Raw genomic sequence first — 57,671 nt, 5'->3', positions numbered from 1 at the left:
ACTCAAATCTCTGCACTCTGGATAAAATCGTCAGTGGCACTTTATGGGCCTCCGTCGTTGCCAAGACAAAGACAACATTGACCGGTGGCTCCTCCAATGTTTTGAGCAAAGCATTAAAAGCCTCAGGTGTGAGCATATGGACTTCATCGATAATATATACTTTATATTTGCCGCCGGACGACGCCAGCTTTACTTTCTCTCTTAAATCCCGGATTTCATCAATGCCCCTGTTGGAAGCGGCATCGATTTCCAGAACATCCATCGCATTTCCCTGGTCAATATCCAGACACGATGCACACCGGCTGCACGGTTCAGCGCCATCCCGGTCGGAGCAGTTCAGTGCTTTCGCCAAAATCTTCGCTGCCGAAGTCTTTCCTGTACCCCGGGGTCCGCTGAACATATAAGCATGCGCGACCTTATTCTGGTTCAGTGCATTAGTCAAGGTTATTTTGACATGTTCCTGGCCCACCATCTCACTGAATTTTTTGGGCCGCCACTCTCGATAAAGTGCAAGATATGCCATGTTATCACCCGTCACTTCCTAAATTCATAAAGAATACTTGGCCGACGCCAAGCCGTTGGCGGAAGCCTTAGTTGCACTTAGATATATCAAAAAGCAATATACTTTCGGATATACGACCAGAAACTTGAATTTTCTGATACACCAAAAAAGATGGTCTCCAAAACCACCTTATATGAATAAAGACCGTGCACCTTTGATCGAACCAAAACCTCCGGACGTTAACCCTGCTCAAATGTTCATTCCCGGTCACCTCGCGGCACACAGAACTAACTCCTTAGTGCTGCTTCCGTCAGGATCTGACACGGTTCAAAGCGTTCCGTTGCGCAAGACCAGAAACTCATCACATTCAAACATGGACTGCTCCGACGACCAGATCCTCATCAAAGGAATTAAACCCCGCTATAGCGGATTGCGGGTTACAAGGAACCGCTGACTCCCCGTCTAGCACGGTCAAACTTTATTATACCATGAAAAAGAAAGTAAATAAATAAAAAGCCTTAAATGTCAAGGCTTCGAATAATGTCAATGGCGGAGAGAGTGGGATTCGAACCCACGACACAGTTCATCACCATGTACCCGCTTTCCAGGCGAGCGCCTTCGACCAACTCAGCCAAACCCGCATTCTATAAGGGTTTTACGCCATTAGCATCAATGCTTTTCATATTCCTGTTGGCTCGTTTTATTACACACCTACTTTGAATACTATATCATAAAAAATAATTTTGACAACACTAATGTGTATGTAATATTCCCCATTTAAGCAATTTGGTCTTAAATAAATTTATAAAAAGTGGGTACAGATTATTCTGTACCCGCTTGATATTCAAGTAGTCTATAAAAGGAGCATCTGACTTAATAAATGAGACTTTGGTTAGATATTTTCTTCGAAAATTTCAAACCCTTTCGGAATTCTTTTCCGTATCACAATAAATCCAAAACTAACAAATACTATAGATAAAAATATAGAAAGATAAAGTGAAAAAGTTTTACCTTCTACTGTTAATTCTGTTACGCTATTTGGAGCAAATAAGGCCAAAGAAAGTAATAGCAATCCCATTATTATATAAAATATACCAAACCATTTTCTAAAATTTTTCCTTTTCATTATTAAATCTATTATGTCTATTGCCAAGAATGGTCTAATAAACTTTTGATGCTTTTTTCGAGTATTTACTTTCCCAGCACTTTTTATTGTTCCGCAAAATTGAATGTCGTTTGAAGAATTGCCAGTGTGTAATACCTGAATGACAGCTCCTTCTTCAAAATCTAAATAATCAAATTCAATAGCATAACTTTTCCCTTGCTCAATTTGGTGCAATTTTACGTCATTTGATTCCTTCTTAGTATATATTATCTTTGCTTCTAAAATTAGATAATCATCTTTACATTTTATCAGTAATGGATCTGCTGAAGCAATATCACTATTATTTATAGTATCCTTACCATCATTCCATAAAGCAATTTTTGTTACTGTAACATTTGGTATTTTATTTCCATTGTACAAAATTTGTAATCCGTTAAATTTTTCTACTGAATCACGTAATAAATTTATACTTCGTATTTGAACCTTTGGGTTCTTTGTCTTTTTACTTTTGATGAAAAATATTATTCCTAGGATTAGACTAAGAATACCAATGAAAGTCGAGATAATTGCTAGCCACGGGTTTGTAGCTAATCCATATATTAAACTATTTATTTGTACATGCATCAGCTGTCTCCTTTATCCAATTGTTTTGGGAAAATTAATATAAGAATTAACATAATAAATAGCTTCAAATCAAAAAAAGTTATTCGTCGCTTTCATTATCTGTCACATATTTCATAAATAAATACGACACTATTCTGTAAATTCCTGTTTATTTAGAAATTTATCGTGATATAGCTCATATTCGAACTATACTAACAGAGGTGTCTACCTTGGTGTACTTAACGACTTGCACAGAAATAATTAAGACCATTTAATGTAAACTACCCCCCACCAAAAAAGAAGAGGCTATATCCCTTCTTCAAGATTATTTGTTATTTTGGTAATCCAGCCTTCCGTTTCCTCATTTCCCTTGTTAAAGTCGCCTTACTAATTTTGGTCATTTCTGCAACCTGAGTATAAGAGTATTTCTCCAACAAATCTAAAGCATGGTTTATTTGAGTATCAGTAAATAATTTTGGTCTACCTTCTTTAAATCCTGCTTTGGTTTTTGCTATTGCCTTACCAGCTTGTGTACGTTCAACAATCATATCACGCTCAAATTCTGCAAATGCACTCATTACAGTTAATGTGACTTTCCCTATAGGGGAATCCTCTACCATTCCCATATTAAGTATATTTACGCCAATACCTTTAGCCATCAATTCTCTAATTAAATTAACGCCTTCTGTGGCTGTCCTTGCAAATCTATCAAGCTTTGTAACTATAAGAGTATCGCCAGATTCGAGTGTATTCAGCATTTCATTAAACACTGGTCTATCTGTTTTTGTGCCAGTATAACTTTCTTTGAAAACTTCTGAACAGCCTTTTTCCTTTAATGCTTTTTCTTGATCTTCTAAACTGTTCCCACAATTCGCCTGTTGTCTTGTGCTAACTCTGGCATAGCCTATAGTTTTCATAATATTTACCTCTTTTCAGATCATAGTTTTGACCATATGTTTTGATTACGCTCTATGCCTTTATTTTACTACAACAAAAAATCATAGTCAATACTGTTAAGTTATGACTATTACAATTAATTACTTTCAAGTAATTATCCGTTTAATATTTGGCTCAATATTATTTTAATTTTATATTTATCTTATGAAGTAAATTGATTATTTCTGAAAAACCAAACATAAAAATACCTGTAATAATACAACCAATAATATACGGTAAAGCAATTCCAGTATTACTACCTGTCATTAGAATTCCAATAATAATACCAAAGATGATAGTAATCCATCCTAAAACTTTTATAATAGTAGCAATAGTATTTGAGGGGTTAACATAATCTGCTGTTTCTTTAATATTAAGGCTTAACATTTCTCTAGGATTTATTTTCTTCCCGCAATCTGGACAGAATTCAGGAACTTGATCTGAATCATTTTTGGTTATTATCGCTTCACAATATGGACAGGCTTTTACTTTCATTGTCTTTTCTCCCTGCTTTTTTGGAGCTTTGATATTTCCGTCTTCAATATTTTTTATTTGACTTTTTGAGTATGTTGCCTCTTGGCTTGATGGAAACTCGCTGATAATCTGATTGTAAAGTTTTAAGGCCTCTTTATAATCGCCTTCTTCATAATGAAGATGATACGCTTTTTGGTAGATATCTGACGGATTCATTTACTATCATCCTTTCTTATTCTTTAATAATGGAATTAATTACATTGAATACCACTATATCCTATTAATAGTTAAATTCTCCGAATATGTAATAACTCCTTTCGAATAAGAAGGAAAAAAACACGGTATAGAGTATTATATCGTCTACAATTCCCAAAACGCAATTTACCAAGGTTTTCAGCCATAAATATGGTAAAAAAATGATCATATTGTTCGCATCATATAACATCATTTTTATAGCAGAAGTGATAAATTTACTCAAATCATCAAAATAAAGTCGGTCTTGCAGTCCGAACACCTTTCAGAAAACGCCCTATTCAAGCGTGTTTCAGCATTCAAGACCACAAGACCGCACATTTTCAAAGTATGACACATTAAGATTTCTAGTAAAAATATCCCTTATATTTATTATATTATTCTTTGGTCTATCGGTCTTATACCCCTCAAACGCTTGATAATACTGACTTTTTACGAGACCGCTCCGAGACCGCAAGACCAAGACCAACCTTTATAAATCGCTCAAATCAATAACTTCATTCAAATTATATCTGTCTACCAACTCCTTTAATTGATTAGTGGATATGCTATAAAGCCTTGTCTTTTTACTGTTTATCGTAAGTCTTTCACAACTAATATTAAATTTATTATTTAGCATCGTAGTTAGATAATTTTTAGTCTTTAACCAACCAAACTCCTCGGTTTTTTTGAATTTCTCAAATACTTCATCTGAATCATACAATTTATTTTCGCCATCAATTTTCTTTGGCTTCATCGTCGGAATGATGTCGATAAGAACGCTGATTAATTTATAAGAATCATTCTTTTCAATATTGACCTTTGATCTTTCCTTACTGGAATCAAGGGAGAATTCATTCAATATCTGTTCAAATGACGTTTTGTGCTTGCTATCAATGAAATTGGCGATTGAGAATAATACTTCCCAAATGTCTTTTTCCCTATCAGACAATTCATTTGGTAATCTTATAAGATTGCTGTCGTATATTCTCTTGATACTATCTGCATATTGAAGACCACAAATATATAGTTCATCTCTCAATTCTCTGAGAAATTCCTGTGTTTCATTGTCTAGCTTATATCTATCGATATTTATCCCTTTGGGCTTTTTGAATATCTTTATTTTGATACATCTATCCATTAAAACGTCCGATATATCATCTATACCAGCAAAGACTTTTGGAGAGTATGATGAAAATGGAGTTGGCTTAAAAGAATCGCCTTGTCTGTCATTTCTGATTACTGATGCTTCTGCATTGAAACCGCTATTTAAAAGAGTCATTATGCCCTGCTGATTATCCTTTTTAAGCTTCTCAAATTCATCGATCAATAATGTTGCACCATCAACGTCAACAAGTCTAAATACAGAGGCTTCAGAGTGGTTTACAGCCATCACAGCGTTAAATGCGAGGGGTAATATTACTTCCATGACCCTTGTCTTTCCGCTTCCTTTATCGGCATTAAGCCAAATATATGGGTAATATCTAAAGATTTTATAGAAATATGTACCTATCACCCATAAGGTTAAAATAGTAAATATTCTATTGTCCTCAAAAACAACGTACTTTTTCATGTGAGAAATTATATTATTAAAACACTCCAAAATATTAATGCTATTTTCACCTTTAATAAAATTGACTGCTGATACTGCTCTAAAATTACACATAGCAGGGACATTATTATTTCTGAGTTTTATGCCTTTATCCTTTAAATCGGAATACTTTATAACCTTTTTATCTGAACCGACAAGGTAATATAGATCATCGTTTGTGAATGTATATACTAAATTATTATTGCAATAATCTTGTGATGGATTAATGACCAGCGTTTGCTGAGTATCCTTTAATTCGTCCAGAATTCCTTTGGTATAGTCATCAATTTTCTGCTTCTTCAAAGCTATTTATTTCCTCCTTATTCTTCATATGAAATGATAATTTTAATTTGTTTATTGCCATCTAGGTCAGCTTTAAAATGAATGTCATTATTACTATTCTTAGCTTTTATTGGCTTATTTGTTGGCTTACTTTTTTTCTTATTGTCATCATTGACAACAAAACAATTTTCTGGGCTGAAACCAATAGTCATATCTTTTCTTTGAATCTTTGACTTCCCAGGTATGTACCCATAGTCTATATGCCAGATATAATATCTAAGAAAACCCATCTCACCTGACCATTCATTACACATACCTGCATTATAATCTGTTAATGTTTTTCTCCCGCATGGTGAATTTTTTTTGCCATGACTTGAATTTGCTATCCATGAAGCTCTTATTTTTTCCATATAGGGATGGGATTCTTTTATTTTTTTAGACAGAGGGATATTATCATTATTTTTATTGGGCTTTTTATTCATTTAATAATTCTCCTTTTATTATTAAAAATGGGTAGATTTAATCAAGGGATATAAATCTATACCCCTTAATCACAATTTTATTGATATGTCCGTGAAAATCATGTAATATTAGTTTGCAAATAATTCTTACATGCCTACTGCTTTGGGGGCATGTTCTTTTTTATATTCTTCTTTAAATTCTTGTTTTTGTTTTGAGCGTGCTTTAGCAACACGATCTTCTGCTAGATAAAGACCTTTTGATTGAAAATCTCTTCTAACCCTTGAAATGGTTTCATAGGAAACAATAGTTTCAATTGGCGGTAAAATCATTCCATAATAGATTTGAGCGTAAAGTCTAAATAGATAGTTATCATTGTTGCGGGATTCTGGATATTCACTAAGGAGTTTAGCGACTTTATCATGAACTTTTGATATTTTTGACATCATATCACCTCCTTTCTAGTAAATTATGACTTTTAAAACTATATCTAAAAACAATATCTTATCAATTATAATTACCAATAATCATGAGGTATTATCTTCCTCTGATCAGGCGTTAATTCCAAGTTGTTTTGATAATGTTTCAAAGAGTTTATCATCCTCTTTATACATATCAGTGGTAATATCTGGGTAGCAATCTTCTTTAATAGGTTTAACATAGTCATCCATGTCATAGATGGTAACAACTCTCAAAATATCGTCTCTAAATTGAAGCACTAATGAAAATGAAAAACCTTCATCATCTAGGAATTCGACCTCGTATACTCTAAGTGGTTGATTTGTTTCTTCATCAATAAACCATCCTTCATTTAATTCTTTTAATGATAATCTTGTTCCACTATTATCAGCATATTTTTTTAACTTGAAATAATCATATTCTTCAAGATATCTATCAAAACAAATATAGTTCGTGTTACTCATAATTTTAAAACCTCTTTTCTACTTCAAAATTATATCTATTTCAATTGTCAAGCCATTAGTAAATTCTAAAACGTAAATTTTATGATTAATTTTATTCCCTCTAAAAATTACTTTTTCTAACATTTTATAGTCAAATGAGAATTTATCATATTGGCTATTATTTTTGATAATTATTTTATTTTCTTGTACTCCTATTGACCCCCATTCAAATACTAATTTTGGAATTTCCATATTCGAGGCTATCATTTCTAAAACAATTCTTTTGTAATCTCTAAAGGAATTACTTTCTATATCTTGTAAAAAGTTTTCTAAATCTAGAATTTCGTCTTCAGAGAACATTATTGTTTCAGATCTTGACTTTGATAATTTGCTTTGGTAATACTGCTTTAATATTTCATTCTTGTCTTCGGAAGTAATTTCATTCTTAGTCAGAAACATAACGTTAATACCCAAAAAATTTGCTATCTGATTATTATATTTTCTAGGATTTTCCGATTTATAGACAACATTCAACGATTGAGATGAAATACCCAAATACTTAGATACATCCTTTTGTTTCACTCCTAACATTTGAATTATTTTTTTAATTTGATTCATGAACAACACCTCTGAAAGTATACTAACATAAGAAAATAACAACTACAACTAATATATTTATATAATAAACTGATACATTTATATTACATTTATAAGAACGTTTATAGAATATATGTAATTAAATGAATACCCCTCAGAAGTACCTCTTTTGTGGCTCTGAGGGGTAAGATTAAGTGAATATAATTCTTTTATTACTAAGATAAAAATTTAATAAATAAGTGCTTTAATAATAAGCTTAACTGCATCCCTAAAACCCTTCTCATAGGAAATTTCAGAATGAATAGACCCTATGCAACCAGAAGCCAGTTCTAGTTCCTCTATAAAACTACTCTGTTCCTGGCTAATGTCTTCGGCTTTAAGCTTATTCCATAATTCACTGGTTTGATTTAAATATTTCTGGTATTCATCATTACTTATAATCATTTCATTTAGTTCTTCTTCATGATTTTTTATTAGGTTTAAAATTGACATAACTTTTTTCCTCCACTACTTATTTAATTATCTCTAGTTTTTATAAGCTTTATTAATAAAAAGCCCGTACTGAAAAGTGCCTTTCTTGTGGCTTTGAGGAGTATTTAAGTTATCTAATCTGATTGTTTTGCTTTCACAACAAAATCTTTTAAGAGGGTTATAGCTGTCAAAATCACTCTTCAAATCATCTAATCTACTAATAACTAATGAATTACACTCAGAAGGCCATTTTGACGCTCTGAGAGGCATTGATAATATAAATAGTTTATTTTCGTTTTATCCTGCTTTTATGGCTGTACTCGTCAATTATTGAAAACTTTTCAAAATCGTTAGTCAAATCATTACCGTAAAGGTTAACATATTGTCTGGTTATCTCCATCCCAGAATGCCCTAACAATAACTGTAATTTAAAGGCATTACCACCCTTTATAATATAATTTTTAGCAAAGGTATGTCTAAATGCATGAATCGAAGTTTTTTCAACCCCTCTTCTCTTGTTGTAACGTGATATAGCGTTTTGTATTGCGTTTCTCGTAAGTTGTTTTCGTTCAAAGTTCGGAAACAAATAATCTTCACGATTAAGCTTCCAAGTCTCAATATATTCGTATAGCACTTTTGAAAATGATTCTGCAATGGGAGAAAACATTTGCTTCCTGTTTTTTGTTTTTCTTAATTTGACTATGTGTTCTGGAAAACCCACGTCCTCCACTTTAATATTAATCACCGAATTTAGTCTATTTCCAGTTTCCAGAAAATATTGAACCATCACCCAATCACGGTATTCTGAAAACGAACATTTTTTTAAGTCAGGTTTCTTGAGCAGCTTGATTATTTCGTCATCGTTATAAACTTCTTTGATATGTCTCTCTAGCTTAATGAGCCGAATGTTGAATTTTGGTACATACTCTGATTCCATCGCATATTTCAAAAATGTTCTTGTTGCTCTCAGATAGGTGTGAATTGTAATCTTGTTTTCATATATTTCCTGAAGGTTGACAATAAAGTCATCAATATCTTCCTTCGTGATACTATTAATATAGTGAATACCATTGTTAACTAAGTAAAGGTTTAAAGCCTTCAGATTCCATTTATAAAAGTTTATTGTGGCCTCTGAAACTCCAAGAACCTTCCTGGAAGTAATAAACCTTTCATAGTACTCACCATATGTCAGTTTTTTATTTTCCGCCCTTTTAATTTTTTTATCGCTTTCCTTTGACCATCGATAGACATTTGAACTTTGAATACTCATCCCTACACCTCCAAATAAATAATTAAAAATATGTCAGGTGTGTAAGAATTTAGTGTACTCGCTTCTTTGTCATTGCTAAGAGCAGAAAAACAAAAAAATCAATGCTTCAAAATTATTCAAAGCATTGATATTACTGGTTTTATTATGGCGGAGAGAGTGGGATTCGAACCCACGACACAGTTCATCACCATGTACCCGCTTTCCAGGCGAGCGCCTTCGACCAACTCAGCCATCTCTCCGGGTCTGAAACAGTAATTATTTCATTAATATCAGTTTTTCGCAAAAGATTTAACAAAGTCGCAAATGTTATTATACTGGCTCGGACAGCGGACGTCAACTCTAATTCAATATTAATGTTTCTGCAGCTTTTGCCCGTTCTGCTCATCAGCCAAATTTACTTTCAGTTCTGTCAAATTAGCTAAACTTGCTTCCTGCTTTGTATTGCTTAACGGTTCAACGGCCCCGAAAATGAACATATTCAGGAATTCCAATCCGACCTGTTCAAAAGACATGCCGCTCTTCAGGATAAACTCAGGACTGAGAATCTCTGACATCGCTGTTAACAGTGATGTCTTAAAAATCCCGGAATCTACCCGTAAACGCAGTTTACTGCTGACCAGAAGGTGATCGATCAGCCTGTCAATCTTTTTCTGACGGATCTGGTCAATTTTTTGCCAGAGCATCGGATAATGATGGCTTAAATCAGCTAAAAACTGAGGATTGATCAGATAAGAAATATTCTGAAGGGCCCCGACAATGATCGTATTGATATCTTTTGAATCGGAAAGCCTCAAATTCCTGGCAATAATTTCATCCGTTACCTTATCAATCGTTGCTTCAAACAAGTCTTCTTTGCTGACAAAATGACGATAAATCGTCCTTTTGCTTACTCCGGCCGCTTTAGCCAGCTCTTCCATAGAAAGACGAGAAAAACCCAGCGCATTTTTTATGGCTAGCTGTTCACAGGCTAGAATGATTTTTTCCCTGGTATTCACGATAATTACTCCCTTTAATCTAATTTCATGCTTAAATTGTACAGCTAAAATTTTAGGTAAATAATCAGACAATTTTCTTCTTAAACTTCAGAATACTGATCGTAAGAAACAACACTGAAAATAAAATCAGGCAAATGACCTGGCTGACCAGGTAGGAGAAACCAATTCCTTTCAGAACAATTCCTCTGATGATGTCCAGGTAATATGTCAGCGGAATCACATCGCTGAGATAGTAAATGATCCTGGGCATGGCGTCCCGCGGGAAAAGAAAACCCGAAAGCATAATACTCGGAAGCATGATAAAAAAGGACATCTGGAAGGCCTGCATTTGATTTCTGGCGATATTGGATATCATAATCCCCAGGCCCAGGGATGCAGTAATAAAAAACAATGTTAAACCATATAGTTCCAGCAGACTTCCTTTGATCGGTACTCCAAACACCAGGACCCCGACCAGTAGGGCAACGGTAATCTGAATATAGCCCAGAAAGATATAAGGAATGATTTTTCCGATCATCAGCTCATACGACTTGATCGGCGTAACGATAAGCTGCTCGAGCGTTCCCTTTTCCCTCTCCCGGACCAGGGACATCGATGTCATCATCACCATGGAAAGTGTCACAACAATTCCCAGGATCCCGGGCACCATATAATAAGCAGTGATTCCATCTGGATTATACCAGGCCCGTACTCGGATGTCGTACGGCGGATTGGTCAGATCGATATGCAATTTCTGGGTAATGATTTCCTGTGATTTCAGCAGGCCGATGGAATTAGCTGTCGCCATAGCCTGGTTCGCAACCATATTATCGCTCGCATCGACAATCACCTGGACAGAGGCGGATTCGCCCTTTTGCACATTATTAGCAAAACCAGGCGGAAACACGATTCCGACCTTTGCCTTGCCGCTGTCTATCATATCATTCACTTCCTGAAAACTGTTGGCCGCATAAAGGACGTCATAATACCCCGAAGCGCTGAAAGCCTCCAGTAAATCTCTACTCTCCCCGCTTAGGGACTGATCAAATACCACCGTTGGAATATGTTTGACTTCCGTTTGGATCGCATAACCAAAAAGAAGCAGCTGAATTAGAGGAAGCATAAACACCAGTCCCAGCGTCAGCCTATCTCTGCGAATATGTAGGAATTCCTTATAAAGAACAGCCTGAATTCTTCCCATTCGTATCCTCCTCTTCTATTCGGCGTATCCCGAGGTTCTTTGCTGTTTGGCCAAAGTTACAAAAACATCTTCCAGGGAGGGCATAATGATTTGAGGTTCGCAATCCAAGTCCTGCTCCAGCTGTGAAACATCGTCTGCTCCTGTCAGCAGAACGTGAAGGAGTGCTCCGTGGACCGTACATTCCTTAACATAAGGTATTTTTCCAATTTCCTTTACGCGCTGCATACCATCCTTGAGATTTAGCTCAACCATGCAGCCTTGAATTGTTTTCTTTTTGAGTTGATCCGGACTATCCACCGCTATAATTTTCCCGCCGGAGATAAACGCGGCTCGATGACAGCGTTCTGCTTCATCCATAAAGTGGGTTGTTACCATGACCGTGGTTCCCTCATTTGTCATTTTTTTTATGATCTGAAAGAACCTTCTGCGGCTGGTCGGGCTAACCCCGCTGGTCGGTTCATCCAGGAAAAGCAGCGGCGGTTTGGCAATGATAGCGCATCCCAAGGCAAGCCGCTGCTTCCAGCCCCCGCTTAAGTTACCGGCAAGTTCATTTTCCCTTCCTGTCAGATCGGCCATCGCAATCATTTCATCCATTCTCCCGGATAAATTTTTGCGTGGAATTCCATATAAGCCTGCATAGAACTTTAAATTTTCTTTCACTGTCAGATCATCATAGAGGCTGAATTTTTGCGACATGTAGCCAATGTTTTGTTTAATTTTTTCGGCTTCCTTCCGGAGATCATAACCCAGGACTGCCGCCGAGCCCCCGGTTGGTTCCAAAATGCCGCAGAGCATCCGGATTGTCGTCGATTTGCCTGCGCCATTCGGACCTAGAAACCCAAAAATCTCCCCTCTTCTGACCTGAAGCGAGACGTTGTCAACCGCGGTAAAGTCACCAAATTTTTTTGTCAGGCCTTCGGTAATAATCACATTTTCCATCTATTTACCTCCTGCCATGATGACAAAAACATCTTCAATGGATGGAGCTGTTTTTTGCAGCCTGCCGAGAGTACAGCCCTTCGCCGTAAGGGTCTGTTTGATTAAGGCTTCCGCTTCGGCGTTCTTGTCTATGATCAAACGGTACTTATCTCCAAACAGGGAATAATCCAGAATTCCATCTGCTTCCCCAAACAACCAGGGTTCTTTTGTATCGGCCATAACCTCCCAGACCTGATAAGGAAATTTTCCCTTCAGGCCCACCGGCGTATCCAGCGCATGAACGCTTCCCTCATTCATGAACGCTACTCGGGTACAAAGTTCCGCTTCATCCATATATGGGGTAGACACCAGAATGGTCATTCCTTCCTGGTTCAACTGATATAAAATCTTCCAAAACTCTTTACGGAACTCCGGATCGACACCATAGGTCGGTTCATCGAGAATCAACAGTTCCGGCCTGGTGACAAGCGCGCAGGTCAGTGCCAGTTTTTGCTTCATTCCGCCGGAAAGTTGATCCGCAAATCTTTTTTTAAACGCAACGAGATTGGTAATTTCCAGAATCTCTTCCGAACGCTGGATAATGACTTCTTTTTTAAGGCTATACATCGATCCGAAAAAAAGTAAGTTCTCCATAACCGTAAGGTCGCCATAGAGGCTGAAACGCTGAGGCATATAACCAAAATTTCTGGCATCGGCGTCTTTTCCTTTTTCCCGTTCTCTATCCGTGGTGCCCAAAACCCTCACTTCACCGGCATCCGGGGTCAGCAGTCCGCAGATAAGCCGGATGAGCGTCGTTTTGCCTGCTCCGTCCGGACCAATTAAACCAAAAATTTCTCCCGTGTTGACGTTCAGATTCACATCGTTAACGGCCAGCAAAGATCCAAATTTTTTAGACAGCTGATTTACCTTAATCATCGGCCGTCTCTACCTTCTTGATCATAACATCTGCCGGCATGCCCGGTTTCAATAATCCTTCGGAATTGTCCACTGCAATTTTGACTTTGTAGACAATATTGGCCCTTTCTCTTTTGGTTTGAATCGTTTTGGGGGTAAATTCTCCCTGGCTGGCAATTTCTGCAATCGTGCCTGTAAATACCCTGTCTAGACCACTGATCGTGAAATCCGCTCTCCCTCCTAATTCTATAAAAGGCAGGTCATCTGTCGGTATATATACGTTAATCCAGACCTGGTCCAGATTAACAACCGTGGCCAACGTCGATCCGGCCGTGACATATTCACCAATTTCATAATTTTGGGTTTGAATGGTCCCGTCAATCGGGGATTTTATCTGCAGATCAGCCAACTGGGCTTCCGTTACTTTGACAACAGTTTGCATCATCTTTACCTGATCTTCGGCAGTTATAATGATATGGTCACTGCTTCCCGACGGCAAAGCATCCAGATTGTTTTGTGCAATTGCAACATTCAGTTTGTCTCTTTCCAGCTGCGCTGTCAGATCATTACGCTGTATCTCGGCAATGATATCCGCTTTTTTGACCTTGTCCCCGGATTTCCCCTGAAAATTCTGAACCTTGCCGGCGATCATTACACGCAAGTCCACGGTGGTAGCTTCAATCGTCCCGGATGCCTCAACCATCCTGTCATTGGAAGCATAAAAATACTCCCACCCCAGGTAGCCTGAAAGCAATACAACTGCAGCAATAATGGCTGCCACAATTTTCTTTTTTTTCGCCATTTTCGCTTCCCCTTTTCAAATATGCTTTTCTTTTTCTCTGCCGTTTCAGCAATATCATACAGGATGTGATGCAGTTTATCTATACTATTTTATACTAAAGTCACGAATTTATGACTATAGTGACATTGTAGCACAGCAACATATTTTTGCAAGATTTTTGGTATACTGATAATAATATTGTATCATTTATTAAAGTGCCAAGGAGGTTGATCCAATGAAAATTGTTCCTAAACCTATCGAACATATATTAAAGAAAAAGAACATTCTTTGGAGCATGATCGTTTTGGTTTTCTTGTTTTTTAGCGGATGTTCTCCTGCCGAACCTAAATCGTCCCCTTCTCCCACCGACAGACAGACTGAAAATATTGCCGCATACATTCCGTTGAGCGTCGGCAATTATTGGCTCTATGAAGGAATTGGAAACGAATATGCTTCGTATACAGAAAAGGTTACATACCAGCAGCGTAATCAATACCAGGTCATAATTGACAATGGCGGTACTGTTACCACTAACAGGTATGAAGTTGCAGCAGACCGTATCGTTAATACCTTCAGACAGTCTGAGTTCTATGAAGATAAAAATATTTTGGATCAACCATCAAATATTAAGGCTATCCTTCTGCAATCACCGCTTACCGCAGGCAATTCGTGGACCAGTGAAGGAAATTCATATGAGATCATTGACACGTCCGCCACGGTAGAAGTACCAGCTGGTATTTTTGAAAATTGCCTGACTGTAAAAATCACGTATCCTGAAAGCAGAAATTACAGCTTATATTACTATAAGAAAGACGTCGGTCTAATCAAATCTGAGTATGTGATGCCGGAAAACGAAAAAGTAGTCTCGCAGCTTAAAGAATACGATGTCCAGCACTAGTGCCTTGTCAACCCTCTAATTCATGTAAACCACCGAGGAAAACTCTGTATGGCAAGGAGCTGCAAGACAACGCCGTATACGCCGTATACTGAAATTTTACCAGCAGGAATATGTAGATTTAGGATAGGCATGATACTAAATAAAGAGGGTTTGCTCTGAATCAATGTTCAAACAGCAAACCCTCTTTATATTTAGATCGAATGTTTGTTTCTTTTTTTCAGGATAGCCAGACTTAAAATCATAAGCACGAATGCCGCACCGCCAATAAGATAATCTTCTCGACGGTTTATCCATCTATTATTAGGATCCTGACCGGGCGCTTCCTGCCAATTCATGCCCGGCATCTTTTGCTTATAATCCATTCCTTCTGGCATATTTCCCGGTGGCTGCATGCCTGACTGATCTTGTCTTATATCAGGATGTATTCCCTGCAGCCCTTGCTCTGCCCGTTGTCCCCATTGCGCCTGTTGTCCCTGTCTTGTCGGCGGCGGCTGTAGCCCACCTGCATTTTCACCGGCCGCATCCTCTGTTGTTCCCGATGAAGGCAGTTCCCCGCTTAGCTGTTTGGAGACATTATCAATCCGGTCACGAATAAATGTAGCCAGTCCTATCAAATTTCCGCTTCCCGGCATATTCTTTCCAGCCCCAAAGCCGCCTCGGGATGTGGTCTTACTGTCTGTTATAGGTTCCTGAGAAGAGCCTTCGCCGATTGCTTGTTCAAATTGTTCCAGCGTATAGAACTTTGTTGGGTCACTTGTGACATAAGGTCTAATCAGATCAGCGGTTTTCTCGATTTTAGCCGTCATTTTCTCCAAAGCAAAAGGCCCTTGGATAAATGCTTTCATGTATTGGTGATAGACATCCTTATACGCCTGTACTTCGAGTAGTTTGCCCAGCAGTGGGCGCTGGTCTAATGTCGTTCCGGAAACCGGCTGATCAATCGACAGCGCAGTACCTCCGCCAAATCCACCAAAGGACAAATTATAATCCCAGGGGAGGAAACTGAATACACCGTCCTCCTCATATAAATAATAATTGTGGGTAAACTGTCCCTGATAGCTGTCCATATTGACTAGTATGGTGTTAACTGCAAAATATCGCAGGATCTCGTCAATATTTAGGTACGTTTCTAAATTCCCGCCTTCATCCAGTGCTTTGATCATCTTGACTAAAGCCTCATTGCTGCCTTCTTTCAAGGCGGTCACAGCTTGCAGGCCGCTGTAGGATTCAATATTGTCATCACTGTAAACCAGATCGTTTCCTTCACCCCGATCGCCATACGGTTTATAGAGTGTCCCATGGTCCTGGCCAAAGTACCTTTCCGCATATGCTTCTTCAACGCCCTCAACTGCCAGATACAAACCTGCTGGATGATCATTGATATAAAGGTTCGCGTAGCAATAAGCAGGAACAGGAACGTCCATCTCTTTCAGCAGTGAGTAGGATAGATATTCCCGCATGCAGGACGCATCACCCCAGCCATTATTCAAATTCAGTTTGGTCAGTCCCGAGAGGCTTTGCCCTTCAATATAATGATCAAAATCAATTTTGAGGCTATAGCGGTCGGAATTGCTTCTCAGGACTGAATTAAGACTGGAATTGCCTTTGGTACGGATTCCGACATTTTTTGTCTTAACGCCATTGATCACAACCTGAGCCTCTTTATATTCTTCCTCTGCAGGATTTTGCAGCATGTCCTGATAATCCGCCTCAGGGATTGAAATGCGAATTTCAATGACTTTGTCCGGATCGAAGAAACGTTCCGTATAAGCGGAATAAACAGACTCTGCAGAGGAGCTGCCTTTTCCTGTTTTTTCAGTGTTCAAACGGACATTGGCACTATCTCCCTGCTTGTAAGACAGTGCCGCATAGGCGGTCGTTAAGGTGCATACTGTAAGCAGGGCCGCAACCACCCCTGTAAATTTTTTGTCCATGTTTTAATCCCTCTTTTTTCAGGTGTCGGATGTAATGCTGCTTAAGGGAGGATGATTATACTGCAAGCTCTCCGTTATAACTTACCAGGACGACATCATTTACACCTTCTATAGCTGCCAAGGCATTAACAAAATCCGTATTGTCAACTCTTAATCGCACTTCAATGGTAAGTTCGATTCCCTGTCCGCCGCGAACCGCTTTTGATTTAATTTTCATTCTTTTGACATGCTCCACCAGCTTTGTTAGCAGCATTTTTTCTGCCTCGCTATTACTGCAGTTTACAACCACCATATAGGGAATTTCATTGGTTGTTTTACTTGTAAAAATGATCAGCATGATTCCGATGACAATCGACCCGCTAATGGCAAGCAGATACTGCCCGGCACCACTGACGATTCCCGCTGCGATAGCCCAGAAGATAAAGATGATGTCCATTGGGTCTTTGATCGCTGATCTGAAACGTACGATACTTAAAGCTCCGACCATACCGAGAGAAAGAACGATGTTAGATGTGACACCCATGATAATGAGTGTGGTAATCATCGCCATACCTACTAGAGAAACATTAAAGTTCCTGGAATACATGACCCCATTGAACGTCTTCTTATACACCGCATAGATAAACAGTCCGAGTAGAAAAGAAATTAGCAACGTAATCGCCACATCAACAATAGAAAAATTTGTGACTGCGTTTTCGAGAAAACTGTTTTTAAAAATATCTGCAAAGGTAAATGTTTGATCTGTAGTAACCGCACTGGTTGTTGCATCCATGATACCATCCTCCAATGTATTCTAATTTATTCAGTGATTAAATCCATTATGGAGCTTTTATCCGTATTTTCGACATATAACATACTTTGAGATCGCTGCCTTCTGTCTGCTGTCCAATTGAATCAGGTTCGCAATATGGCTAGGCAGGTAACAGTCATATTTGATTTCCAGAATTGCCGTATTGCTCGCTAAAGCATTGGCCAGCGGGGTGGTGAAATCTAAAAAGCTGGTCGCGGCGAATCCGGTTTTTACATCACTGTCAATTGTGATTCTTACTCTACCCGGCTCCCATATATAGGCCTGACGCCGGTACTCTACAATTGTTTTCGGCTTAAACAGACCGGTTCTCATTTTTGTATAAAGGTGCCGGCATACAGCTTCCGGACGATTTCGTAAAAATTGATAGTCACCGTTGATTAAGTCTTGACATCCCTCTTCGGTCAAAATCGCACTCTCTTTAAAGCCTGACCCATCGTTCTTGACCTTCTTCTCAAGCCGGATGATTGCGGTGGAATGATCATATGTTCTAATTCTGAATTTTTCCCGATATTTAACCCCTATCAACTTCTCCAATAATGCCGTATCATTAATATCATCAAAGTAGAGACTTCTAACGGTATAAAATCCTTCCGACCCGGTATGTTTGTCCTTAGGAAGCACCCTATTCAAACGGTTGACCAGTACTACTCTGTCGAAGTTATTGATGCTCATTTTAATTTCCTGCCGATATTTGCTCACTTGATCACCCCTGTCGTATTATTCCAGTGATCTTTTGATGATGCTATTTTATCCACTCTATGTGTCATTAATGTGAACGCTGGTTAACAAATTTGTGAAGAATTTAGGTGATGGTTATGTTAAGAAAACGTTGGCTTCCTGTATTTGCAGCGGTGGTCTTACTTCTTAGTCTTACCGTTTGGGAAAAAACCAAGACGCCGCTGGCTTCTGAATCCACAGAATTGATGCCTGCCGCCGAAAGTGCTACTTCTGAAAGCGATTCGTCAGAGACTGCTGCTTCTGAACCTGAGGCTGCTGAATCTACGCAAATGAAACTTACGCTGCTTGGGGATATCATGTGCCACCCAACACAGTACGAAGCCGCCCAGACAAGCGGAGGCTATGATTTCAACCCTTCTTTTGAAGAAATCGGAAAAGATACAAGGCTCGCGGACCTAACAATCGCCAATCTTGAAACGACCTTGGCCGGCAAGGAGATGACTTACAGCGGTTATCCTTCTTTTAATACTCCGGAACAAATGGCTGATGCTGTCCGGAATACACTTGGTGTGGATGTTGTCTCTAGCGCCAATAATCACTCTTTAGATCGGAATTTTTCGGGCTTAAGCCAGACGATTAATTTTCTGGATCAATATGGTCTGAAACACACCGGAACTTATCAGACCGCCGAAGACAGTCAGGAAATTTTGATCCAGGAAATTTCCGGCCTGCGTATCGCTTTCTTAAGCTATACCTATGGCACCAATGGGGTTACCCTGCCTGAAGGTAAAGCTTTTGCCGTGAATTATCTGGACCGGGAAAAAATTCTTACCGATGCTAAGATGGCACGAACCCTGGGAGCAGATTTAATTATCGCTTCTTTGCACTGGGGAACGGAGTATGCCACAAAACCGTCCACTGAACAGGTCAGTCTGGCCACCTGGATTTTTGAAAATACGGAGGTTGACATCATTGCGGGCAATCATGTCCATGCTGTCCAACCGATCACCTTCCTCCAAGTAAAAAGCAAGACCACTGGCAAAGAAAAAGAAGGATTGGTGATCTATGCCCAGGGAAATTTTATCTCTGATCAGAAAACAGATACGGCGAATATGGGTATTATGGTTGATATCTTTCTGGATATCCGTTCTGCTAAAAAACCAGTTATTACGCATGTTGCGTACTATCCGACCTGGGTTGATGAAACTCCGGGAGCCGGTCCTAAGACATATCGCGTCTTAAATGTGACAAAGGCCCTGGCCGATTATCAGTCAAGGCAGGACCCGCTGCTGAACAGCGCAGATTATGCGGAAATGCTCGCCTATGTATCTCAAATTAAGCAAACTATCCCTTCTGGAAATAAGATTCGCTTCGCCAACGAATAATGTATACAGTATATCTCTCTGTATACATTATTTATCATTGTTATCTCTTTACAGTCTGCTGAATGTTCATTATATTTTTCTTAGGCAAAGAAGCCATAAAAGAAGACAGCCTGCAAGCAGTCTTTTTTTGAGGCTTCTTTTTTTGATGTCTACGGACGACGGCACAGGAAGCGCGGAGGCGTTCAAATAGCCTTCACGGTGTCGAATGATGACAAAATTATCCGACTGGACGAATGTGGCGGTGCCATAAATGGCAAGGAGCTGCTGGCAAGGATGACAAAGATAAAAAGGAGAGATTGTAAATGAATTATGGCGATATTGCCTTTATGCTTTTCAGCACCGCTCTAGTTTTCTTAATGATACCCGGACTCGCTTTTTTCTATGGAGGGCTGGTAAAAAGACGCCATGTCCTGTCCATCATGATGCAAAGCATCGCTGCAATCGGAATTATCTCGATTCTCTGGATTGTCATTGGTTATACCCTGGCTTTTGGGCCGGATATCGGGCATTTGATCGGTGGATTGGATTATGCGGGTTTGAGGGGTGTCGGCCTGGATCCCAAAGGGGAGGGTGCGACGATTCCCCATCTATTGTTTATGCTCTATCAGATGATGTTTGCGATTATCACCCCGGCCATTATGACCGGTGCTACAGCGGAAAGGCTGCGCTTTCCTGCCTATATCCTTTTAATATCCCTGTGGAGTCTTTTGGTTTATGTGCCCCTTGCTCATTGGGTATGGGGCGGAGGATGGCTGGCTAATCTGGGCGTCTTGGATTTTGCTGGAGGGATTGTCGTTCATATTAGTTCGGGTTTTTCGGGCTTGATTGCGGCTTTATATATTGGCAAACGCTATCATAAAGATTCAGAGCAAGCTATCCCGCATAACATTCCTTATGTGGTCCTTGGCGGAGGTCTCCTGTGGTTCGGCTGGTTCGGGTTTAATGGTGGCAGTGAACTTGCTGCAGACGGTATTGCTGTACTTGCCTCTGCCACTACACACCTGTCTGCCTGTGCCGGTCTGCTGGGGTGGATAATTATTGAAAAACTGCTTCATGGTAAACCAACTGTACTCGGTGCTGTCTCGGGCATGGTTGCCGGGCTCGGTGCCATTACACCTGCCTGCGCTTTCGTAACCCCGCTTGCCGCTGTCTTGATCGGACTGGTTTCTTCAGGTTTGTGCTACTTTGCAGTCGCTTGGCTGAAAGTTAAACTGGGTTACGATGATGCACTTGATGCTTTTGGCATTCACGGTATCGGCGGGACCTGGGGAACCCTAGCTGCCGGAATTTTCTGCACCACAGCCCTGAATCCCAATGGTGTGGATGGACTTTTCTATTCCGGGTCCTTTTCCCAAGCAGGGATACAACTTTTGGCCATCCTCGCAACTTACGCTTATTGCGGCGTGATGACCTTCTTGATCCTTAAAGTCATCAGTCTCATTACTCCTCTTGCAGCGACAACTGAAGAACAGGAAACAGGCCTTGATATCAGCCAGCATGGCGAAAGCGCCTATCCGGACATTGAAGGGATGACTTCCGATTCTGCCTGGAATATGGTCAATTAATAAATGACTGTACAAGATATATCAGATAGAACTTCTTCTATCTGAACCACTAAAAAAGGATTTTCACCGTGATCACGGTGAAAATCCTTTTTAGGTTTTGCCAGGAAAAAGTATACTTAAAATTTTTGAATGTAACAATTATTGGGCAAAAGAACGACTTAAAGATTTGACTTGAACTGCATAAGCCGATTTGTAATGCCCATTATTCTCGTAAAAGGTCAACCTCCCGTTGATCCCCAATCGATATGCCGTGTACGATTCATATTTATTCATATAGACATCCTCTAAATACTTCAGATATCCACCGGCTAAGTAGGTTGCATAATATTTGTCTGCTGACAGGAGTTCCCCGTTGGGATAAGGGATCTCTTTATGATAATATTCGGTGATGGCCATGTAGGCCGTTTTAGCTGTAGCCAATTTCATTTGGGTCGTATTGTAGGATAAGGATCCTCCATCCATATTGGTGGCAGGTACATATTTTGATTCTTGGGCAATTAAGGCAAACAGTTCATAAGGTTCCAGCTGAAAGGTCTCTTCAACGCTCGCAATATACGCTAGATATTCGGGGTCGACCTGATAGTCTCTGGCAATTCGTGCTAAATTCTCTTGTCTGTATGTTTGATCTTCTTTTGCACTAACGACGTTACATTCTTCTTCGCTTACTTTTTCCCTGTCTTCGGCAAAGGCGGCTGTCCCGACAAACATCGCCTGTGCAGCAATCGTAAATGCTACCAGGAACATAGCCAGGAAACGGCCAATCCTTTTCTGTTGAAACACGGTCTCTCCTCCTTAAGGACTTTTTGACAGCTTATCGCCATCATCTTTTGTTATTTTGTCAGAATATAATTATCCTATACTTGAGATCCTCCCATAATTTTTATCTTGTATCTCAAGTGACAAAATTCTACATTTTTTTACTTCAACCGATTTTACCACATCAAACCAAAAAACGCAAAAAAGAGGACCATTAATTTCCTCAAATACCATTATATATGCGGTTATTTTTTGATTAAAGGCGTCTTTAGAACGCCTCATATCCGTTTAAAGGCTGGTCTGCGGCTCAGGAGAGGTCGGAATCCCTGATCTTCTTTTTTATTTGCAGATACGTCAGCAGTTCTTCCTGATCTTTTTCTTCCCAGAAATCAAAGTCTTCTAATTTCTCTAAAACTTCCCTAAAATGGACGCTTTTATCCGCCAGCGAATAAATCTCAGGCTCTGAACCCGCATCCATCGTTTGTTCCCCTAAAAGGTAGGATATCGATACACCTAGACCCAGGGCAATATCTGTCAACCGGTCCAAAGAAGGCCTTCTTCTGTTTTGTTCAATATCACTCAAATAAGAGATGGAAATACCGCTTCTTTCAGAAAGCTTACGAAGTGTAAGCTTCTTTTCTTTTCTTTGCTCTTTAATCCGATCACCGACAGTCAACGCAATTTCCCCCAAATTTTCGATAATAGCGAATTAATACTAGTATAATCGTTGAAAAACGCCAGGTCTACTGAATTGCTATACATTTTTGACGTAAATATGTGCAATGTGGAAGAATATCCTATATTTTCTTGGGATTGGAACCTATTTTTGGCAGACGGCTAAATTTAACTGTTGCATAATTACGCTATATGCGTAATTATTAGAAAGAGGTGGTGTTATGTCCCTTGGTTCAAAAATCCGGGAAATCCGGAAGAAAAAGCATTTAAAACAAAAGGAACTGGCTGAGATTGCCGGTATTTCCGTTTCTTATCTATGTGAAATCGAAAGAGATAAAACAAATCCATCTATTAAAACACTTTTCCATCTTACTCAAGCCCTTGGAGTTCGTCTGTCGACGCTCCTCGGCGATCAGGAATATTAGGAACAGAATAATATTAGTATTTTTCAAATGAAAAGGATTTTTCTATGGAATGAAGTCCTTTTATTTTTTTGACAAATGCATACAAGAATATTTCAAAAAAAATCCTTGAAATATTTAAACAAAAATGCTAATATAAATAATTGTCGTTTTTCCGATAATCTGTTTAGAGAATAAAAACGACAAGTGGAAATCTTTAATTTACCTGAGTTCTTTAGGTAAAAATGTAGCCCAGTTTATGAAGAAACTGTAGAAGGGGACTGTACATGGATAAAAGTTTTGAATTCGGTAATAAAAGCATCGGGAAGCTATTATGGCAATTTTCCTGGCCGGCGATTGTCGGTATGTTGGTGAATGCCTTATATAATATTGTTGACCGGATTTTTGTGGGCCGTGGCGTCGGTACACTTGCGATTGCTGCAACGACAGTGGCCTTCCCAATTATGCTTCTGTTTATGGCACTTGGGATGCTCGTTGGTATTGGTGCAACAGCATTAATCTCCATTCGGCTCGGAGAACAGAAAAAAGAAGAAGCCGAGAAAATTGTAGGTAATGCACTTACTCTCTTGATTATGCTTCCGCTCCTTTTTATGGCCTTCTATTTCTCATTTTCTGAACAGCTTTTGGTCTTTTTTGGTGCTAATCAGGAAGTATTGCCCAATGCACTTGCTTTTACCAATATTATTGTTGCGGGATCCGTTTTTGGCGCAATCGGTTTTGGCATGAACAATTTTATCAGAGCTGAAGGAAACCCCAGAATTGCGATGCTGACGCAAATTCTTGGCGCTGTGATTAACGGGGTGTTGAATTACATTTTTATTTTCCATTTGGGATTAGGTATAGCGGGCTCCGCACTTGCAACGGTCTCAGGCCAATTCATTACGTCGCTTTGGGTATTGGGCTATTTTCTTCTCGGCCACAGCACACTTAAGCTTCGCCAAAAAAATTTAAAACCGGATTTTTCGATCTATCTAGTCATATTGTCCATTGGCTTTGCTCCGTTTGCGATGCAACTTGCCAACAGTTTGCAGAATATGCTTCTGAATAAGAGTGTCATGCTTTATGGCGGCGACCTGGCGCTGTCTGCCGTCGGCGTCATTATGAGTATTTCAACATTGTTCTTTATGCCGATTATCGGTGTCAGCCAGGGTGCTCAGCCTATCATAGGCTTTAACTATGGAGCCGGGCAGTTTGAAAGAGTTAAGGCAGCGTTGAAGAAGGCCATTATCGCGAGCACCTGTATTGCTGTTGTCGGTTATCTGGTCATACATCTCTGGCCCGAACAAATTATTGGCTTGTTCAGTGACAACGATACGGCGCTTACAGTACTGGCAACTCACGTGATACTGATATTTTTTACCATGTTCCCGCTGATTGGTTTTCAAATTATTTGCTCAAGTTACTTTCAGGCAGTCGGCAAACCGCTTCAATCATCTGTTCTGAGCCTTTCCCGGCAGGTACTGCTCTATATACCGCTTCTTTTGGTCTTGCCTCATTTTTGGGGAATTGAGGGTGTCTGGCGAGCTGCACCGATTGCGGATATCTTATCCGTTCTGATCACAGCAATGTTGATAACGCTGGAAATAAAACGGCTTAGCAAAAATCAGCCCGCTGTCAGCGTAGGATAATTCAGGCTGATATAAAACTGATATATCTAAAATACGAACAAGGGCTTCACAACTGTGAAGTCCTTGTTCGTATTTTAGATGACCCGTTCTTTCTCAGAGATCGGGACACTGAAGGATCATATTTTAGCATAGACTCTTATTTACGATATGATCTCCCGATTACACCAGGAACTTAAGCAAGGCGACCACCACAGCAGCAGTCACTGCTGACATGATGAGCGCAAAAATAAAGGCAACGCGTATCACTTTGTTTTCTTCACCAAGTTTATCAATAGATGCGGCCGCATTTTGGAGTTTTGCCGGGGAAATTACGCTGGCTAGTCCTCCACCAAAGGCTAACCCGGCTGTAACGATGATAATACCCTTAAGTCCCCAGTTAAGATTCGTTGCTGTTGACATGGTATATTTCGCAAACATCGCAATCGTCGAAGCTTCACTTCCGGTAATGAATCCTCCGAATAACCCAATAAAGCTTACAATAGCTCCGTAGGCTCCATGAAAAGCCTGCGCGGAATAGTCTGCGAGTACTTTCACCATACTTGGGCACAGTGTTTTCGGCATTGCGGCATTGAGATTGGAAGCCATATTAAATCCAGACATATTCATGACTTCACCGATCGCAAAGAAGATCGCTGCTGAGAAAACAGGTTTTGGTGCCCTTCGCCACCAAACTTTTATTGAATCTCTAATTTGGGCGGCTTTCGGGCGCATAATCGGAATCGAAATCAAGATGCTGACCAGAATCCAGGTGTAGGCATTCCATAAAGCTCTGGTTGCTATCGGCTTGCCGTCTGCAGATAAGCCCGGAATGCTGAGCGTCAGTGTCCGGTATAAATAATCGAATGATTCCTTCGGCAGGTTCAGCGCCAGAATCAGAACGATCAAAAGCAGCCAGGGCATAATGGCTTTCCACAAAGGATATTCTTTTTCATAGGCAAGTTCTTCCGGCGTCAGCCGGCTTCGATCAATAATTTTTTTACCCGTCAGCTTAAGATACAGGATCATTACAAGAATGACTGCAAAACCACTTAAGACTCCTGTGAGGACAACCAGATTGTCATAATGATTGGTAAAATAAGCGACAATCGAAATGGTAATGCCCGTAACCAATACCGGGACAATCCCTTCTTTGACGGCTTTCCACTTTCCGACAATCCAAAGCATCGAAAAGCCAATCAAGGTGGATACAAACGGCAAAAACATAAAGAAGATACTTCCGGCCTGAGAAAGGGTAATTTCATTGCCTTTTCCCAAAAAGCTGTTCGCAATATCCACAAATACCACGATCGGGGCACCGAGTAAGGCATACGTACACAGGGCGTCATATCCGATCGCAGGCAAAGCTATGGCCACATACGTAGAGTACCCCATCGCAATCAAGATAGGCGGCAGAAGAGATACGGGAGTTGCCCCGACGGCAACCATCAGCGTTCCAAATCCAATGTTGATCATCATGATCTGAACGGCTCTGTTTTCACTGGCTAAGGTCTTAATAAATATAATAATTCGTTTTAAAGCCCCCGTCTTTTCCATATAGGCCATTTGAAGTAGTGACGTGGCTACGATCAGTGAAACTGAAAAAGATTTAATCAGACCGGCCAGGGTTGAGCGGACAATGACTTCTCCCGACGTCTGGAAAAACAAAAACGCCACAAGAGAAACAGCAAGCCAACCCACAATTCCACTGGTATGGGCTGGCTTTTTAAACACAATAAGCATAACAACAATGACTACTATTGGCAGCAGTGCAAGCAGTAGTGACAACATTCTCTCCCATCCTTCCATTCTACAAGTATATTTTTTTATTACTACCTACTTATAATATATGATTATGTTCAAAAAAAAAAGAACTTTTTTTGCTTTTTACTTTTTGCGTTTTATGTTTCAGACCAACAGAAAGGCCCGCTTTTCACATGAAAAACGAGCCAAAACTGAAGATTTTCTCAGCTAAGGGATCCTGACATATTGCGCGGGACCCGGAACAATGATCCATCCATCGTAAATGATACTGATACTGAAATAGTAGTACTCACCGGAAACTAAATTACCCTGGATATCACCCTGATAATAAGTGTCAGCGTTGATTGTCACTGAAGTCCTGTTCCGGTCGGTAATCCACTCCAGATAACCGTCATTTGGATATTTTGGGTTAGGATTACTCTTTGAAATGACCACTTTGTAGCCTTCAAAATTCGCTGCTTCCGAAGCTGGCCAGCTTAAAATCAAATTACTGCCGCTGGCTGTTGCCGATATGGCAATCGGATCCAGGCTCTGTTGGACACTTTCCTTCTCAGCTAGTGGATCGTATCCATCGGCCGGATACGTGACACGGACGGCATTTCCGGCAACCTTGCCATCGCTGTATAAAGCCGTCACACTAACGTAATACGCCTGTCCGGGAGTCAGATAACTGCCAAAGTCTCCGCCGTGATACGCTGTGCTGTTGTCGATTACCCATCGGCTGGTGCTTTGATTGGTAATGTAGGTCAAATAACCGCTACTGGGATAGGCCGGCCTGGAATTATTTTTGGAAATAACGACCTTATAGCCCTGGAAGCTTTCACTGTAAATCGGATTCCATTTGACAATGAGCCGGTTGTCGTCCGTAGAAACGGTTACCTGAGGCGCCTTTGAAGAGGGAGATACAGCCGGTTTGACAGCAGGTTTTGTTTCTGTAGCCGGTGTTTCCTTGGTGGGTTGCGTTGTTTCGGTTGGCGTTGCGATAGCTTCCTTGGCAGGTTCCGGTGAAGAGACAGCCGTACCGACCGGATATGTCAGTTGCAGACTGTCACCCGGAACGGTCTTATCCGAATAAAGCACCGTAATGCTAAAATAGTATTTTTCACCAGGGACAAGTTTCTCGCCAAAGTCTCCGTTTTTATAAGCTTCACTGTTATTGATCACCGCACTGGTCGTGGTCCTGTCGGTAATGTAGTATAAATACCCGTCGTCAGGATACTTCGGATTCGGGTTGCTCTTTGAAATCACCACTTTATAGCCGGAAAATTTAGGATGATCAACCTGATCCCAATGTAAGATAAGTTTATCGCCGGAAATCTCCCCGTTCACTGCCACAGCAACATAAGGAGTTTTATCTTCGCCTATTTTTAATCCGGGCCAGGAAGCATTTTGCGCATAACCATAGGTGACTATGCCTAAACAAAAAATGACTGCACATATCGCGATTGCAATATTTCTGGATAAACGAGGTTTCATGGTCTTTTCTCCTTTCATACCACCGTTTGCATACGAGTAACTTACTCTCAACTAAAAATAACGTAAAGAAATAAGATCAACTATGTAAAATCTATAATTCTACAGTATTAATTTAATTCCTTTTTCTTCCTTAATATTTAGGAATTAAGTCCCATCAAATTAGGAAATATGGATTTGCACAATCCCACATGTATAGTTTGATACGATGGAGAGGAGTATGTCATTTAATGTCGAATCATTGATTCTAAATAAACTTAATTAATTTTTCCAAAGGAGAGGAGGGAATATGATGAAAGAACCGGTTGAGTTGATTCAATCAAATCAAACATTTTTAATTAGACGTACCTTAGAATATGCAAAAATGCATAATTATACAAAATATACCTCTACTCTGGAAGAAGCTTGGCGTACATCAATTAACGGGTTATCCGAAGCTTTAATCTCAGTTCTCAAGTCCTGTGAATTTATACCTGAATTAAATGTGGATGAAGATTATGCAAATGATCCAATTGGTTCTTTTGGGATACTTGAGGCACAGCTTCATCGTAAACGTGGAGTTACCCTGGAGATGTTTTTAGGATTGATGAAATATTATCGTCAATCATATCTCGATCTGATAATAGAAACCTATAGGAAAAAAAATATAGATTGTGATTACTTTTTATTGTTTATTAATCGGTTTTTTGATCGCGTAGAATTAGCTTTTTGCAGTGAGTGGATTAACGAGAAGAAGGAAGTACTTACGTTAAGTCTTCAAAATACGAATCGTATGATGACGAATGAAAAAAATAAATATTTAACAATATTTGAAAGTATTCCAACTCCTTCGATCATTTTGGATAGTAATAATATGATTGACAATATGAACAATGCAGCTAAAGAGTTCCTCAAGTCTGCAGGAATTGATGGGACATCTTATTATTCCAATGAAAGACATGAAATATATTTAGTACATGTATTACCTTGGCTTGCAGAAGAATTTACTGCTTTTATCAACGGAAATGATATTGAAGTATCCATTGAAAAGAATTTGATGATGCTCGAATTAGGAACCAGGAATCTGGTTATAAACTTTCACCGCATGCTGGACGTAAGTGAAAAATATAAAGGTACAGTGATCATATTTACGGATTTAACATATAGAAAACAAATTGAGGACAGGTTAAAATTTATCAGTTTTCACGATGATCTTACAGGATTATACAACAGAGCATTCTTTAATGAAGAATTGTTAAGACTGTGTTCAGGCAGGTCTAATCCAGTAGCGATTATAGAATGTGATGTTGACGGGCTTAAAGTGGTAAACGATACTTTGGGACATCATGCCGGAGATTTGCTTATTACTTCCACTGCTTCAATACTTCGTCGTTCTGTCCGAGAAAACGACGTTGCTGCCCGGGTAGGTGGTGATGAATTTGCAATTGTTTTACCAAATTGCTCATCTGGCTCATTAAAAGAGGTCTGTCAGAGAATCGAATTTGAACTCGAAAAACATAACAAAGAAAACTCTTATTTGCCTGTGAGTTTTTCCATTGGTGCTGCATTAGGGGATGCTTATAATGGCAGCTTAGACCACATTTATAGGAATGCCGATAATGAAATGTATAAAAATAAACAAGAAAAGCGAGAGCAATACAAGCTTTGGTTCAACTCGTTATATGCTGAGTATGGGGATAAACTATTTAATAACTAATTTACTTTGCCGCCAGGCCATGGATGACAGCAGGAGCGGCCGCCCGTTCAAATCCCACCTTCTTCTTTATTAAAATAAGCTTCATCTTGCGATGAAGCTTTATCTTCAGTGGCGGAGAAGGTGGGATTCGCTCCGCTCGCCTTCGGCTCGCTTTCACGCCGGGGTGGGAAAACCCTCCCATGGGTCGGCTTTTCTTCATCCGCCCGTTCGAATCCCACCTTCTTATTAATATAAGCTTCATCTTACGATGAAGCTTTATCTTCAGTGGCAAGTTAGGTGAATATAGATGCCATGAAACCATTATCAAATATCAATTAAATTATCAAATAATATGATCCTCAAGATACTTATCCAATAATTTGATCATAAAATCTGCATCAAGTATAACTAACCGTTTGTTATTTAGTTTTGATTGATGATATAAAAAATATTTAAGTTGGTCGTCAATAATATCAGGATATATAACACCTATTATTTCTGCTCTTGCATCATGAAATGCATCAATAACTTGTTGAATGATTTCTCTTCCAAGGTCTGATGATTTCGTTATCTTTTTGCTTTTTGCGCCTTCCGGAATTGATTTTGCGGCGCCCAAAAAGGTCATGTTTCTTCCTCTTAAATTCACAAGCATTGAAACATCACCGAATTCATGTCCTTGATGTGGTTGCGGAGTATAACCCTCAAAGTTTTCAAAAAGCTTTAGTATACATCCTATGTCTTTAGAAGATGAACATGGCTGTGCTTTACATTTTGCACATTTTTCATTCGTAGGATGGGAGGTGCATTTTTCATTTAAGCTTTTGCAAATCCCCATTAACTCATCAACTGGTTTTAGTATGATCCGATCAGTAATTGGCTGAAAGTCTGCAATATCGGAAGGCTTAAGTTTCTCATAATCCGGACTTTTATGCAATTCAATTCCAGATGATGAAATTGAAAAATACTCATTATTTTCAAAGAAAACCTCAGGGAAATAGAGCTTAATAGTACTTTCAATTTTCTCTGTAAACTCATCAGTTGAAATCAATTCGATTATTTCATTGATATTACTTATCATATTTGAGTGTCCACTCTCACAGATAAACGAAAAAGTACCTTGCTGGGTTTCACCACAGTTACTGCAAATAATTTTGGCTGGTGATTTTTTTGTTAGTGAAAAATTACTACACCCACACTTAATACATGCGGCTATTGCTTTTTCTTCGCAAGTATCACATGACATTGATATTTTCTCTACAAAGAATTTGTTGAGTTCAAGATAAGCTTTATACGTATCAAAGGATACTGGATAGGCTTCAAGAGCGGATTTTTTACAATTTATTAGTGCATATATCATCTCATTTAAAACCGGAATTGAAGACGGTTTTATGCTTTCCCACTCAGCTGAGCTAAACATATTATATCCCGATATAGTTTCAAGCGAATAGTCTGATGTGTTTTGAAAAAAACCAATGATGTCATTGATTCGTCTGGTACTCCATGTCCTGAATTGTGATGATGTAACGCTTTTAGATAGATATAGCTTCCCCTTATTGCAATTTACGCCCAATGTTCCTGTAGTATTTCCATCAATATCCTCGATGTATTGCATATTTGTAATGTCATAATTTTGGTATCCTTCGGGGATACAGTCTAATTTATCGCTTAAATTGGGGTCAGCAAAAGTTACTTTCTCTAATTGATTTTTTGGAGGATTTGCGTTATGTCTTGTGACTCTTTTAGTGCTGTCTTTAGGAAACACTTTATCCAAGAGGCTATTTGTGATTTTAATGTTTGTAATATCGGCATGATACAAGTTACTGAAAAATCTTTTCAATGAATTAATTAGCACTTCAGGCATGTTATTGATTGCCACAAAATTATTGTCCATACAAATCCATGCAAAGCATTCCTTCAGCATATAAATATATGTAAACTCGCCTTCAGAGTTAATATAGTTAAATCGCTGTAAATATGAGAGGCTGACCTCATATGTCTCTCCAAATTTAACGACTGATATAAATTCGAGATTCTTATATTTGTCATCACTATTATATTTTAATGTAGATAAGAATGCTTGTATTCTTTTCTCAAGATCACCTATAGAAAAACTTATTATTTCAGTGCTTTTTGCCCAGAAAAGTGTAAAGCCAGGTTTCAATCCATACCTATATTTTTCATATGCTGTATCTATGATAGAAGCGGTTATTTCATGGGATTTTTCAATAAGTTTAATTAAGACCATCCGACTTTGCAAATTTACTAATTTTTCAATGTCGCTTGTTGAACCTTGATTCCTTATCTGAAGCAACCTTGATTCAATATCCTCTTTGTCAATGTTATTCCAGATCATCCATCGGATGCCCTTTATTTGCATGCTTTCGAGCTTAAGCTTTTGTTCATCAGGTATGGCCATTTTGTTTTCACTCCAATCATTCAAAAAATGCTGCTGAAATTTACCCAGGGGAGAATTGACCTGATCCGGTTTTGATAACCACATTTAATCTGCTGTATAGCGAGCTAATGCCTTCATCGGCATAGATGATAACCATGATCCATTTGCGAATTTCTAAAGTTTTTGCCGTTTAGTATATCATTTATGAATCTCCCACAAGAAGAGCATTTAGCTTTTCAACTAATAGCGTCAAATTCTTTGTCTTCAATTCGCACTCCCAAATACGTAGTACAGTCCAGTTTCGGTTTTTGAAAATAGCCGTTACTTCTTTGTCATGCAGTATGTTTCGCTCACGCTTTTTTGCCCAATATTCTGCGTTCTCCTTCGGTCGAGTATTGCGACAATCATGTCCATGCCAGAAACAACCGTCAACAAATATTGCAATCTTCTTCTCCAAAAAAACAAAATCTGGATGTCCTTTAACAGGGTAATTACGCCGCCATCCAGAAATATTGTTTTTCCGAAACAACGCAATTAAGCGTAATTCTGTGGACTTATTTCCCTTTGAGCGCACCTTTTGCATAACTGCTGTGCGTGTGGCTTTATCGAAAACGTCGGCCATACAAAACCACCTCAATGAAACTAACCCGTCTTGATTATCATCTTCAAACTGGGGTCGTAACGGTAATGCTCAATCTCTTTTTTCACGATTAGCCGAATCGCGTCTTCGACGATAGATAGCGGAACAACAAACCACTCTCGCGGGTAGTGCATTACCCCTTGGTCATCCCTGATCTCTAAAGAGAGGTTACATCCACCGAAAAAACGGTGGATGTTCGTTTCAAGGTATGGTACGTCCAAGTTGTAACATCGAGCGGTCAGAATTATCTCCACTTCGCTCATCAAGTAGGTCGGCTCGTTTGCGGCGTTCTTTATGCGGTTGGTTACGTCACCCCTACAATAGCCTATTTTGTAGAGGTTACGCATCTGGCGAATTTTCGGGTTTCGGCTCAGGCTCCGCAGGACGTAGATGTATCCGTTCTGCACATCGTCCGGCTCGATTTTCGGCATCCCGTCATCGGTTGTCTGCAGTTCACTGATGCCGAAACCATCGACACGCATCGCGTTGGTGAGAGAACGAAACAGCATAGTGGATTCTGTGCCATTGTCAAATATGCAGCGCGTCCTACCGTCTTTCCTGCGGTACACTTGCCCCTGGTAAGTTTTCTCCGTCAGGCTCGCGCTGTCAACTTCTAAGTAGAAAACGACTCCGCGCAACACGAAATACTGCCCCTCGACCAAGTCTTCCTGACCGTTGAATTCCACCAATTTGCGGCATCCGCTTTCAAGGTCTGCGTGTATGTGCTTGAATGCTTCCTCGTACATATCGAAGTCTTTACAAACCTTACGACGGGCTATATAGTCGGGGCGCAACCTGTCGGTCGGCTTGACGTGAGACAGGTTGAAAATGCTGTCGCCCTCCTCGTCGGACTCAAGCAAGCCGAGCGGGTCTTCGCTCAGTAGTTCCTCAAGCGATATTGATTTCGACTCCTCTGACTGCAGGAGATTATACATGTCATACTCACGCAGAATCTTGACCTTCTTGGGGTTGGACTTTATCCCCGACAGCCTTGCGGCGAGGGTATACTCGGCGATGTCCCCGCCATCGCCATTCGGCAACCGCTGATTGTCCTCATAGAACTGCGTAATTTCGCCAAACTGTTCAATGAGCCGCCAGTCCTCGTCGCGCCGTTCCCGCTTCGATGTATCCTTGACATCGAGAAGACCAAGGCTGTCGCTATCGAAAATCTCCTGTAACTTCGATTTGCGGGTCACATCATCCATTGGTCATCCCTCGCTTAACCTGCTTAAGATACGCCAATGCCTCGGCAAGTCGCCGCTCATGCGGGTCAAGAGCGTCAAGAGACGGAGGGCGTCGCATCGCCTTCGCAAACTCGTTAATCTTAGGCCATAGGAGATACGCCTCGTCATCAGTGATGCTGACCTTGAAAGCCGCGATGCAGTCCTGAATGGATTTCAGCACTTTCGGTGTTATCGACTTAGAAAGCACCTCGAACGCCTGTTGGAACGGGTTAATCGAATCGATGAGGTCGATGTTCAACTCCTCAATATTGATAAACTTCCCACTCATATCGATAAAGCGGCGGTCTCCGACTTGTGTAACCGTGGCGTGGCGCGTAACCAAATCCGTGACCAAGTGTTGTCTAACCTCTTCTACCTCATCTTTTGAGAGGTCTGGATATTTAGTCAGGATGATTTTCGGGATAAGCACCTTGTTCACGACTTCAGGGTCGATTGTACCGTTTACTGACTTAATGACATCGGGGTCTTGCAGAATGCTTGCCTTCAATTCCGTCAAGTCCGAATCGACTATGTTTTTCACCCGCTGGGTAGATGGCTCGCGCAATCCGCCGATGCGGATGGTGCGAACATCGTCACCGCTCTCGTCCTCGTCGGGCTTTTTGGGCTTAAAGTTGAAGTTCGGCGCGAGCACCTGCTCCATGAGCAAGGATGCCGTTATCGCTTTAAGCATATTGTTGACGGACTCTACAACTTCCTCGTTGTCGGCGTCCGGCTCGGCGATGAGGTTCGTGAATTGTGAGTGCGTCTTGTTATCGCTGTCCCTCGTGCAACGACCGATAATTTGGATAATCTCGGTCAAAGAACCGCGATATCCAACGGTCAGGGCATGTTCGCAGAACGGCCAGTCAAAGCCTTCCTTAGCCATTCCGAGGGCGATTATCAAATCTATGTCATCCAGATTTTTAACACCGCGTAGATAAGAAATTACCTTTTCGCGGTCAGCTGCGTTGTCATTCACCAAGTCCGCTACCCTGATAATTTTACCGTCCATGTGCCTCCTGATGTTTATAATGTTCGTGTCGGGGTCGACGGTTTCTACTACTCCAATAGCGTCAAGAATTGTATCGACCTCGATGTATTTGTCCTTGGTCGATTCGCCGGAGGTAACGCTCGGTATATGGAGAATCGTTTTTTGGTTAGTATCCAAAACCTCCATAATAGCAGAGGTATACTTGCCTGCATAGAAATGGAAACCTATGCCCAGCGACTTAAGGTACTTGTAGCCGTTAAGCTGCTCGTAGTAGTTGTAGGTTACCTTAAAGAATTTTGCCTCATCTTCTCCCGTAAGAACAGGGATTCCATCTCCACGGAAATACGAGCCGGTCATCGCCAAGATGTGGACGTTTTGTTGTGCCATTAAAGCACGCACCAACTCACCCAGCTTGCTCTCGCAGATCATCACCCTGTGCTGGTAGTCCTTCTGCATCTCGATGTAGTCCTGAACCTCCTTGGCACTGCATAGTCCTACGCCGGAGGTGTAGCGTCCGTCTGGCAGAAAACAATAGCCGCTGTACTGCGGTTCATGGCTTTGCAGATCCAATGCTCCGCTAGGACGGATTTGTGAAAGCTGCAGTTGGGCATATTCGGGAATGAGTTCGGGTTTTAGGATGCCGAGGACGTCGCTCCGGTTCCAGCGGATTTTTTCTCCCTCCGCCAAAGAGACCGTGAAAATAGAACGGCCGATGGGATTGGGCTTGCTGCCGTTTCCTCCGGTGCAGAAGTACATCTGATACTTTGCCTGCACGAAATCTTCAGGCAATGCGGAGGGATGAAGGACAATAACCTTTCCGTCGATGGACATGTCATATCCGCTCTGAAGGCAGTCCTCCTGAGTAAACAATACCTTTTCACTCATGACTCTGCCTCTTTCTCTGCTCGATCAGCTCCAGCAGCCGTGCGGCGATAGCAATTTGAGCATCCTCCGGCATCTCACGGATGGCAGCATGGACAAAGGCTTCCACCGCCTCAGGCGACTGATCACCTACCTCAATGAGATCCACCTTCTTTGCTGTGACAACGCCCTGATGAATGCTCAGCCTCACAATATCCCCGTAATCCATACCGGAAGCTGTGCGGAGTTCCTTGGGAATAAGAACACGGCCTTTGCCGTCCACGATTTTATAAATGGGTTTAGCTTTCATATAAAATATCCGTCCTTTCTCATAACCTCCCGGACTGTGCCGGGGTCGATGCCAAGCTCGCCGAAGAGCTCACGGAGCTCGTCCGGCAGGTTGTCCAGAACATCCGATTCCATAATGACAATGGCTCCGGCCGTGCAGACGATCTCCAGATCGCTGCCTTCCGGAATATCCGCCGCTTCCAGAAGATCGTTAGGCAGAGTCAGATCACCTTCCTCATCATCCTCCCGCCAGCCGGTTAGCTGAACCGCAACTCCCACGCCCTGTGGCGTAATGACAAGCTGCGGGCATAGGTTTTTCGTTTCTTCCTGCCCCACAGCGAGAGTGGCACACAACTCATCGCCGGGCTTCAATCCCGCCGCGCCAAGCGCCTCGCCCGGCAGGATGATGCTGCCTTTTTTGTCTACGAATGTACGCATTTCAATCAGTTTCATAATATTGACCCTCCTAATAGATTTGGATTAGTTATTCCATGCCGTTAAAACAGGCGAGGTCGAATAGCCCCAACTGGGTCGGCATGTCCCTCAGTCGTTCACTGGTATCGTAATTGGAGATAAGAACTTCGGCATATTCGCAGCCGTTGTCATAGCGCTGAGCAAGGTTGTTGATTCGGCTGACCGCTTCAATATTAAAGTCCTTGTACAGCTCACGGATGAATTCGCAGTCGTTGTAGCTGACCAGCCATTTTCCCTGGCAGGCCACCAGTGTATCCCTGAGCCGCGCATGATCTTCTTTTTTGAATTCCACCGCGTAGTGCCCTTCCGTCTGATAGTAGGGAGGGTCGCAGTAGATGAAGGCATTTTCACGGTCATACTGCCTGATCAGTTCTTCAAAGTCCTTGTTCTCAATGACCGTGTCCTTAAGCCTCCGGCTGCCCTGCCAGAGAAGGTGAAAGGTTTTCCTGATATCGAAAGGCTGGCAGCCATAGCTGGTGCATCCGCTTCCGTAGCTTAAGCGGATGAGCCTATAAAAAGCGGCGGCACGTTTCACATCGTTCATCTGCGCGTTTTCCAAGAGAATAAGCTTGATTTCTTCAAATTGCAGTTCATTGAGAACCCTTTGTGCAATGTCAAGTTCCTCCCGAAGATACTCGTTTGTAAATTCCTCCTTCTCAAGATATTTTTTTAGGACAATGAATTCATCCCGTCCGTTCAGCGGGAAGAAGTTCAATTCCTTGAGCAGGGCAAAGGGACGGTCGCGTACGCAGCGGAACAAATTAGCCAGGTCGGAATTGAAATCGTTATAGACCTCCATGGCGGCGTCAGGAGTCCGGCCGAACAGCACCCAACCCCCGCCGCCGAAGACCTCTATGTACCGTCCGAATTCTTTTGGCATCCGCTGGTAGATCAAATCCCGCAGTGCTTTTTTGCCGCCCACCCAGCTGATGATGCTGTTCATTTTCATCACCTGCCTTTGCTTGGACGGCTGAGTTTATCAACCTCGGTTTTCATGCAGGAGCCGTCCGGACTCCAGCAGATGAAGCCGACTCGGGGATAAGGACATCCTGTACAACGGTCGAGATCTTTGGGCAGAGGTAAGGAATACTTAATCGGCGGATCACATACTCCCGTGACTGTTTTTTCTTCTGGTGTTACATCATGATTCATGATTCAGCTCCTTTCTCGGAAAAACAAAAAAGGCGCTGCCTTTTTTGTAAGACAGCGCCTTTTCGTTCTTTTATTCAGTCGTATTGCTCACAGCAATCTGCTGTAATAAAAAAGCGCCCTCCAGCTTCACAAGAAACCAAAGAGCGCTATTTGTCCGTTCACTTTTTCATTCATCGCATCACCGGGCCTCCGTATCCGAGGTTAGGTGAATTGTTTTTCATATCCTGTTCAAGCTTGAGAGAATAGTTTTCATGATTCCAGAAGCTGACGTAGACCTCGCCGTCCGACGTTTTAATTGGACGCTGTTCAAATCCTTCGCCATAATCGTCACTCGCCTGACCAGTCACAAATTCTAACAGCCCGGCTGTTTCTTCGCCAGAGAGGGGTTCTTTAAGCCCTGCGGTCATAACGCCCCACAGCTCGCCGTCGACAATCTCCACAGATGGGATCAGGCTATACACCTTTCCCTTGAGAGCTTCGTCATAGATGTACTCGGCGAGACCCCTGTCATTTTCAAAGTGACGGTTCTCCTTTGCAATAGCAGCGAGGATTTGATCCTCATATGCCACCGCTTCCCTGGATGAAATGTCCTCTCGCTCATCCTCCGAGCAGTTATACTGAGGATAGGTGAAGATCGTCAGCGGTAAGAAGATGCGCATTGTTTCGTTTGCCATTTTGGTTTCCTCCATTCTTTTTGAGTTTGAGCCCTAAAAAAGGGCATAAAAAAAAGCGGGGGTATCTTTGTTAGAAAATACTCCCCGCTGCTTTTCAGGATTCATTATTTTTTAATTTATAGATGAATTGGAATTTAGTATTTTGGAACATTGTAATATTCCATTGGATTTTTTTCTTTGTCTAATCCACTGCGCTTACAAACCGTTATGTTATTAAACAAAATTGTTCTTTTATCCATTAGCGTTACATCACCATAAGTTGACGGGTCATCCTCCCGAAGGGGAACATATCAACGTTACTCCTTATTTCTTATACAATTCACGGTCGCTCAGCCAATCTTGGAATACCGGATAGTCTTTTATTTTGTCTGCCTTACTTTTTAGGTTCTCAACGATTTTTCCCATTTGCTTTTCACTTATGGAGCTCGAGGCAGCCTGAGCTGATTTTAGGATGTTCGTGAATTCGTTTCCGACTACACTGGTTATTCGCTGGTCTTTTGCTTCGATACTGCCAATACCGTTTAGAATTTGTGTCCTTTCCCAATTTTCTCGACTTCCTTTTTTATAAAGGGTAATGAGTACAATACCCATCATATTTGTAATAGTTCCATATGTTCCATCATCCTCGAAGCAAAAGGTATAGCTGATTATGCCCCTGTGGAATGTTAAATGTGGTCTTAACTCGGCCATCTCAGTATTGCCTGTGATTTCTCTTATTTCCTCAAAGAAAAATATATGATGCTCGATAGCTTCGATATTGTTCCGGCTGTTAAGCAGATATTCTCTCATAATCTTTTCACAAGATATTAAGTGTTCCAAGGCATCAATGCCGACCACATGGTTTTCTGTGAAGTCGATCAGATCTAAGTAAAGGCTTCTCCAGCTCAAGGATGTGAGGAAATAGAAAAGCTTGCTGTCGTAATCAAATTTCGTCTTTTCCTTTTTTATATATGGGTGAAAGAGAGTGTTTGCAAAGTACGTCTCTTTTTCACTGAATAAATCCTCACAGTTCCCACAGAGCATATAATGCTTTTCGCTATCCTGGGCAGGGATATTCGGATTTTCAGAATTCCGGATGTTGCCTGCGGCGGTTTTCTTAAGTGTCCGCATAACCATTTTCGGAACGATGTGGCTCAACTCCAAGTCAGTCTCTGCACCACATAGAGCACACTTTTTTAATTTATACATTACATCACCACCTAAACAAAGTAATTAAATAGTTGAAATTATATCAGAAGTTTGGATAACTTCATTGTTTTTTCTATTCCTTTTTTAAAGCTGGCAAGACTGTCTCTAAATACTCCTGCCAATAATCATTATCGCCTTCCATGTCATGAAGCCAATAGTACATAAATAGAATTTCTAATTCTTGCTTCCTACCTTTGACAAATGATTTCTTCGGCATCTTTCTATACAGTGAATCCAGGTTAAAGAGATTACTTTTCTGCTTATAATCGTAATCATACTTTCTCCAAGTATATTGGCTCTTCTTTCTATGTGTTGAAGGCCAAATATCCTCATTTTCATAAAAACTATTTATCCAGTCGTAAGCAAAAGCAAGAAGATTAACCTGGTGTTTTGCCCAGGTCTTATCGACCCAATCCGTTATTTCTTCCGATATTGATGGTATCCCAAAGCCAAACCGCTGTTCACTCTCAACCCTGTGATAGTCTTTAATAAAAAGAAATAACATTTCTGTCTGATCCTTGAGGAACGAAAACTTTTTAATAAGCCTTGAGTAGCAATCATATGACGCATTTCTAAATTCACTGTCAGAATCATACAAAAAGAACAGCTCGTTCTCCTTCATAATGTTTCCAATATATCTATGTATTTGCTTCCCATACTCATTATATATGCCGACAACCCATTCCCTAACTTCAGACTCATACTCCCTAAGCTGTTTACGATACTTCTCCAGCTTTTCATTATGTAGTACAGTTTTTTCATCAGCTTCTGTAGTATTCAGATAGTTGTTAAAGTACTCAAATACATAATCAACACAAATTTTCATGTTTTGAGTGCGTACATCAAGGTCAAACTCATTAAGTTTATCTTCTTTTTTCCTTCGGGCAATGTATTCCTCAATAGTAAGCATATGAACACCTCAAACTTTTACTCTTCATCCACTATTTATTAGTCTTATTAATAGCGTCAAACAATTTAGCTGGTGATAATTTACTTAGCTCCCTGTTGTCAGCCAACACGCGTATAGCTTTATTGTGTATAAACACATCAGCGTCATGTTCTTCAAAGCCTTTTTCTAGAATCAGGTAATGATACAATTCTCTACAAGGATACAACTTGAACTTTTCATTAAGAAACGCATTAGTTGCTTCCTCTCTATCTGCATCACATACTTTCATCAATACTCGCAGGATTTCTTCGTCCTTAACTTTTGCTTCATACAAAGCAGCAGTTACAAGTTTTATTTCATTGCCTCTAGCTCGGCGTTCTTCCAATGAACCCAAATACATATCCGTTCCCTCCAATAATTAACCCCATGTCTTAGTCTTAAGAAGTTCAGCGATTTCCTGTGTTTCAGGTAAATTCTCTGTCTCCAGAACTTGTGATAAATCAAATACTCGTGTACCCATTGGTGCTCTAGGCGTTATCTTCTTGAAATCTGTCTCGTAGAATTTATCAACAAAGAAATATCTTTCACCGGTCATTACATATCCATAGTTCTTTCCATCTTCTATAGCTCTGACTATCTGCTGCTTTCTGTCATCGGTCAATTTTCCAAGTTCAGCTTTATACTCAATGCCATCTTCCGTAGTAACTGCTGTAATGATTGCAATGATTTTTCCAACGGCTCTTACGCTTTTTTCTTTATACAGCCCAAGATAGTCATGTGCACTAAATCCACGTTCAATATTGTCATAGTAAAGATTTTCACTAACATTAAAATTAAATGTGGTACCTGCCAGTTGCACTCTCATGCGCTTCCATGAATCAGAAACAATGATGAGCTTATCGTTATAGCAGTAATTTAGGTAATCGTCCAAAACCTCCTGCATTTCATAATCTCTGTCATCAATAACATCACGTATTGCATCGACAATCCGTTCGAAGACAGTATTAACGTGCATTACCGGATACGTCTGTGTGGCGTTGTATTCCTTCAGATGCTCTTCGAATTCTTTCTTCTTTTCTGGATTCATCAACTCCGGTGCTAAAGTAATCATTACCTTATATTTTTCATCACTGAAAGACTTCAAATGGCGCAGCAACTGATCTGTATAAAACCAGTCAGACATTTTTGTCTCAACAACAATTTTAAAGCTTTCCTGAGTAATAGTAGCATCCGGGATACTCTCAACACTTTTTTCCTGAAGATTGAAAACAATCTCTGGTTCAAAGGCGTCAGAAAAGAACTCGGATTTCAAAAAGCGAAAGAACTTATCTGAAGAATATGAATAAAGCCGAGACAATAGCAACATCGTATTTGCAGTAGCAACATTTTCTTTCTCATGGTATCTCTGGAAATAATGTATCTTCATAACTACTTGTCTCCTCTCTTTTTCTTTCTGTAGTTCTTAGGGAAGTAATCCTTCCCAAGCAGCCAAACATACTGGTCGATTTGCTTCAGGTTATATTTATCCAAGCTATAGAAGGCACGAAAATCAATCAGTATACCTTTGAATTTAACATAGTCCTTCAAATCGGCATCTTGGAAATCGGAGAAGCTGTCACGATTTCTAAAAAAGCGAAGCACCTCATCTACGTAGCTATCATAAATCGGATAATCGAGATGATTGTGATGGCTACAATACTTTGAGGCAAAAGAGTAAAAATTCTTCTCTGTATCACCAATAGTTACATACTGGATATCTCTAACCAAGGTAACATCACCGGCCTTAAGTCTCGCATCAATATCCAGATCGCATATGCGTTTAGCCACCGGATAGATTGAGAAAATGTTAGTGCTATAAAAGTCGTTAAGCGTTGATGCCTTCAAAAGAACATCGATAACGTCTGTATTCTTCGGGCATAGCTCAAAGAACAGTTTATTAAGTGCATCCTCCTGCAGGTGATAGTTCTCAAGGCCGTCCCACTTTTCAAGATAAAACTCAACCTGCTCAATTGATGGATCAGGAACATCAACGTCCATTTTCTTTTTACGAGTATATGTACGATTAGCAGTCTTCTCCTGCTTAGGCATAGTTGACTCGGCAGTTCTATCAGAAGCTAAGAATAACCGGAACCTTCTTAGCTGAGATAAGTAACTATTAACAAGTGATTTAACATTACCGGTTGAGTTCTCAGAAAGAGCCTTTATTAATGCCTCCTTTGCCGTATTCTCAAAATTAGCAGCGATCACCGCATTCCAGAACAACTCTTTGCTCCCTTTCCTCCAAAGGTAGAAGGTGTCCACATAAGCAGTATTGATTGTTAATTTTGAAATGTTCTGGCTATGTAGGAAGTTCCTATATAAAACACGCAGTTCCTCATACGATAGAGCTTTCATCTTGTCTATATCCAATTTTAACCCCCCCTTTACTCAATATTGTTTAATCTTTCAAGCCACTTCAATATGCATCCACTCTTAAAGAAATCTAATAATGCTCCATCGCAAAAACGCTCGGCTCTAACAGCACCCATTATAAGCGCAAGCACACACTGTGCATTCAAATTTGAAACGTCAGCATTCTTCATAGATTCCGTACCCCATTCAAGGCCGTTATCTTTTAGAATATCTCCATAACGGGTAAGCTCCATATCTTTATTACTTTCTTCAAAGGTGTAAACATCGTCGATGAAGTTATGTACCATTTCGGAATAACCCACAAAGGGCATCTGTATCGGATGCTCCGGTGTTCCATCGTTTTCTTTATCAACAGCCCATTCACCGATGCTATCCGCCTGGATTATAAGTATGTATTTTGTCAAAATATCGAATTTACTCATCCTCGTCCTCCTCGGTATCGTCAATGCCAAATAACATCTGGAACTTATCGAAGTTATACGGGTATGAGTTATCACCATCAAACCTTACCGGTCTATGGCCATTGTTATATTCAAATTCCAACTCCCACTGCGTACCATCACACACAGTGTATCCGAAGCGCTTAGTTGAATATCTTCTGCGCCATTCACCGATGTGAAGATACTTAAGTGCGGCTATGAAAGTATCCTTTGTAAATGGCTCCTTATTATCATCATCTAATAATAAAAGTGGTTCATCATCTTCCCATAATTTTGAATAGGCTTTCAATCCATCTGATAGTTCTACAACATAACTACGGTAGCCACCAAAGAAACCGCCAATGCTAAAGGTAATCTTGCAGATGGCATCCATATTTGCATCAAAGTCAATAACCTTTTCTTCTGACTTTGATAAGGTATAAGTTCCACCAGCTTCAGCATAGGCTTGCTTGGCTCTTTCCAAATATTCACGAGTCCAGTGAAGGCGCGTATCTTCACTCGGATGCATAATAGGCTTTACGCCATAGTCCGGGCTTTCCATTGTATTTTTAAGACAACCTATTTCTTGCTTAAGCCCACGTATAACGGTCAAAATCTGTTCTTTAGTTTTTCCTTCAAGATACTCTTCGTAGTATCCTTCCGGGCTAATCATCATATTAGGCCGCCTCCTTTACTCATTTCCTGTCTTTATTTCATTGCCATCGGGCAGAATAAAAGTCTGTTCAAACTTAACATTCATCACATCTGCTATGGCCTTAAGTTCTTCTAAGGTAATAGTCTCACGCTTCAGCTTCTTCCCGAAGTTCTGTGGGGACTGGCCTAACCGTCTAGCCAATTCGGAAACGCTGATATTCATTTGTTCACAAAGCTGTCGTATCATGTCCGAAGTTTTCATTATAATTCCTCCAAACTTCAATAGGAACATTGTAAACCATTTGGTTTCAATTAACAATATTTACACATAAAATGTTTACAAACAACGAAACCCGCAACTCTGACACATGAGCTGCGGGTGATTTAGCATTGCTTAATTATTCGTTAATTTGTATTTCGATACCTGATTTGAATTCAACAATGATGTGGTTGTCGTAAATCGTTATCTTTTCCAAGAGAGTCCGCAAATAATCTTCATCGTATTCAGTCAGCTCGCAAGGCAGGTCGTTAAGGAAACGCATCATCTCATCGATTCGTGTTTTCAGATCCTGTCGGGATGCCTGCTCATTTTGAATGGCCTGCTTCTCATCACGTAGCCTTCTAATCTCCATACCTAGCTCATCACCGGTATTCTTTGAATTAACGGTTGCCAATAGCTCCTGCTGCATTGATTTCATCTGTTCATCAATCGCTGCAATCTGATTTGATGTGACTTCCTCCAAGCTACTCTCTATATTCTCTCGCAATAGAGGCAGGATTGCTTCCTTTTCGCGGAATGGGCCATATAAGGAAACATATTAACCATTTCATAGATTAAAATCCAAACTAGGGTTCGAATCCCTACAGTATGTCAAAGAAGCTCGATGTCATCTATGAAACTGAGGGACAAAAAAACGAGGGTAAAAGCCCCCGAAAAGGCAGATGCCATGCGGCTTTGACCGCATGGCATCTATATTCACCTAAATTGATGGCGGAGAAGGTGGGATTCGAACCCACGTGCCCTCGCGGACAACCGCATTTCGAGTGCGGCGCGTTATGACCACTTCGCTACTTCTCCATGATAAATATAATATTTTTAAAACCTATAGGGTTTTGCTTTAGGCTTTGGTACGTTTTTCCCGGAAATATTGTTTTAACAGTACTGAGCATTCTTCTTCCAAGACGCCTGCCGTGACTTCAACTTTGTGATTCCAGCAGTTTCTGTTCAGTACATTCATCACGGACTCAACAGCGCCGCCTTTGGCATCCGTCGCTCCGTAGACCAGGTGTTTGAGCCTAGCTTGAAGAATCGCGCCGGCACACATCGGGCAGGGTTCCAGGGTGACATACAACGTCGCATCCGTCAGCCTCCAGTGACCCATCGCCTCGGCTGCTCGCCGGATGGCGAGGATTTCGGCATGTCCTGTCGGGTCTTGTTTCTGCTCTTTTTCATTGAAGGCGACAGATAGAATTTGCTGATTCACGATAACGAGCGCGCCAACCGGAATCTCATTGCAGTCATAAGCCTTTTGGGCTTGGTCAAGCGCAAGTCTCATCCAATCTTCATGTTTCATTTCTCTCAGCCTCGAATACCATCCTGCCAGATCCGTAGAAGAATAAAAATATGCTGGACAGGAAATACAGATTCAGGATTGAAATAGTACGAGTACTTCTACCGTTCGCAACGGCAAATCTGATAAAAAAAGGCCTTAAAACCTTTGCGATATGATGGTGGCCCCGGGAGGACTCGAACCCCCGCAAGACAGGGTTTAGGAAACCCCCGCTCTATCCACCTGAGCTACGAGGCCATATGGATTGCATGGCGGAGGGGGTGGGATTCGAACCCACGGCCCCTTTCGGAGTCACCGGTTTTCAAGACCGGCTCCTTAAACCGCTCGGACACCCCTCCAGCAGTAAGACGATAGATAGTATAACATAAACTTTATAACTAAACAAGAAGCTGTTTGCGCCAATTTTAAACAATGAAGCAACAAACAATATAATAATCTAATTACATTAATGCTCTTAGCATTAATCAAAAAAACTTTATTCTAATCTAACCGATAAATTCCGTGCCCATGTATGGAACCAGTGCTTTCGGAATCCTGATTCTACCGTCTTCTTCCTGATAGTTCTCCAGAATAGCCGATACGGTCCTGCCGATGGCCAGTCCGCTGCCGTTTAAGGTATGCACAAACTCCGGTTTTTCCTTAGGTCCGCGCCGAAAACGAATATTCGCTCTTCTGGCCTGAAAATCATTAAAATTGCTGCAGGAAGATATTTCCCTGTACAGATTAAAGCTTGGCAGCCATACTTCAATGTCGTACGTTTTAGCAGAGCTGAATCCAAGATCGCCGGTGGATAAAACAATAACGCGGTAAGAAAGTTCCAGTTCCTGCAAAATCGCTTCAGCATCTGCGGTCAGCATCTCCAACTCCTGGAAGGAATTCTCCGGAAGGGAGAATTTGACAAGCTCGACCTTATTAAACTGATGCTGGCGGATCAGCCCGCGGGTATCCCTCCCGGACGCTCCGGCTTCGGCGCGGAAACACGCGCTGTAGGCACAAAATCTAATCGGAAGCATATCTGCTTCAAGGATCTCATCTCTGTAAATATTGGTGACCGGTACCTCCGCTGTAGGAATCAGAAAATAATCAGTTTTTTCTACTTTAAAAGCGTCTTCTTCAAATTTGGGCAGCTGGCCGGTGGAAAACATAGACTGCCGGTTGACCATAAACGGCGGAAAGACCTCCGTATAGCCTTTGGCGGCATGCCTGTCCATCATAAAATTGATCAAGGCTCTTTCCAGGCGCGCTCCGAGCCCTTTGTAGAACGTAAATCGAGTCCCGGTTACTTTGCCGGCCCGGGCAAAATCCAAAATATCAAGTTTTTCCCCCAGCTCATAGTGGGCCAGCGGCTGAAATTCAAACTTCCTGGGTTCACCCCATTTGCGGACTTGGATGTTATCATTTTCATCTTTACCAACCGGAACAGATGCATCGGGAATATTCGGGATCAAATAGAGTACTTCCAGCATTTTTTGCTCGATCTCGTTTAAACTGTCATCCAGCGTTTTGATGTTCTGACCAACCTCACGCATTTGAAGGATCAGCTCCTCGGCATCCTGCCCGCTTTTCTTTCGCCGGGCAACTTCTTCAGATACCTTATTGCGTTCCGCTTTCAGATTTTCCGCCTCAAATAAGATTTGCCGTCTTTTTTCCTCTTGGCGCAAAAAATCATCCAGGTTGATATCGGCACAGCGTTTCGCTAACGCTTCTTTGACAATCTCGGGATTGCTGCGCACAAATTTTAGATCGAGCATAACGGGCCCCTCCTATTTTCGATACTGATCAACGATGTTAATGAAATATTCATGAATTCTGGTATCGTCGGTAAGCTCGGGATGAAACGCGCTGGCCAGAATATGATCATCCTGGACCAAGACAATCTTTCCGGCATATGCGGCCAGCACATCCACCTCCGGACCTGCTTCCGTCACATACGGCGCGCGGATGAATACGGCCCGCAAATTTCCGCCTTTTAGTCCCTTAACCGGGATATCCGCTTCAAAACTCGCAATCTGCCGGCCAAAAGCATTTCGTTTGACGGAAATATCCAGAAGCCCCAAAGAATACTGGCTACTCTGGTCAATTCTTTTACTGAGCAGAATCATGCCGGCGCATGTCCCAAAAATGGGGAAACCTTCACCAGCCATTTCTGCAATTTTGTCGCCAAAACCGTCAATTTCGAGCTGCTTGCCAATGGCTGTGCTTTCCCCGCCGGGAATAATCAGTCCGCTGATTTCTTTTAAATCATCGACGCTGCGGACTTCAACTCCTCCAACTCCAAGTTTTTCCAAAGATCTGCAGTGCTCGCGAAAAGCGCCCTGGATAGCCAGGACACCAATCTTCTTTTTCATGCTCACCAGCCCCGATCCTGCATTCTTTCCTCCGGAGCAATCGAGGAAATCTCCAGACCTGGCATTGCTTCACCGATTTCTTCAGAAAGCTTGGCCAGCATGTCCGGATCATTGTGATGGGTGGTTGCGAGAACGATCGCTCTGGCTCTCTTGGCTGGTTCAGAGGATTTAAATATGCCGGAGCCAACAAAAATACCGTCGCAACCCAGCTGCATCATGAGGGCCGCATCAGCCGGTGTTGCGATTCCGCCTGCGGCAAAATTTACAACCGGCAGTTTGCCGTGTTCGGCAACATATAGAACCAAATCGTAGGGTGCGGCCATTTCCTTGGCTGCGGTCATCAGTTCCTCTTTCGGCATGGTGGTCAGACGGCGGATATCGGCCATAACCGTCCGCATATGACGCACTGCCTCAACCACATTGCCTGTTCCGGGCTCACCTTTGGTGCGGATCATCGCGGCACCCTCGCCAATCCGACGCAGGGCTTCACCGAGATTGCGCGCACCGCAGACAAATGGAACTTTAAAATTATGCTTGTCAATGTGATAAAGGTCGTCGGCAGGAGTCAGAACTTCGCTCTCATCGATGTAATCCGCGCCAAGTGCTTCCAGGATCCGGGCTTCGACAAAGTGTCCGATTCTTGCTTTAGCCATAACTGGAATGGTTACAGCCTCCATGATTTTTTTAACAATGGTCGGATCGGCCATTCTTGCCACACCGCCTGCTGCCCGGATATCAGAGGGCACTCTTTCCAGGGCCATAACTGCACAGGCCCCGGCTTCCTCCGCTATTTTTGCCTGCTCGGGTGTTGTGACATCCATAATGACGCCGCCTTTTAACATCTCCGCCAAGCCTGTTTTTACTTTCCATGAAGCTACCTCAACCATGAATGATTCCTCCTAATAGATCTGTTAATCGTCCTATTGTTCCCTGTTAACATCATTTTATTAATCGTTTATTCTTCTTCTTTGCTTACAAATTTAGCTACGGCCACGACCTTGCTTTCACCGGTTCTCATGGCAGTGACTCCCTGGGCCGATCTCCCCTGGACGGAGATGCCGCTGACTTCCTGACGGATCACAATACCTTCATCGGTAATGACCATCAGTTCTTGATCGGCGGTGACGACCTTGACGGCGGCCAGAGGCCCAGTCTTAGAAGTGACTCTGTGCCCGATAATGCCTTTGCCACCACGTCCCTGGATCCGGAATTCACTGAGTTCGCTTCGTTTAGCAAAGCCATTCTCGGTAACGGTCAGCAATTCCAAATCACTAGCGGTTTTATCCACGACATCCATGGCAATGACATAATCATCTTTCCTGAGAGAGATTCCTCTTACGCCGCGGGCTGTCCGTCCCATGGCTCTGACATCTTCCTCAGAGAAACGAATCGCCAAGCCCAGACGGGTTGCAATCACGACATCATCATCTTGTTTCGTGAGGCGCACGCCGATCAGTTCGTCATTTTCATCCAGCGTCAGCGCAATCAAGCCATCACTTCTTTTTGTGTCGTAATCCTGGAGCGAAGTCTTTTTGACAATCCCGTTTTTCGTTGCTGTCAGCAGGTTGAATTGGTCTTTAAACTCCTTGACAGCAATCGTCGCAGTGACTTTTTCATCCTGCGCAAGACTCAAAAGGTTCACAATCGCAGTCCCTTTAGCGGTCCGGCTTGCCTCAGGTATTTCATGCGCCCGTAGACGGTAAACCTTGCCACGTGAAGTGAAGAAAAGAATATGATGATGTGTCGAGGCAATAAACAGGCTCTCCACAAAATCATTTTCTCCGGTAGACATGCCGTTGACACCACGTCCACCTCTTCTCTGACTGTGATAGGTGTTTAAGGGCAGTCTTTTGATATACCCTCTGTGTGTGACCGTAATTACGACGTCCTCATCCGCGATCAGATCTTCAATTTCCATCTTCGTCGCATCAAAGGTAATTTCTGAACGTCTCGGGTCCGCAAATTTATCCCTGATTTCCTTCAGTTCAGTTTTAATAATTCCACGAACCATTTTGTCCGAATTCAAAACTGCCGTCAGGTAAGCAATCTCATCCATCAGCCTTTGATACTGGGCATCCAGTTTTTCACGTTCCAAACCAGTCAGGCGCTTTAAGCGCATGTCCATAATCGCCTGGGCCTGTCTGTCGCTGAAATCAAAGCGCAGGATCAGTTTGGCTTTGGCGATGTCATCATCCTTGGAAGAACGAATGATCTCAATGACTTCATCGATATAGTCCAGCGCCTTGCGCAGTCCTTCAACAATATGTGCCTCATCTTCTGCTTTCTTCAGTTCAAACCGGCTGCGCCGGACAATAACTTCCTTTTGGTGTTTGATAAAATATTCCAGAATTTCCTGCAGGTTGAGTACTTTCGGGGTATTGTCAACCAGCGCCAGCATATTGATCCCGAAGCTATCTTCCATCTGGGTATGCTTATACAACTGATTCAGAATGACCTGAGGTGTAACATCCCTGCGCAGTTCAATCACAATACGAATCCCTTTCATTGTGGTCTCATCGCGCAAATCGGTAATACCTTCGATTTTCTTTTCCTGAACAAGTTCAGCTATCTTTTCAATCAGCCGGGACTTATTGACCACATACGGAATTTCCGTAACAACGATCTGCATTTTCCCATTTTTTTCGATTTTTTCGATATTGGCCTTCGCCCGGACCTTGATTGATCCCCTGCCAGTCGTGTACGCGCTGATGATTCCTTCCGTGCCCATGATTTGGGCACCGGTCGGAAAATCAGGTCCTTTAATAAATTTCATCAGATCTCTGATTCCAGGTCGAGGTGCTCCGTCTTCGTTATCCTCACTGTCCATCAAATATACTACGCCATCGATGACTTCGCCCAGATTGTGCGGCGGTATATTCGTGGCCATCCCGACAGCAATTCCGGAAGAACCGTTAACCAATAGATTCGGAAATTTCGCCGGCAAAACGTCCGGCTCTTTTTCTCTTTCATCATAGTTTGGACTAAAATTGACGGTATCCTTATCAATATCAGCCAGCATATACGTAGCCAGCGGAGCCATCTTCATCTCTGTATAACGCATGGCAGCCGCTGAATCGCCATCGATGGAACCAAAGTTGCCATGTCCGTCAATTAAAGGATAACGGCTGGAAAAATTCTGAGCCAGCCTGACAGCCGCATCATAGATCGAAGAATCTCCATGCGGATGAAATTTACCCATGCAATCTCCGACCAGTCGGGCCGATTTGCTATAACCTTTATTCGGGTGCATCCCTAACTCATTCATCGCATAAAGAATTCTGCGATGAACCGGTTTCAAGCCGTCGCGTACATCAGGCAAGGCCCTGCTGACAATAACGCTCATGGAATAATCTATAAACGATTTTTTTAATTCATCTGAAATCTCAATGGGCAAAACTTTGCCGTTAAAAAGTTCCATAGACATGAATCAACGCTCCTTTAAACATCCAGATTTCGTACATCCTTGCCATATTTTTGAATAAATTCCTTGCGAGGCTCCACTTTATCACCCATCAGCATCGTGAACAACTCATCCGCTTTCATGGCATCTTCCATTTGTACCACGAGCATGGTCCGGGATTCCGGATCCATCGTTGTCTCCCAAAGCTGTTCGGGATTCATTTCACCTAGACCTTTATAGCGTTGAATTTCTGTCTTTTCTCTGCCGACGGTATCAAGAACTTTGCTAAGCTCCTGATCATTATAAGCATATTGTATTTGTTTTCCGTTTTTAATTTTAAAAAGCGGCGGCTGAGCAATATATACATAATGATTATCAATAAGAGGTTTCATAAACCTGTAAAAGAATGTCAGTAAGAGAATTCTAATATGTGCTCCATCGACATCAGCATCTGTCATAATTACAACTTTATGATAACGGGCTTTTTCAATATCAAAATCTTCAGATATTCCGGTACCAAGCGCTGTGATCATTGCTCTGATTTCTGCATTTCCCAGGATCCTGTCCAAGCGGGCTTTTTCGACGTTCAGAATTTTTCCACGCAACGGCAGAATTGCCTGGAATTTTTGATTTCTTCCTTGTTTGGCTGAGCCGCCGGCGCTGTCTCCTTCAACAATGTACATTTCACAGTACCTTGGATCTTTCCAGGTGCAGTCAGCCAGTTTACCCGGCAAAGAAGTACTTTCCAGCGCACTTTTTCTGCGCGTGAGGTCTCTGGCCTTGCGGGCAGCAAGCCTTGCTCGGGTAGCCTGCAAGCCTTTTTCAACAATCTTTTTGGCAACGGCCGGATTTTCTTCAAAAAAGGTGGATAAACCTTCGCCAACCACGCTATCGACAATGGATCTTACTTCACTATTGCCCAGCTTGGTCTTCGTCTGTCCTTCAAACTGAGGTTCCATTATTTTAACCGAAATAATAGCTGTGAGGCCTTCTCTGACATCCTCACCACTTAAGTTATTCTCATTGCCTTTTAAAATATTGTTTTTGCGCGCATAGTCATTCACTACCCTGGTTAAAGCAGCTTTAAAACCTGCTTCATGCGTGCCGCCTTCTGTAGTATTGATATTATTAGCATAAGAAAACAGGGTTTCGGTATAGCTTTCGTTATACTGAAGGGCGATCTCAACCTTTGTATTATCTTTCTCCGTCTCAAATACAATCGCTTTCTGATGAATCGGATCTTTATTTTTATTTAAATATTCTACAAAATCAATCAGCCCATTATTGTGATTATAGACATCTTTGGCCTCGTTCCGCTCGTCAATCAGAGTAATCATGACATTTTTATTCAGAAATGAAAGCTCCTTCAAACGATGCGCCAGAACTTCATAGTCATAAACGATATCTTCGAAGATTTCCGGATCAGGCTGGAAAGTAATCATCGTTCCGGATCTTCCTTGGTACATACCGATTTCCTTGAGTTCCGTCAGTGTTTTGCCGCGGGAATATTCCTGGCTGTACTTTTTCCCATCTTTTTTGATCTCGACACGCAAATTAACGGAAAGCGCATTAACAACGCTCATACCGACTCCGTGCAGGCCACCAGAGACCTTATAAGCCTCGTTATTAAATTTTCCGCCGGCATGCAATACTGTCAAAGCAACTTCTACTGCCGGCTTTTGCATCTTTGCATGCATATCAACCGGTATGCCGCGTCCATTATCTTGAACAGTAATACTCTCTCCCTGATGAATAATAACTTCTATTTCATCGCAGTAACCAGCCATAGCCTCATCGATGCTATTGTCAACGATCTCATAAACCAGATGGTGCAAACCACGGCTGCTAGTGGAACCGATGTACATACCGGGACGCTTACGAACAGCTTCTAATCCTTCAAGTACTTCTATCTGGCCGGCATTATAATCAGATCCGGGATTCATTTGATTTGCTAATTCCGATTCATTTTGCAAAGCTGTTCCCTCCCAAATTTATCCTTTAACCTTAATATTATACTATAAAATCTGCTTTCATTCAAATATGAAGACCTCCCAGCTTCCGGAGGTCAATAAAACAACGAATCGTCTTCCTTAAAGAAAATTTGGCTGGCGCCAATCCTTTGGCAGAAGTCCTAGCAGTCTAGCTGTATCAAAAAGTACTTACATTTGCAAATACACTAAATAATACTTCCACTTTGTGATCTTTTCATTAACGTTGACGAAGAAATCGGAGACAGATAATATTCCGAATCCGTCATCACAAAGGATTTCTCTTTTCCTTTTTCCGTAATATTCTGTACGGTTCCCTTTTTCATCATTTTATTTAACAAACTGCGGGAAATCTGGTTGCTTCCTGCTTTATCCAAATCAAGGATCAGAATGATTTTGTCTTTTCTCACCATAATATTATTACCGATGTGTAGAAACATCAACTATTTCCTCCTTATATTTCCATTAGATACCTGATATACCACTGCTTTCTGATTCGCAATCCTGTCATCTGCACCAGTCATAGTGATGATCGTCTGTTTTTGCAGGGTATTAATATACTCAATTAAATAGTCCCTCCGATATTCATCCAATTCAGAAAGAACATCATCCAGCAGTAAAATCGGATATTCATCTTTTTCATTCCGGATGATTTCCATTTCAGCCAGCTTTAAACTGAGCACCAGAGAACGCTGCTGACCTTGAGATGCAAATATTCTTGTATCATTTCCATTCAGATAAATAATTATTTCGTCGCGGTGGGGTCCGAACAATACAGCTTTTCTCTCAATTTCCTGCATCATTTTTTTCTCAAGTATCTCCGGAAAGCTTTGTAAAGCCTGCTCTAAATCCTTTTTTCCTAAGGCTTGATAAACGATATCGAGATGGTCCTCATCCGAAAAAATGCTTTGAAATATCTTTCTGCAGTGGGTATTCAGTTTATCTGTAAATTCAGATCGATTAATGATAATTTTGGAACCGATCGCACAAATTTGCTCATTCCAGGCCTGGAGCTGAATTCTTAACAGATTAATATTTCTTTCGTTTTTCAAAAGAATATTTTTCTGGTGAACAGCCCTTAAATAAGCATTGAGCAGGGCAAAATGCGTAGGTCTAATCTGGGCAATCAGCAGATCAATAAAACGCCTTCTTTCGTTGGGTCCTTTTTTAACAATATTTAAATCATCCGGATAAAAAGAAACCCCATTGACTGTACCAACGTAATCTGAAAGACGTTTACAAGCCAATTGGTTAATCTTCATGACTTTTTTTCCGGTTTCGTAATAACTCTCCAGCATGAAGAGCCTTTCTGAAACTAGAAAAGAACCTGAAAGATAAAAATTTTTCTCCCCCCAGCGTATTAAATCATTTTCTGACTTACAGCGGGCCGATTTACCGCTAATAAGATACCCGATTCCTTCAAGGATATTCGTTTTTCCCTGACCGTTGGAACCCATTAGCAAGTTGATTCCCGGCTGGAAGTCAATCTTTTGTTCTTTATAATTTCTGAAATTAACCAAATATAAGTCTTTAATATACATGTTTAAACACGAATCATCATGCTAATTTCTTAGCGGTAGAACTAAACATAAGTATTTATCATTACTTTCGGGCCTGAAGATACAGGGACTAGATGATCCCGAAACTTCCATAACCACGTTTTCGGTGTCAACAACTTTAAGCAGGTCGATGATATACTTGGCATTAAAAGATATTGCAACGTCCTCTCCATTCTGTTCTACTTCGAGCTGTTCAAATACTTTACCCATTTCCGAAAAATGATTGATGTTAATATGGGAATTCTCAATATTAAAACGGACCGTATTGGTCTTCAAGTAATTGTCTTTGGATAAAAGAGAGGCTCTTTCTACTGCATCCATCAATTTTCGAGTATATATCAAAAGTTTCGTGTTGCATGTTGCCGGAATAACCTGTTTGTAGCTTGGAAACTGTCCTTCAATCAGACGGGTGACAATTTGAACCTGGTTAAATTTAAAAATAATTCTGGAATTGTTAAAACTGATTAAAATACTGTCATCATCTTCTATTAGCCTATAAATCTCATGCAAGGTCTTGGCTGGAATAATCCCGTTGAACTCTTTCTGATTTCCATGCAAAACTTCATTGCTGAGTGCCAGTCGGTGCGTATCTGTTCCGACAAGTGTTATATTTTCTTTATTCACCTGAAGCAGCACGCCGGTAAAAACAGGTCTGGTTTCTTCGACTGAACAGGCGAATATCGTCTTACGAATCATACTTTTAAAAAGTAAAGCCGGAAGTTCAATACTTTCATTGGATTCAATATCAGAAATCTCAGGATACTCTTCAGGATCATATCCGTTTACCGCAAAATCAGAGGAATCGTAAAAGATATTAATATTATTGTCAGTGCTTTCAATTTTAATTTCGGTATCCGGAAGCTTCCTGGCAATTTCTGAAAAAAGCTTGGCCGGTAAAACAACTTGTCCTTCTTCCTGAACATTGACCGGAACCTGGCAGCGGATGCCAATTTCCAGATCAGTGGCTTCAAACCAAAGGTTTTGTCTTTCTGCTCTCAGCCTGACTCCTTGAAGTATAGGAAGCGTATTTTTAGAGGACACTGCTCTTTGTACAGTGTTGATTCCTAAAATCAAATCTTCCTTTTTGCATAAGATTTTCATCGGATACCTCCTATGTATTCTGACTCCAATTCAAAATTATAACATAACTATTCACTATTCATAATAAGATATTAATTTAGTAGTAACCGTAGTAGTATAGCGTTAAAAATTGTGGATAAAAGGATCTGAAAAGCTAATTATAGTTTCTGTCTGATTGGATAAAAGTATTGATATCATGTGGAAATGATGGAAAGATATCCACAATTTTTAATATAAGGTGTGTTTAAATAAATAAAATAAAGGTTCATCAGGTTCTAACTTGATTTAATTTTACTGATAATGTCATTGATACTCTTTTCAACCAACGGATCATTTTTTTTAAGTTCACTGATCTTTTCACAGGCATGAATGACTGTCGTATGATCCCGGCCTCCGAATTTGTCACCGATCTGTTCCAAAGAAAGATCCGTCATCTCGCGGCATAGGAACATCGCAATTTGTCTGGGAAAAGCAATGGTTCTTGTTCTTTTCTTCTGTTTGAATTCCTGAATGGACATCTTATAATGTTCAGCAACACTTTTTTGAATCATATCAAGAGAAATCAATTTTTGGTTTTTCTGCGGGATCATATCCTTCAATATCTCTTCTGCCAGGGTAACGGTTATCGGTTGGTTAGTGAGCATGCAGTAAGCTGTTATTTTACTTAAGGCACCTTCCAGCTCCCGGATATTGGATTGAATCTCGGAAGCAATAAAAATAATAATTTCATCAGGTACAATAAAATTTTCCAGCTCAGCTTTTTTGCGTAAAATAGCAATTCTTGTTTCGTAGTCAGGCGGATTAATATCAGTTGTTAAACCCCATTCAAATCGCGAACGAAGTCTTTCCTCAAGTGTTGGTATTTCTCTCGGGGGACGGTCTGAAGAAATAATAATTTGTTTGTTGGCCTCATAAAGAGTGTTAAACGTATGAAAGAATTCTTCCTGGGTGCCTTCTTTGCCTGCCAGGAACTGAATATCGTCAATTAATAAGATGTCAATTTTTCGGTAAGTGTTCCGGAATTCGACCTGTCTTTCATAACGGATAGAATCAATCATTTCATTCGTGAACTGTTCGCCGGTGACATAGAGAATTTTCATCGAAGGAAAATTCTTGCTGATCACATGGCTGATCGCATGCATTAGATGCGTTTTGCCAAGCCCGCTGCCGCCGTAGACAAATAAAGGGTTATAGGATTTAGCAGGAGATTCCGCAACTGCAAGTGCTGCGGCATGGGCAAAACGATTCCCGTTGCCGATTACAAAAGTATCAAACGTATACTTTGGGTTCAGGGAATGAGACAAAACGCCAAAATTAACACCAGGGGTTTCTATTGGAGGAAGATCGGACGGATCTTGCTCGGCAATAAAGTTTAGAGTAACCGGTGCATTCAGGTAATTCTGAACAGTGGATTTAACGAGCGAGGAATACCTGCTTTCCAGCCAGTCTTTTGCGAACTCATTGGAAACACTGATGGTCAGCCGATTGTTGGAGAAATCAACCAGCTTCGTTGAAGACAGCCAAGTTTCAAAACTGGGCTTAGATAATTCATCTTTCAATTTCTCAAGGATATTTTCCCAGAAAGCGTTTAAATATATAATATTAGGAGACAT

The 57,671-nt window shown here is 41.2% G+C and carries 56 protein-coding genes, 4 tRNA genes, 1 other RNA gene and 1 pseudogene (1 of these 62 running past the window's edge); 6 read left to right on the top strand and 56 right to left on the bottom strand.

Annotated elements, in window-relative coordinates; translation table 11 throughout:
• The 18 genes from dnaX to AAH944_RS00225 all read right to left on the bottom strand — a co-directional run.
• Window positions 1-523, bottom strand: the start of a protein-coding gene (gene dnaX, locus AAH944_RS00310; RefSeq protein WP_415535549.1) for a DNA polymerase III subunit gamma/tau. It extends 1,154 nt beyond the left edge of the window; the window shows 523 of its 1,677 coding nt (coding positions 1-523); its start codon is at window positions 521-523; its stop codon lies off the left edge, out of view.
• A gap of 183 nt (window positions 524-706) precedes the next feature.
• Window positions 707-973: signal recognition particle sRNA large type (gene ffs / locus AAH944_RS00305), an RNA gene on the bottom strand.
• A 421-nt stretch (window positions 974-1,394) separates the two neighbouring features.
• Window positions 1,395-2,231, bottom strand: a complete 837-nt coding sequence (locus tag AAH944_RS00300; protein WP_415535547.1) for a hypothetical protein — start codon at window positions 2,229-2,231, stop codon at window positions 1,395-1,397.
• Between the two features lie 311 nt (window positions 2,232-2,542).
• On the bottom strand, window positions 2,543-3,127 hold the full coding sequence (locus AAH944_RS00295) for a recombinase family protein (protein WP_415535545.1): 585 nt from the start codon (window positions 3,125-3,127) through the stop codon (window positions 2,543-2,545).
• A 160-nt stretch (window positions 3,128-3,287) separates the two neighbouring features.
• The gene (locus tag AAH944_RS00290; protein WP_415535543.1) at window positions 3,288-3,836 is read right to left on the bottom strand and encodes a tetratricopeptide repeat protein; all 549 of its coding nucleotides are present in this window, start codon (window positions 3,834-3,836) and stop codon (window positions 3,288-3,290) included.
• Window positions 3,837-4,344: 508 nt separating this feature from the next.
• The gene (locus tag AAH944_RS00285; RefSeq protein ID WP_415535541.1) at window positions 4,345-5,745 is read right to left on the bottom strand and encodes a hypothetical protein; all 1,401 of its coding nucleotides are present in this window, start codon (window positions 5,743-5,745) and stop codon (window positions 4,345-4,347) included.
• Between the two features lie 17 nt (window positions 5,746-5,762).
• The gene (locus tag AAH944_RS00280; protein ID WP_415535540.1) at window positions 5,763-6,206 is read right to left on the bottom strand and encodes a hypothetical protein; all 444 of its coding nucleotides are present in this window, start codon (window positions 6,204-6,206) and stop codon (window positions 5,763-5,765) included.
• 126 nt (window positions 6,207-6,332) lie between these two features.
• Window positions 6,333-6,629 (bottom strand): hypothetical protein, encoded by a 297-nt coding sequence (locus AAH944_RS00275; protein ID WP_415535538.1) that lies wholly within the window; start codon window positions 6,627-6,629, stop codon window positions 6,333-6,335.
• Window positions 6,630-6,734: 105 nt separating this feature from the next.
• Window positions 6,735-7,106 (bottom strand): hypothetical protein, encoded by a 372-nt coding sequence (locus tag AAH944_RS00270; RefSeq protein WP_415535537.1) that lies wholly within the window; start codon window positions 7,104-7,106, stop codon window positions 6,735-6,737.
• An 18-nt stretch (window positions 7,107-7,124) separates the two neighbouring features.
• A complete protein-coding gene (locus AAH944_RS00265; RefSeq protein WP_415535535.1) occupies window positions 7,125-7,703 on the bottom strand; it encodes a hypothetical protein in 579 nt (192 codons plus the stop codon).
• 207 nt (window positions 7,704-7,910) lie between these two features.
• Entirely contained in the window at window positions 7,911-8,174 is a 264-nt protein-coding gene (locus AAH944_RS00260; protein ID WP_415535533.1) for a hypothetical protein, read from the bottom strand.
• A gap of 265 nt (window positions 8,175-8,439) precedes the next feature.
• Window positions 8,440-9,423: a tyrosine-type recombinase/integrase gene (locus AAH944_RS00255; protein WP_415535531.1), complete on the bottom strand. Its 984-nt coding sequence runs from the start codon at window positions 9,421-9,423 to the stop codon at window positions 8,440-8,442.
• Between the two features lie 145 nt (window positions 9,424-9,568).
• Window positions 9,569-9,662, bottom strand: a tRNA-Ser gene (locus tag AAH944_RS00250).
• A 111-nt stretch (window positions 9,663-9,773) separates the two neighbouring features.
• Complete coding sequence (locus AAH944_RS00245; RefSeq protein WP_415535529.1) at window positions 9,774-10,418, bottom strand: TetR/AcrR family transcriptional regulator; 645 nt, start codon at window positions 10,416-10,418, stop codon at window positions 9,774-9,776.
• A 64-nt stretch (window positions 10,419-10,482) separates the two neighbouring features.
• Window positions 10,483-11,598: an ABC transporter permease gene (locus AAH944_RS00240; protein WP_415535527.1), complete on the bottom strand. Its 1,116-nt coding sequence runs from the start codon at window positions 11,596-11,598 to the stop codon at window positions 10,483-10,485.
• Between the two features lie 15 nt (window positions 11,599-11,613).
• Window positions 11,614-12,537 carry an ABC transporter ATP-binding protein gene (locus AAH944_RS00235; RefSeq protein WP_415535525.1) on the bottom strand — a complete coding sequence of 308 codons (924 nt, stop codon included), beginning with the start codon at window positions 12,535-12,537 and terminating at the stop codon, window positions 11,614-11,616.
• Window positions 12,538-13,452, bottom strand: a complete 915-nt coding sequence (locus AAH944_RS00230) for an ABC transporter ATP-binding protein (RefSeq protein ID WP_415535523.1) — start codon at window positions 13,450-13,452, stop codon at window positions 12,538-12,540.
• Entirely contained in the window at window positions 13,445-14,233 is a 789-nt protein-coding gene (locus AAH944_RS00225) for an HlyD family secretion protein (RefSeq protein ID WP_415535521.1), read from the bottom strand. Before AAH944_RS00225 ends, AAH944_RS00230 begins: the two co-directional genes overlap by 8 nt.
• Window positions 14,234-14,447: 214 nt before the next feature.
• Here AAH944_RS00225 and AAH944_RS00220 point away from each other — a divergent pair, with 214 nt between their 5' ends.
• Window positions 14,448-15,110, top strand: a complete 663-nt coding sequence (locus tag AAH944_RS00220; protein ID WP_415535519.1) for a hypothetical protein — start codon at window positions 14,448-14,450, stop codon at window positions 15,108-15,110.
• A gap of 191 nt (window positions 15,111-15,301) precedes the next feature.
• On the opposite strand, the gene AAH944_RS00215 is transcribed toward AAH944_RS00220, so the two are convergent.
• From AAH944_RS00215 to AAH944_RS00205, 3 genes are read right to left on the bottom strand one after another with little or no spacing between them, the layout of a single operon-like run.
• Entirely contained in the window at window positions 15,302-17,044 is a 1,743-nt protein-coding gene (locus AAH944_RS00215) for a CotH kinase family protein (RefSeq protein WP_415535517.1), read from the bottom strand.
• Between the two features lie 55 nt (window positions 17,045-17,099).
• Window positions 17,100-17,816, bottom strand: coding sequence for a DUF4956 domain-containing protein (locus AAH944_RS00210; RefSeq protein WP_415535516.1), 717 nt, complete (start codon window positions 17,814-17,816; stop codon window positions 17,100-17,102).
• A 57-nt stretch (window positions 17,817-17,873) separates the two neighbouring features.
• Complete coding sequence (locus AAH944_RS00205; protein WP_415535514.1) at window positions 17,874-18,554, bottom strand: polyphosphate polymerase domain-containing protein; 681 nt, start codon at window positions 18,552-18,554, stop codon at window positions 17,874-17,876.
• A 116-nt stretch (window positions 18,555-18,670) separates the two neighbouring features.
• Between AAH944_RS00205 and AAH944_RS00200 the strand changes: the two genes are divergently transcribed.
• Both AAH944_RS00200 and AAH944_RS00195 read left to right on the top strand, forming a co-directional pair.
• A complete protein-coding gene (locus AAH944_RS00200; protein ID WP_415535512.1) occupies window positions 18,671-19,918 on the top strand; it encodes a CapA family protein in 1,248 nt (415 codons plus the stop codon).
• Window positions 19,919-20,220: 302 nt separating this feature from the next.
• Window positions 20,221-21,483, top strand: coding sequence for an ammonium transporter (locus AAH944_RS00195; protein ID WP_415535510.1), 1,263 nt, complete (start codon window positions 20,221-20,223; stop codon window positions 21,481-21,483).
• Window positions 21,484-21,621: 138 nt separating this feature from the next.
• Here the strand turns inward: AAH944_RS00195 and AAH944_RS00190 are convergent, their stop codons facing one another.
• Window positions 21,622-22,263, bottom strand: a complete 642-nt coding sequence (locus AAH944_RS00190) for a hypothetical protein (RefSeq protein WP_415535508.1) — start codon at window positions 22,261-22,263, stop codon at window positions 21,622-21,624.
• A 283-nt stretch (window positions 22,264-22,546) separates the two neighbouring features.
• Entirely contained in the window at window positions 22,547-22,915 is a 369-nt protein-coding gene (locus tag AAH944_RS00185) for a helix-turn-helix domain-containing protein (RefSeq protein WP_415535507.1), read from the bottom strand.
• A gap of 220 nt (window positions 22,916-23,135) precedes the next feature.
• Here AAH944_RS00185 and AAH944_RS00180 point away from each other — a divergent pair, with 220 nt between their 5' ends.
• Together AAH944_RS00180 and AAH944_RS00175 are read left to right on the top strand one after the other, a co-directional pair.
• Window positions 23,136-23,339 carry a helix-turn-helix domain-containing protein gene (locus AAH944_RS00180; protein ID WP_015042261.1) on the top strand — a complete coding sequence of 68 codons (204 nt, stop codon included), beginning with the start codon at window positions 23,136-23,138 and terminating at the stop codon, window positions 23,337-23,339.
• Window positions 23,340-23,602: 263 nt separating this feature from the next.
• Entirely contained in the window at window positions 23,603-24,964 is a 1,362-nt protein-coding gene (locus tag AAH944_RS00175; RefSeq protein WP_415535505.1) for an MATE family efflux transporter, read from the top strand.
• A gap of 159 nt (window positions 24,965-25,123) precedes the next feature.
• On the opposite strand, the gene AAH944_RS00170 is transcribed toward AAH944_RS00175, so the two are convergent.
• Together AAH944_RS00170 and AAH944_RS00165 are read right to left on the bottom strand one after the other, a co-directional pair.
• Entirely contained in the window at window positions 25,124-26,731 is a 1,608-nt protein-coding gene (locus AAH944_RS00170; RefSeq protein ID WP_415535504.1) for an L-lactate permease, read from the bottom strand.
• Window positions 26,732-26,911: 180 nt separating this feature from the next.
• Window positions 26,912-28,180, bottom strand: a complete 1,269-nt coding sequence (locus tag AAH944_RS00165) for an S-layer protein (protein ID WP_415535503.1) — start codon at window positions 28,178-28,180, stop codon at window positions 26,912-26,914.
• Window positions 28,181-28,469: 289 nt separating this feature from the next.
• Here AAH944_RS00165 and AAH944_RS00160 point away from each other — a divergent pair, with 289 nt between their 5' ends.
• Complete coding sequence (locus AAH944_RS00160; protein WP_415535502.1) at window positions 28,470-29,873, top strand: diguanylate cyclase domain-containing protein; 1,404 nt, start codon at window positions 28,470-28,472, stop codon at window positions 29,871-29,873.
• Between the two features lie 322 nt (window positions 29,874-30,195).
• Here the strand turns inward: AAH944_RS00160 and AAH944_RS00155 are convergent, their stop codons facing one another.
• The 31 genes and pseudogenes from AAH944_RS00155 to dnaA all read right to left on the bottom strand — a co-directional run bounded on the left by AAH944_RS00155 (window position 30,196) and on the right by dnaA (window position 57,671).
• On the bottom strand, window positions 30,196-32,352 hold the full coding sequence (locus AAH944_RS00155) for a hypothetical protein (protein ID WP_415535501.1): 2,157 nt from the start codon (window positions 32,350-32,352) through the stop codon (window positions 30,196-30,198).
• 97 nt (window positions 32,353-32,449) lie between these two features.
• A complete protein-coding gene (locus AAH944_RS00150) occupies window positions 32,450-32,869 on the bottom strand; it encodes a very short patch repair endonuclease (RefSeq protein WP_415535500.1) in 420 nt (139 codons plus the stop codon).
• 20 nt (window positions 32,870-32,889) lie between these two features.
• Complete coding sequence (locus AAH944_RS00145; RefSeq protein WP_415535499.1) at window positions 32,890-34,092, bottom strand: GIY-YIG nuclease family protein; 1,203 nt, start codon at window positions 34,090-34,092, stop codon at window positions 32,890-32,892.
• Window positions 34,093-35,518: 1,426 nt separating this feature from the next.
• A pseudogene (locus AAH944_RS00140) lies at window positions 35,519-35,986 on the bottom strand (hypothetical protein); the annotation flags it as partial.
• Window positions 35,979-36,272: an AbrB family transcriptional regulator gene (locus AAH944_RS00135; protein ID WP_415535498.1), complete on the bottom strand. Its 294-nt coding sequence runs from the start codon at window positions 36,270-36,272 to the stop codon at window positions 35,979-35,981. The gene AAH944_RS00135 and the pseudogene AAH944_RS00140, both read right to left, overlap by 8 nt.
• Entirely contained in the window at window positions 36,269-36,703 is a 435-nt protein-coding gene (locus tag AAH944_RS00130) for a hypothetical protein (RefSeq protein ID WP_415535497.1), read from the bottom strand. The genes AAH944_RS00135 and AAH944_RS00130 overlap by 4 nt, the downstream gene beginning before the upstream one ends.
• Window positions 36,704-36,734: 31 nt before the next feature.
• Window positions 36,735-37,667, bottom strand: coding sequence for a DNA adenine methylase (locus AAH944_RS00125; protein WP_415537902.1), 933 nt, complete (start codon window positions 37,665-37,667; stop codon window positions 36,735-36,737).
• 5 nt (window positions 37,668-37,672) lie between these two features.
• Window positions 37,673-37,876, bottom strand: a complete 204-nt coding sequence (locus AAH944_RS00120; RefSeq protein WP_415535496.1) for a hypothetical protein — start codon at window positions 37,874-37,876, stop codon at window positions 37,673-37,675.
• 170 nt (window positions 37,877-38,046) lie between these two features.
• On the bottom strand, window positions 38,047-38,550 hold the full coding sequence (locus tag AAH944_RS00115; protein WP_415535495.1) for a hypothetical protein: 504 nt from the start codon (window positions 38,548-38,550) through the stop codon (window positions 38,047-38,049).
• A gap of 303 nt (window positions 38,551-38,853) precedes the next feature.
• Entirely contained in the window at window positions 38,854-39,738 is an 885-nt protein-coding gene (locus tag AAH944_RS00110; protein WP_415535494.1) for a hypothetical protein, read from the bottom strand.
• A 73-nt stretch (window positions 39,739-39,811) separates the two neighbouring features.
• The gene (locus AAH944_RS00105; RefSeq protein WP_415535493.1) at window positions 39,812-40,648 is read right to left on the bottom strand and encodes a hypothetical protein; all 837 of its coding nucleotides are present in this window, start codon (window positions 40,646-40,648) and stop codon (window positions 39,812-39,814) included.
• Between the two features lie 31 nt (window positions 40,649-40,679).
• On the bottom strand, window positions 40,680-41,027 hold the full coding sequence (locus tag AAH944_RS00100) for a hypothetical protein (protein ID WP_415535492.1): 348 nt from the start codon (window positions 41,025-41,027) through the stop codon (window positions 40,680-40,682).
• Between the two features lie 18 nt (window positions 41,028-41,045).
• Window positions 41,046-42,053, bottom strand: a complete 1,008-nt coding sequence (locus AAH944_RS00095; protein ID WP_415535491.1) for a hypothetical protein — start codon at window positions 42,051-42,053, stop codon at window positions 41,046-41,048.
• Window positions 42,054-42,055: 2 nt separating this feature from the next.
• Complete coding sequence (locus tag AAH944_RS00090) at window positions 42,056-43,036, bottom strand: hypothetical protein (RefSeq protein ID WP_415535490.1); 981 nt, start codon at window positions 43,034-43,036, stop codon at window positions 42,056-42,058.
• A gap of 14 nt (window positions 43,037-43,050) precedes the next feature.
• Window positions 43,051-43,461 carry a DUF6508 domain-containing protein gene (locus AAH944_RS00085; RefSeq protein ID WP_415535489.1) on the bottom strand — a complete coding sequence of 137 codons (411 nt, stop codon included), beginning with the start codon at window positions 43,459-43,461 and terminating at the stop codon, window positions 43,051-43,053.
• A complete protein-coding gene (locus tag AAH944_RS00080) occupies window positions 43,454-44,134 on the bottom strand; it encodes a hypothetical protein (protein ID WP_415535488.1) in 681 nt (226 codons plus the stop codon). Before AAH944_RS00080 ends, AAH944_RS00085 begins: the two co-directional genes overlap by 8 nt.
• A 15-nt stretch (window positions 44,135-44,149) precedes the next feature.
• Window positions 44,150-44,374, bottom strand: a complete 225-nt coding sequence (locus tag AAH944_RS00075) for a helix-turn-helix domain-containing protein (protein WP_415535487.1) — start codon at window positions 44,372-44,374, stop codon at window positions 44,150-44,152.
• A gap of 136 nt (window positions 44,375-44,510) precedes the next feature.
• Window positions 44,511-44,855 (bottom strand): hypothetical protein, encoded by a 345-nt coding sequence (locus AAH944_RS00070; protein WP_415535486.1) that lies wholly within the window; start codon window positions 44,853-44,855, stop codon window positions 44,511-44,513.
• Between the two features lie 246 nt (window positions 44,856-45,101).
• Window positions 45,102-45,190 (bottom strand) — tRNA-Ser (locus tag AAH944_RS00065).
• Window positions 45,191-45,230: 40 nt separating this feature from the next.
• Window positions 45,231-45,686: a tRNA adenosine(34) deaminase TadA gene (gene tadA, locus AAH944_RS00060; protein ID WP_415535485.1), complete on the bottom strand. Its 456-nt coding sequence runs from the start codon at window positions 45,684-45,686 to the stop codon at window positions 45,231-45,233.
• A gap of 155 nt (window positions 45,687-45,841) precedes the next feature.
• A tRNA-Arg gene (locus tag AAH944_RS00055) sits at window positions 45,842-45,920 on the bottom strand.
• A gap of 12 nt (window positions 45,921-45,932) precedes the next feature.
• Window positions 45,933-46,021 (bottom strand) — tRNA-Ser (locus AAH944_RS00050).
• Between the two features lie 147 nt (window positions 46,022-46,168).
• Window positions 46,169-47,434, bottom strand: coding sequence for a serine--tRNA ligase (serS, locus tag AAH944_RS00045; RefSeq protein WP_415535484.1), 1,266 nt, complete (start codon window positions 47,432-47,434; stop codon window positions 46,169-46,171).
• A gap of 12 nt (window positions 47,435-47,446) precedes the next feature.
• On the bottom strand, window positions 47,447-48,037 hold the full coding sequence (gene pdxT, locus AAH944_RS00040; protein ID WP_415535483.1) for a pyridoxal 5'-phosphate synthase glutaminase subunit PdxT: 591 nt from the start codon (window positions 48,035-48,037) through the stop codon (window positions 47,447-47,449).
• On the bottom strand, window positions 48,034-48,918 hold the full coding sequence (pdxS, locus tag AAH944_RS00035) for a pyridoxal 5'-phosphate synthase lyase subunit PdxS (RefSeq protein WP_415535482.1): 885 nt from the start codon (window positions 48,916-48,918) through the stop codon (window positions 48,034-48,036). Before pdxS ends, pdxT begins: the two co-directional genes overlap by 4 nt.
• Before the next feature lie 68 nt (window positions 48,919-48,986).
• On the bottom strand, window positions 48,987-51,455 hold the full coding sequence (gyrA, locus tag AAH944_RS00030) for a DNA gyrase subunit A (protein WP_415535481.1): 2,469 nt from the start codon (window positions 51,453-51,455) through the stop codon (window positions 48,987-48,989).
• Between the two features lie 14 nt (window positions 51,456-51,469).
• Window positions 51,470-53,374: a DNA topoisomerase (ATP-hydrolyzing) subunit B gene (gene gyrB, locus AAH944_RS00025; RefSeq protein WP_415537901.1), complete on the bottom strand. Its 1,905-nt coding sequence runs from the start codon at window positions 53,372-53,374 to the stop codon at window positions 51,470-51,472.
• A 233-nt stretch (window positions 53,375-53,607) separates the two neighbouring features.
• Window positions 53,608-53,859, bottom strand: a complete 252-nt coding sequence (gene remB / locus AAH944_RS00020) for an extracellular matrix regulator RemB (RefSeq protein ID WP_415535480.1) — start codon at window positions 53,857-53,859, stop codon at window positions 53,608-53,610.
• Window positions 53,860-53,862: 3 nt separating this feature from the next.
• Complete coding sequence (gene recF, locus AAH944_RS00015) at window positions 53,863-54,960, bottom strand: DNA replication/repair protein RecF (protein WP_415535479.1); 1,098 nt, start codon at window positions 54,958-54,960, stop codon at window positions 53,863-53,865.
• 21 nt (window positions 54,961-54,981) lie between these two features.
• On the bottom strand, window positions 54,982-56,079 hold the full coding sequence (dnaN, locus tag AAH944_RS00010; protein ID WP_415535478.1) for a DNA polymerase III subunit beta: 1,098 nt from the start codon (window positions 56,077-56,079) through the stop codon (window positions 54,982-54,984).
• Window positions 56,080-56,333: 254 nt separating this feature from the next.
• The gene (gene dnaA / locus AAH944_RS00005; protein WP_415535477.1) at window positions 56,334-57,671 is read right to left on the bottom strand and encodes a chromosomal replication initiator protein DnaA; all 1,338 of its coding nucleotides are present in this window, start codon (window positions 57,669-57,671) and stop codon (window positions 56,334-56,336) included.

Origin of the sequence: Dehalobacter sp. CP (assembly GCF_047652685.1) — a bacterium.
GTDB lineage: Bacteria > Bacillota > Desulfitobacteriia > Desulfitobacteriales > Syntrophobotulaceae > Dehalobacter.
This window is presented reverse-complemented; position numbering and strand designations above follow the sequence as displayed.

Excerpts from the sequence above, each read along its gene's own strand:
- AAH944_RS00195 (WP_415535510.1), top strand. The coding sequence starts at position 20,221 with ATGAATTATGGCGATATTGCCTTTATGCTTTTCAGCACCGCTCTAGTT.
- AAH944_RS00295 (WP_415535545.1), bottom strand. The coding sequence starts at position 3,127 with ATGAAAACTATAGGCTATGCCAGAGTTAGCACAAGACAACAGGCGAAT.
- AAH944_RS00210 (WP_415535516.1), bottom strand. The coding sequence starts at position 17,816 with ATGGATGCAACAACCAGTGCGGTTACTACAGATCAAACATTTACCTTT.
- dnaA (WP_415535477.1), bottom strand. The coding sequence starts at position 57,671 with ATGTCTCCTAATATTATATATTTAAACGCTTTCTGGGAAAATATCCTT.
- AAH944_RS00220 (WP_415535519.1), top strand. The coding sequence starts at position 14,448 with ATGAAAATTGTTCCTAAACCTATCGAACATATATTAAAGAAAAAGAAC.
- AAH944_RS00280 (WP_415535540.1), bottom strand. The coding sequence starts at position 6,206 with ATGAATAAAAAGCCCAATAAAAATAATGATAATATCCCTCTGTCTAAA.
- AAH944_RS00165 (WP_415535503.1), bottom strand. The coding sequence starts at position 28,180 with ATGAAACCTCGTTTATCCAGAAATATTGCAATCGCGATATGTGCAGTC.
- tadA (WP_415535485.1), bottom strand. The coding sequence starts at position 45,686 with ATGAAACATGAAGATTGGATGAGACTTGCGCTTGACCAAGCCCAAAAG.
- AAH944_RS00135 (WP_415535498.1), bottom strand. The coding sequence starts at position 36,272 with ATGAAAGCTAAACCCATTTATAAAATCGTGGACGGCAAAGGCCGTGTT.
- AAH944_RS00095 (WP_415535491.1), bottom strand. The coding sequence starts at position 42,053 with ATGAAGATACATTATTTCCAGAGATACCATGAGAAAGAAAATGTTGCT.
- AAH944_RS00120 (WP_415535496.1), bottom strand. The coding sequence starts at position 37,876 with ATGAATCATGATGTAACACCAGAAGAAAAAACAGTCACGGGAGTATGT.
- AAH944_RS00125 (WP_415537902.1), bottom strand. The coding sequence starts at position 37,667 with ATGAACAGCATCATCAGCTGGGTGGGCGGCAAAAAAGCACTGCGGGAT.
- dnaN (WP_415535478.1), bottom strand. The coding sequence starts at position 56,079 with ATGAAAATCTTATGCAAAAAGGAAGATTTGATTTTAGGAATCAACACT.
- serS (WP_415535484.1), bottom strand. The coding sequence starts at position 47,434 with ATGCTCGATCTAAAATTTGTGCGCAGCAATCCCGAGATTGTCAAAGAA.
- AAH944_RS00100 (WP_415535492.1), bottom strand. The coding sequence starts at position 41,027 with ATGTATTTGGGTTCATTGGAAGAACGCCGAGCTAGAGGCAATGAAATA.
- AAH944_RS00160 (WP_415535502.1), top strand. The coding sequence starts at position 28,470 with ATGAAAGAACCGGTTGAGTTGATTCAATCAAATCAAACATTTTTAATT.
- gyrB (WP_415537901.1), bottom strand. The coding sequence starts at position 53,374 with ATGAATCCCGGATCTGATTATAATGCCGGCCAGATAGAAGTACTTGAA.
- AAH944_RS00215 (WP_415535517.1), bottom strand. The coding sequence starts at position 17,044 with ATGGACAAAAAATTTACAGGGGTGGTTGCGGCCCTGCTTACAGTATGC.
- AAH944_RS00230 (WP_415535523.1), bottom strand. The coding sequence starts at position 13,452 with ATGATTAAGGTAAATCAGCTGTCTAAAAAATTTGGATCTTTGCTGGCC.
- AAH944_RS00075 (WP_415535487.1), bottom strand. The coding sequence starts at position 44,374 with ATGAAAACTTCGGACATGATACGACAGCTTTGTGAACAAATGAATATC.
- AAH944_RS00175 (WP_415535505.1), top strand. The coding sequence starts at position 23,603 with ATGGATAAAAGTTTTGAATTCGGTAATAAAAGCATCGGGAAGCTATTA.
- AAH944_RS00300 (WP_415535547.1), bottom strand. The coding sequence starts at position 2,231 with ATGCATGTACAAATAAATAGTTTAATATATGGATTAGCTACAAACCCG.
- AAH944_RS00110 (WP_415535494.1), bottom strand. The coding sequence starts at position 39,738 with ATGTATAAATTAAAAAAGTGTGCTCTATGTGGTGCAGAGACTGACTTG.
- AAH944_RS00130 (WP_415535497.1), bottom strand. The coding sequence starts at position 36,703 with ATGAAACTGATTGAAATGCGTACATTCGTAGACAAAAAAGGCAGCATC.
- AAH944_RS00085 (WP_415535489.1), bottom strand. The coding sequence starts at position 43,461 with ATGAGTAAATTCGATATTTTGACAAAATACATACTTATAATCCAGGCG.
- AAH944_RS00275 (WP_415535538.1), bottom strand. The coding sequence starts at position 6,629 with ATGTCAAAAATATCAAAAGTTCATGATAAAGTCGCTAAACTCCTTAGT.
- AAH944_RS00240 (WP_415535527.1), bottom strand. The coding sequence starts at position 11,598 with ATGGGAAGAATTCAGGCTGTTCTTTATAAGGAATTCCTACATATTCGC.
- pdxS (WP_415535482.1), bottom strand. The coding sequence starts at position 48,918 with ATGGTTGAGGTAGCTTCATGGAAAGTAAAAACAGGCTTGGCGGAGATG.
- AAH944_RS00200 (WP_415535512.1), top strand. The coding sequence starts at position 18,671 with ATGTTAAGAAAACGTTGGCTTCCTGTATTTGCAGCGGTGGTCTTACTT.
- AAH944_RS00105 (WP_415535493.1), bottom strand. The coding sequence starts at position 40,648 with ATGCTTACTATTGAGGAATACATTGCCCGAAGGAAAAAAGAAGATAAA.
- AAH944_RS00225 (WP_415535521.1), bottom strand. The coding sequence starts at position 14,233 with ATGGCGAAAAAAAAGAAAATTGTGGCAGCCATTATTGCTGCAGTTGTA.
- AAH944_RS00155 (WP_415535501.1), bottom strand. The coding sequence starts at position 32,352 with ATGTGGTTATCAAAACCGGATCAGGTCAATTCTCCCCTGGGTAAATTT.
- recF (WP_415535479.1), bottom strand. The coding sequence starts at position 54,960 with ATGTATATTAAAGACTTATATTTGGTTAATTTCAGAAATTATAAAGAA.
- AAH944_RS00080 (WP_415535488.1), bottom strand. The coding sequence starts at position 44,134 with ATGATGATTAGCCCGGAAGGATACTACGAAGAGTATCTTGAAGGAAAA.
- AAH944_RS00270 (WP_415535537.1), bottom strand. The coding sequence starts at position 7,106 with ATGAGTAACACGAACTATATTTGTTTTGATAGATATCTTGAAGAATAT.
- AAH944_RS00265 (WP_415535535.1), bottom strand. The coding sequence starts at position 7,703 with ATGAATCAAATTAAAAAAATAATTCAAATGTTAGGAGTGAAACAAAAG.
- AAH944_RS00255 (WP_415535531.1), bottom strand. The coding sequence starts at position 9,423 with ATGAGTATTCAAAGTTCAAATGTCTATCGATGGTCAAAGGAAAGCGAT.
- AAH944_RS00115 (WP_415535495.1), bottom strand. The coding sequence starts at position 38,550 with ATGGCAAACGAAACAATGCGCATCTTCTTACCGCTGACGATCTTCACC.
- AAH944_RS00235 (WP_415535525.1), bottom strand. The coding sequence starts at position 12,537 with ATGGAAAATGTGATTATTACCGAAGGCCTGACAAAAAAATTTGGTGAC.
- AAH944_RS00150 (WP_415535500.1), bottom strand. The coding sequence starts at position 32,869 with ATGGCCGACGTTTTCGATAAAGCCACACGCACAGCAGTTATGCAAAAG.
- AAH944_RS00260 (WP_415535533.1), bottom strand. The coding sequence starts at position 8,174 with ATGTCAATTTTAAACCTAATAAAAAATCATGAAGAAGAACTAAATGAA.
- gyrA (WP_415535481.1), bottom strand. The coding sequence starts at position 51,455 with ATGTCTATGGAACTTTTTAACGGCAAAGTTTTGCCCATTGAGATTTCA.
- AAH944_RS00170 (WP_415535504.1), bottom strand. The coding sequence starts at position 26,731 with ATGTTGTCACTACTGCTTGCACTGCTGCCAATAGTAGTCATTGTTGTT.
- AAH944_RS00180 (WP_015042261.1), top strand. The coding sequence starts at position 23,136 with ATGTCCCTTGGTTCAAAAATCCGGGAAATCCGGAAGAAAAAGCATTTA.
- AAH944_RS00145 (WP_415535499.1), bottom strand. The coding sequence starts at position 34,092 with ATGGATGATGTGACCCGCAAATCGAAGTTACAGGAGATTTTCGATAGC.
- AAH944_RS00290 (WP_415535543.1), bottom strand. The coding sequence starts at position 3,836 with ATGAATCCGTCAGATATCTACCAAAAAGCGTATCATCTTCATTATGAA.
- remB (WP_415535480.1), bottom strand. The coding sequence starts at position 53,859 with ATGTTTCTACACATCGGTAATAATATTATGGTGAGAAAAGACAAAATC.